Here is a 56857-nt window from a genome sequence, read left to right as displayed (position 1 = left end):
CCGGCAAGGCCCATGGCGGACCCGTCGAACGCGGGGGTCGAAAACAGGCGCGTGCTGGCATCGAAGACGTCGACACCGGCGTCCGTGATCGGGGCCAGCATCGATGCCAGTTCATCGGGGGTCTGGGCGCTGCGGGCGTCATAATCCTGCAATTTCCATTGCGAGAAGCGGAAGATGATCGGGAAGTCGGGCGCGGTCGCGGCGCGGACGGCGCGGACCACTTCCGCTGCGAACAGCGCGCGGGTGGCCGCGTCGCCGCCCCAGCGGTCATCGCGCAGATTGGTGCGGTGCCACAGGAAACTGTCGATCAGATAGCCATGGGCGCCATGCAGCGCGATGCCATCGAAGCCGACCGCGCGGGCGTTGGCCGCGCTGCGGGCGAAGGCGGCGATGATATCGCTGATTTCGCTGTCGGTCAGCGGCGTCGTGGGCGCGCGCACTGCCTCGAGATAATCAGGCGGCACCATCGCCCTGTCCGTCGGCCCCCAGATGCCCGATGGCCGGGCCGACGGTGCCTGCGGATCATAGCCGGTGCCCGGCACGCGAATGACGCCCTGATGCCAGAGCTGCGGGACGATCAGCCCGCCGGCAGCATGGACCCCGGCGACAATGGCGCGCCAACGGGCCAGCGCTGCGTCGCCATGCAGGAGCGGCGACGCGCCGCCGCCCATGGATTCGCGACCGAGGGCGGCGGGATGATCCACGCCGATGCCTTCGGTCACGATCAGGCCTACGTCCGCTTCAACTCGACGGCGATAATATGCGGCGACCCCATCGGACGGCACGCCGCCCGGTGAGAAGTTGCGCGTCATCGGTGCCATCACGAAGCGGTTGCGCAGGCGCAGGCCCGCCACATTGACGGGCGTGAACAGCATGTCCCTTGCGTCGGTCATCCTCTATCCTTCCTGCCGCCCCATGGCCGCGCTGGTGCCGCAGTGACCGGCGGCGAGGAACCTACCTATCGGCAGGTTCCTCGCCGGCCCAACGAGCAGAGCCTTCAGCCATGGGATACGCAGCAGCCAATCAGGCGTCGACGACCGCCAATGCTGCCTGGGGACAGGCCTCCGCTCCCTCGCGTGCCTGGTCTTCAAGACCTGCCGGCACGATCGGGTCTTCCACATAGACGATGCCATTGGCATCCAGTTTATATACTTCGGGGCAGATTTCGGCGCACACGCCATAGCCGCAGCAAGCTGCCTTATCGATTACCACCTTCAACGTCTGGCTCATCATCCTCTCCTTATGGAGCAACATTACAACTTGAACAGATTTAGTTCAATATGTATAACGCGACTCACGATGGATTTTCCAAGGAGAGGAAGATGCTGCACAAGGCCGGTTTGACTCTGAGCGATGGGACCACGCTCGACGACCTCATCAACCGCGACATGAACGAAGTGTCGCTGCGGGTGATGAACGACAAGGAACTATACGAACTGGAAATGGAGCGCGTCTTCGCGCGGACTTGGCTGTTGCTGGGCCATGAGTCGGAAATTCCCAAGGCGGGCGACTATGTCATGCGCGACATGGCCGAGGATAATGTGATCGTCTCGCGGGCACGCGACGGCGAAGTGCACGTCATGCTCAACGTCTGTCCACATCGCGGCATGAAGGTGTGCACCGCCGAAGCGGGCAATGCCGCCGCGCATCGCTGCATCTATCATGGCTGGGCGTTCCGTTCCGACGGCAGCTTCATCGGCGCGCCGATCGAAAAGGAACAGATGCACGGCAACCGCCACAGCAAGGACGAACTGGGCCTGAAAAAGGCGCGGGTACATCTTTATGGCGGGCTGATCTTTGCGACATGGAGCAAAGATCTGTCGTTCGAGGATTATCTGGGCGACGCGAAATTCTATCTCGATCAGCTATTCTGCCGTACCGACAATGGCCTGGAAATGCTTGGCCCCCCGCAGCGCTTCGTGCTGCCGTGCAACTGGAAGATCCCCGGCGAACAGTCGGGTTCGGACGGTTTCCACACGCTGACGCTGCACCGGTCGCTGATGGAAGGCGGCATCATGGGCGGCACGGCCGAGTCGATCTACGACACCGCGCCCGGCATGTATGGCGTCGATATCTCGGTGCCGCAGGGGCACACGCTGCGCTGCCTGGAAGCGGCGCAGACCTTCAAGATGTTTGCCGACATCAGTTTCGAAGGTAAGACGACCGAGGAGCGGCTGAACCTGCTCACCCCGCCGGGCGTCACCAAGGACATGATCCCGCAGCTGTTCAAGAATCTGTCGGAAGCGCAGGTCAACCAGTTGGCGACCATCCCTCCGCAGGTCGGCGGCATGTTCCCCAATATCCTGATCGCCTTCATCTTTGCGCCGCGCATGGATGGCGGCGCGTCGGGCGCGCTTTCGCTACACACTTATGTTCCAAAGGGACCGGACAAGGTGGAGTTCATCAACTTCATCTTCGCCGAGAAGGATGCGCCGGAGGACGTAAAGCGGGACATGCTCCAGAATGCGATCTGGTCCACCGGCACCTCCGGTACGATCGAGCAGGACGACGCCGACACATGGCCGCAGATCATGCGCAATTCGCGCGGGCATATGAGCAAGACCATGACGCTGAAATATCAGGCGCTGCATGGCCATGAACGGCCCGAAGGCTGGGTCGGCGGGGGTGATCTCTATCCTGGCTTTACCAAGGACGACACGCAATGGGCTTGGTGGTCGGCCTATTATGACCTGATGGCCGAAGCCTGAGCGACGCGAAGAGAGAGGATCACAACATGACCGTGAACTACGCGACAGCCGCGATCGACAAGACCAGCGTCATGCGCGGGCTGGTATCCATCCAGCGCGTGCCGTTGGGTTCGGAGGTCTATAACCGCCTGCTCGAAACCCTGTATGACGAGGCGGCGGCGCTTGACGAGCGCCGGTTCGACGACTGGGTCGCCTATCTGGAGCAGGATCTGGTCTATACAGCGCCCCTGCGCCTGACCCGCAACGGTCCCAACAAGGACCGCGACGTCGTGCGCACGATGAAGCATTTCGACGAGAATTATGCGTCGATCCTGATGCGGACCGGGCGCCTGTCGAAAAGCGCCTGGGCGGAAGATCCGCCGTCGCGCACGCGCCGCTTCGTCACCAATGTCCGTATTGCCCAGTGCGACACGGCGGGCGAATATGAAGTTGTGAGCTATCTGTACGTCGAGCGCAGCCGGTTCGATAACCCGGACAATGAGTCGATCACGGCCGAGCGGCGGGATGTGTGGCGGCGGGTCGATGGCGCCTACAAGCTGGCGGTGCGCGAAATCATCGTCGACCAATCGACGCTGGGCATGTCCAACTTCGCGATCTTCCTCTGACGGGGCGATGGCGATGACAGGCTCCCCGCATATTGTAGTGATCGGCAGCGGTCTGGCCGGCTATGGCGTCCTGCGTGAGTTGCGCAAACTCGCGCCGGACGCCCGGCTGACCTTGGTGACGCAGGATGACGGGCATTTCTATTCCAAGCCCGCTTTGTCCACCGCGCTAGCCAAGGGCAAGGTGGCCGATACGCTGGTCACCACGGCGGCGGAGAAAATGGCGACGCAGTTGAAGCTGGACCTGCGCGCCGGGCGGGTGGTCGAGACGATCGACCGGCAGGACAAGGCGGTGCTGACCACCGGCGGGCCGATCTTTTACGACCGGCTGGTGCTGGCCCTGGGGGCGGACCCTATACGGCCGCCAATTGACGGCGATGCGGCCCACCGGGCGATGGCGGTCAATAGCATCGACCATTATCGGGAATTTCGTGAAAAATTGCCCGACGGCGCGCGCGTGCTCATCATGGGCAGCGGGCTTGTGGGCACGGAATTTACCAATGACCTGGCGGCGAGCGGTTATAGGCCGGTCGTGGTCGACATGCTCGGTCATCCACTGGCGCAACTGGTGCCGCTCGCAGTGGGCGCACGCATCCGCGATGCGCTGAGCGCCAAGGGCGTAGAATGGCATCTGGGTCGCAAAGTGATGGCGATCCACAAAGCTGACGGTGGCATCCGCGCGGAACTGGACGATGGGCTGGTGGTGGAGGCCGCCGTAGTGTTGTCCGCCGTTGGCCTGCGCCCGAATGTGCAACTGGCGCAGGATGCTGGGCTGGACGTGGAGCGCGGCATCCTGGTCGACCAGACCGGCCGCACCAGCGACCCGGATATCTATGCGATCGGCGACTGCGCCCAATATCCCGGCGGCCTGGCCGCCTATGTCACGCCGATCATGGCTGCCGCGCGCGCGATCGCGCCCAGCGCGCTGGGCACGCCGACCGACATTCGCTTTCCGCCGCTGTCAGTGCAGGTCAAGACGACCGCCTGCCCCGTCGTGCTGCTGCCCGCGCCGCAGGGCGTGGCGGGTGCGTGGGAGGAAGCGGCGAACGACGCGATGGGCCTGAAATATCTGTTCCGCGACGGCGATGGCGCCATCCGCGGCTATGTCTTCACACAGGATTATTGCCAGGAACGCATGGACATGGACCGTGCCCTGAGCGAGCCACTAACGGGAGTTGCGGCGTGACGGCTTTGGTACAGGACAAGGTTGCGATCGTCACCGGCGGGGCCAAGGGGTTGGGCCATGGCATATCACGCTGCTTGGCGCGGGAGGGCGCGCATCTGCTCATCACCGGGCGCGACGGCGCGGCGGCGGAAGCGGTAGCGGCAGAGATTTCGGCGGAGTTTGGCGTGCGCGCCGTCGGCATGTCCGCCGATGTCGGCGTCAAGGCGGACGTAGAAGCGATGATCGACCGCGCCGTCGCCGAATTTGGCGGTATCGATATTCTCGTCAACAACGCCTCGCTGCTGTCGGACAACGTCCTGCTGGAACAGAAGACCGACGAGATGCTCAAGCGTACGCTGGAAATCGGCACCTGGGGCAGTTGGTGGGCGATGCGCGCCGCCTTTCCACATATGAAGGCGCGGGGCGGCGGGTCGATCGTCAACTTCTATTCGATCGATGCGCAGACCGGTGCCTGGCTGCATGCCGATTATAATATGAACAAGGGCGCGATCATGGGCCTGACCCGCAGTGCGGCGGTGGAATGGGGGCGGTTCAACATCCGCACCAATGCGATCGCGCCGACCGGCATGGGCCAGGTTTTCGCGCAACTGGTGCAGGACGTGCCGGGCTTTCTGGACATGGCGACCGCCAGCAATCCGTTGAAGCGCGCGGGCGACCCGGAACTGGATATCGGCCCGGTGGTGCTGTTCCTGGCGTCGGACATGTCGCGTTTCGTCAATGGCGAGCTGATCAACGTGGATGGCGGGCAGCATCTGCCCGGCTATGTGAGCGTTCCGCACAATCTTGCCGAGATGGAAGCCCAGACATGAAATTGATGCCGCACACCGACTGGAGCGATATCGTCGCCACCGATCAATCCGGCAGCGTCCAGAAAATCCTGGATGGCACGTTGCGCGCGATCGGCAGCATCGGTGCGCGGCGCCTGTCGATGAGCGACATCAGCGAGGCGAGCGGCGTGTCGCGCGGCACGCTTTACCGCTATTTCACGTCCAAGGAGGACGTTCTGGCGGCAGTCAGCGAATATATATGCAGCAGTTTTGAAAAGGGGATTATCGAAGCGGGTCAAGGCATAGCCGACCCGATCGAGCGGTTCCGCGCGGTGATGCGCTTTTACGGCCGCTTCACCATCGAACGGTCGCCCGACGGCATATTCGAGGTCGAACCGGCCTTCCACCTCAATTTCCTGCGCAGTCATTTCAGCCGCCACAAGGCCGCCGTGCAGCAGGCGCTGGACCCGGTACTCGACCATTTCGAGATGCTGACGGGCAGTCGCCTGGACCGCGACATTTTCTGCGACACGATGGTGCGGTTGCAACTGAGCACCCTCATCATTCCGGCCACGCCGCAATGGCTGGCCATTTGGAACGGGGCGCCCGACCGGTTGTGCGAATGGGCGCTGCAAATCGCCGGCCACCATGCCGAACACAAGAGAGGATGAACTGATGGCTACCCTGGCAAAGTTAGAATCTACCACCAAGGTCGGCTTCGCCGACAAGAGCGTGGCTGACGCGCTGGTCGAAAAGGCGCGCAGCCTGCGCGATTTCCTTCAGAGCGAGGCGCCTGCCGGCGAAAAACAGCGCTGTCCGACCCCGGCGGTCGACAAGATGCTGAAGGACGAAGGCTTCCTGCGCCTGCTGGTGCCGCAGCGTCTGGGCGGTTTTGGCCTGTCGCCGACCGATTTCTGCCGCGTACAGATCGAAATCGCGAAAGGCGATCCAGCGATCAGCTGGGTTATGCAGATCATCAACGGCACCAGCTGGATCACCAGCCTGGCCCCTGATGGCGTGCAGGATGCGGTGTTCGCCGACGGTCCGCAGACGGTGTGCGGCGCGTACAACCCGCCCGGCAAGGCGCGCAAGGTCGATGGCGGCTGGATCATCAATGGGAAATGGCCCTATATGTCCGGGTCACGCCAGTCGACCTGGGCGCAGCAGGGCGTGGTGCTGGAAGATTATGACGGTCCCGTCGTTCCGGGCATCAACATGTGCTACCTGCCGATGGACGCGATGACGATCGAGGACAGCTGGTTCGTGTCGGGGATGCAGGGCACCGGGTCCGACACCGCGATCGCCAAGGACGTGTTCATTCCCGACGCGCAGATGGCGCTGATGACCGAGAGAACCGGCCAGATCGACCCGACCAAGCGCCATTTCGGTGCGCCGTCCGACCTGCTGCCCGCCGTTCCGGTCGTACGCACGACCGGCATCGCCCAGTTGATCGGCGCAGTGGAGGCGATGCTGGAAATCGTGCGGGCAGAAGCGCCCAAGAAGCCGGTGCTGACCACCATCATCGGTCCGCGCACAAGTTCCGGCGCCTATATGCGCGACCTGGGCGAGGCCGCCGCGATGATCGACACGGCGAAGCTGATCCTGTTCGACCTGACCGCTAAGCTCGACCGGGTCGGCCTGGGCGAGGAATTCACTATGGCGGAGAAGGCCAAGCACCGGGCAGCAGGCGCGCAAATGATCGAACTGGTCCATGGGGCGAGCGAATCGCTGATGTTCCAGGTGGGGTCTTCGGCCTTCGCGCTGGACAAGCCGATCAATCGCTATTGGCGCGACGTGTCGATGGCGACACGGCATATCCAGAATATCCCGACCATAGGCTACGAAATCTTCGGTCGCGCCTTGACTGGTGCGGACCCGATTTCGCCGCCGGGCGCCTATTGACCCTCGGCGCCGCCCGCTCGACCGAGTGGGCGGCGCTGCTGTCGGTTGAAGGATGATCGCGATGTCCCCCGCCTATGTCGATCCGACCGTTCGCCTCTTCGGCGACGTTCGGCTGGGTGAGGATTGCAGCCTATGGCCCTATGCCGTCATCCGGTGCGAGCGGGCGTTCGTCTCGGTGGGCCGCTGCGCAAGCGTGCAGGATCATGCGATGGTCCATATCGGCTGGGACGATCCGACCGTCATCGGCGATTATTGCACCATCGGCCACCGCGCCGTGGTGCATGGCTGCACGATCGAACCGGCCTGCCTGGTCGGGGTTGGGGCAACGATCATGGAACGATGCGTCATTGGCCATGGGTCAATCGTGGCGGGGCATAGTTTCCTGCCCCCCGATACAATTGTACCGGCCCATTCGCTGGTGATGGGAACGCCTGGCCGGGTCGTGCGCCAAATCGACAAATTGCGCGACCATGTGATCGACGCGCTGCTCTATCGCGACAATGCGCGCGGCTATGCGCGGGGCGATCATCGGGTGTGGAACCGAGCGGACCGGGAGGCGCTTGGCAGGGAGGCGGACGACATACTTGCTGGCGAAGCGCCGAGTTGGGGAGCTCCATGACCGACATATTGGACCGGCTGTTCCGGCAGGCGCGTACCCATAATGGCTGGACCGACCAGCCCCTTACCGGCGCGATGGTGCGCACGCTCTACGATCTGGCCAAATGGGGGCCGACGACTGCGAACAGCAATCCCGCACGGTTCGTCTTCATTCGTTCGGCGGAGGCGAAGGCGCGGCTGATGCCGCACATCAATGCGGGCAATGTCGATAAGGTCGCGCAGGCGCCCTGCACCGTCATCATCGCGGGGGACACGCGATTTTACGAGGAATATGCTACCCTGTTCCCGTCCCGCGACATGCGGAGCGTGTTCGAGGGGAAGGATGCGCTGATCGCCGAGACGGTGGCGCGGTCATCGACCTTGCAGGGCGCTTATCTCATCATGTCGGCGCGAACGCTGGGGCTGGATTGCGGGCCGATGTCGGGCTTCGACGCGGCGGGCGTGGACAGTGAATTTTTCCCCGATGGACGGTGGAAAGCTAATTTCCTGTGCAATATCGGCTATGGCCGAGCCGAAGCGCTGCATCCGCGGAACCCGCGCCTGGATTTTGACGCAGCCTGCCTGGACCTATAGGGCGTCCGTCGCGAGACGAACGCCCGCCATCGATCAGGCGGCAGGGGTCCAGACCAGCGGGAGTGCGACGGGCTGGATCATGCCCAGATGGCATTCGACCGTGTGACCCGGCGCAATACGGAATTGCGGGATGCGGGCGAGAAATTCCTCCATCGCGATCCGTAATTCCCGCCGCGCCAGATGCATGCCCACACAGGTATGGATACCAAAGCCAAAGCCGACATGGCGTGGCTTACGGTCTAGCCGCACCTGTGTCGGCGCATCGAACTCGGCCGGATCGCGGCCCGCGAGCGTGGTCGACATCGCGACCTTTTCCCCCGGCATGAAGCGCACGCCGGCGACTTCCGTTTCCTTGATGCAGGTGCGAAAGGTCGTGACCGCGCCATAGGCCCGCATCAGTTCATCAATCGCATGCGGGATGTCGGACGGATTGGCGCGCAGATGCGCCTGATCCTCCATCGCGCTGCCCAGATGTCGGAAATGCAGACCCATATTGGTCGAGACGGTATCAAGCCCGCCGATGAACAGGTTGAACATAAAGCCCAGCAGTTCATCCTGCGTCAGTGGCCGATCGCCGATCCGACCCTGCACCCCGAAGCTGATAAGGTCGTCGCGCGGATTGGCGCGTCGATCGTCAATCTCCCCGCCCAGATAATCGAGCACGCTGCGTGTGGCCTCGGCAATCTGCGCGAGGTCGTGATTGTGGAGCAGGTTCTTTTCCCACTCCATGAATTCCGCTACCCGGTCATGCGGCAGCCCCATCAGATCCATGAACACCTTGATCGGAAATTCGAACGCGAACTCGCTCATGAATTCGCACGAACCGAGCGCGGCGAACGCGTCGATATATTCGATCGCATATTGACGGATCTTGCCCTCCAGCGCGGCCATCGCCTTGGGCGTGAAGGCCGGGTTTACCATCTGGCGGAACGGGCCATGGGCGGGCGGGTCCAACTCAGCGGGCGAATTAATCCAGTTGCCGCCGACCAGTTTGGAATAGGGGGAAAAATCGGTCGACGAAAAATGTTCGGTGTCCAGGTAAATGGCGCGCAGATGCGCCATGCGCCGTGGCACCCAGGCTGCGGTTCCGCCCGGATAGGCGTGAGGCGCATAGATGATGTCGGGGCCTTCATGCACCGCCATCGCCATATCGTCGAACGGATCGCGGTTCGTCGTCATGCCAAAGATGAAGGGAAAGTCGGGCTTGACCAGATCGGCCGGCACATGGTCGGGAATGGGTTGCGGGGGGAACATCATGATCGTCTGTCTCCTTGATCGGCGGGGAGACTGCGCGCCCGCCCCCGCCATTTCACCTGTCTTTCAGAAGGGCCGGGGTTCAGAAGGAACGCGGCAGCCCTAGGCTTTCGGCGATGCCGTTGCGCACCATTTCATTGGTGATAGGGCCGATCCGCCACAGTCGGCTGTCGCGCCAGTAACGCTGCATGTCGGTTTCGGCGGAATAGCCCATCCCGCCCAATATCTGGATGCCCAGGTCTGCGGCGGCATTGGCGTTTTCCGATGCCATGAGTTTGAGCATATTGGCCTCCACCCCGACATTTTCGCCGCGCGCCTGTTTGTCGGCGCAGAAATGCAGCATTAGTTCGGTGGTCTTCTGCATGGTCGCAATGTCGGCGACATAATGTTGCAAGCTCTGGAATCGGCCGATGACCCCGCCGAACGCCTTGCGCTGCTTCATATAATCGAGCGCATCTTCCAGCACGCCGTCGATGACGCCAAGGCAGAAGGCGCCGACCATGATCCGTTCATTGTTGAGCGTGGGCAGCAGCATGTACCAGGCCTTGTGCGGTTCCCCCAGCACCTGTTCGTCGGCGACCAAGGCGTCCTCGAAATGCACCGAGCAACTGCCCATCGAGCGCATACCGAGTTTGGCGAGCGGGGTGATCTTCACGCCCGCTGTGTTGATCGGCACCCAGAACAGGGTCAGCCCCTGGTGCTTCTTTTCAGCGTCCTTGTCGCTGCGCGCGATCACCAGCAGATAGTCGGCGACATGGGCGGAGGAGGACCAGATCTTTTCGCCATTGAGTTTCCAGCCCCCCTCGACCCGTTCGGCTGTCGTGGTCATCGCGCCCAACAGGTCGGTGCCGCCGCTCGGCTCGGTAAAGGCGATCGCGGCCTTCAATTGCCCGGTGGCGATCAGCGGCAGATATTTCGCCTTTTGTTCGGGCGACCCATAAAGGCCGATCGATTTCGACCCGGCAAAGCTGGTGATGCCCCAGATCCAGGCGAGGCCACCCAGCGACCGGGCCAGTTCGCGCGCCAGCAGCATCTGCATGACAACATCGCCGCCTTGCCCGTCATACTCCTCCGATATGCCGATGCCGTGAAAGCCCGCTTCGGTGAATTTGTCCCACAGCGCGAAGGGGTAGTTGTGTTCGTCCTTTTCCAGCGCGCGCGCCCATTCCTTGGGCACTTCCTTGTCGATCCAGCGCCGCGCCATGTCCTGAAAGGAACGATATTCCTCTGGCAGTTCGAAATCCATGTCCTGTGTCTCTCTTGCTTATCGGGAAGGGTGATCGGATGCGGCCGGGCAGCCTGCATCTGCGATGGCGATCAGGCGCGTGGCCATGCGATCGAGGCAGGCCAGCACGCCGGGATGGTCGCCCGCCTTGAACGCCGCGAGGATCGCCTGATGCTGTTCCAGGCCAATCGTCGTCAGCGTCTGGAGGCCATGCAGCAGGATGAAGCGGGCGATCAGACCGCGCCGGTCAAGGGTCGAGCGCAGCAGTTCGCGGTTCGCCGACGCGGTGATGAAGATGGTGTGGAAATCCAGCCCAGCGGCAATCGCTCCGGCATAGTCGTCCCCGTCCAGCGCCGTGCGATAGTCAGCGATTGCCTGATCGAGCAGGACTGCTTGCCCTGCGCCGATATGGCCCATCCCCCAGGCATAGCCCAGCCGCCACAATTCCCATTGCACGCGCAACAGGTCGCGGGTCGCGGGGAAATCAATCGGGGTGACGCGCTTCAACCTATGCGCCTCGATCTCCACCAATCCTTCGGATGCCAGCGTGCCAAGCGCCTCACGGATCGGCGTGGCGCTGACGTTCAGACTGGCGGCGAGTGCGGTTTCGCGTAGCAAGGTGCCGGGCGCGATAGTGCCGGACACGATGGCGTCGCGCAGGCGATCGACCACCGCCTGCCGCAGGGTGGAGGGCGAACGCAACGGTTCCCCCATCATTCCGCCCGATGGCGGCAAAGACGGCGCTATGGCCGGTGGGAGGTTGGGCAATTCCATAGTCTATAGAATGATTGCGCCGAGCCCCAACTGCGCCTGTCGAGGGATAGGGTCGAGCGAGAGGGATGCAGGCTAGTGCGGAGTCATGAACTGCCCGAAATGTCGCGCGCCGATCGATGGCTTTGGAACCGGCTGCATTGCGTGTGGCCATAGCGGCGGCGACCTGCGCCGGGCATTGTTATGGACGCTGGTCCCGACCGGCGTGATTGCCGCGACGCTGGGCGCATCCATCGCCATCGCCGAAGCGCATCGCACTGGCAGCAGCCGAAACCGCTACAGCAATGCGATCGAGGAAAGGGATGCGCCCGGACGAACGCAATCCTTCGCCAAGCTGATGCATGATGCAGGCGAGGTCTGTACAAGTACGAAGCGTTCGCTGTTTCGGGGCGACATCGGCACCAATGCGGTCTGGGCCATTGGTTGCGGCGACACCGGCGACTGGATGATCCTGATCGCGGACAATGGCGCGACCCGCGTGGCGCAGTGCGGGCCGCTGGAAAAAGCAGGCACCCCATGCTGGACGCCGCTTGATTCTTGATCGTTCGGCGGGACGAGCCCGCTTTAGCCGACCGGAACGCCCTGCCCCACGGACCACCAGTCAAGACTCGGCCCGTCGCGCGCCAGCCGTAGCCACACCGTGTCGAACGCCGCAGCCAGCATGACGGGCGAAGCATCCAGCGCCCTGAAAGTCCGCAAGAGCATTTCGTCCATATAGGAACGCGGAGCCATGCCTCCCCGCATCAGCCGCCGCCGCGCTTCGATCGTGACCCCGACGATAAGGTCGACGGCCATGTCGCTGGAAGCGAAATCCATCTGCCCCTTCTGCCGGGCATCGTCGAGCGCATCGCGGACCATAAGGTCAAAGCTGCTGGCGCGTTCGAAATAATTGACATAATCTACGCGACAGGTAAAGCCGCTCCAGCGCGGATCATGCCAGGCGCGCAACATTGTGATCGCCACGCCGCCCACCGCGCGCAGCAACGGGGCGTCATCGTCATCGAACAGCCGACGATAATCGCCGATCATGCCCGCCGTCAGCCGCTCGCCCAGCGCATCGACGGCGGCTTCCAGCGATTCGAAATATTTGTAGAAACTGCCGCGCGACACGGCGGCCGCCTGGATCACGTCGTCGATCACCAGATGGCCGTTCGCCTGACCCGGCTGATACAGGTCGAATACCGTGTCGAGCAGCCGGTCGCGCATCCGTTCCCGCCGCAACGCCGCCGCCCGGCTGCGCGGGTCGATGGCGGGCGGGACGGATGTGGTCTCGGACATGGCCTGCTACTGCATCGGATGGAAATAGCGCGCAAGCAGGCTGCCATCGTCGCCGAACACATAATGTTCTATGCTGTAGACCTTCATCGGATGCCCGTCATGCACACCTTCGTTGCGGACGTAGATGACCGCTTCGTTGCCGCTGACCTTCACATCCTCCACCACCAACTGCCAGCCGAGAAACTGGTCGCATAGCGCCTCCAGCTTGTCCCACCCCGCCTCCACCGGGGCCGTCGCAGGATCCTGCACCTTGAACCCGCCCGGCGCTATGGCGCGGAAGGCAGCCATGAAATCATCGATCCGGCCTTCGCTGAACATGATGGCTTGGCTGGTCAGAAATGTCGCTATCTCCTGCGTCGTGGGTATCGGCATCCATTCTCTCCTGTTGTTATGCTGTTGCCCAAGCGGGTGCGGGCGCAATGTCCGGCAGCAGGCGGATGTTGGACGGCATGCCCGCAATCGCGCGGCCGTACAGCTCGATCGACAGCGGCGCGTTGAGCGCATTGTGGCGGGTGCCGACATTGAGGTCGCGCCAGAGGCGCTGGAGCGGGCTGGCCAGCGCAAAGGCGCCCGGCCCCGCCACGTCCATCAAGCGGTTGCCCGCCGCGCGCAGCAATTCCATCGCATAGCCGCAATCGGCCTGGATCTGCGCCTTGTCATAGCCGGTCAGCACCCGTTGCTGCGCGCTATCGTCCAGCAGCGCGGCGGCTCGGCGGATGTGGAGCCAAGCCGAATCGATCTCTATCGCCGCCCGGCCCATCAGGCCGACCAGCGCCTCCGACCCGCCCTGGCTGGCATAAGTCCACCCCACCACGGGCCGCCCGGCCATCGCCTGCGTCACGCCCTCCAGCAGAGCGCTCGCCGCGCCTAGCATCGGTGCCAGTACGCCCAGCGGAAACAGCGGCTCCATAGGCCAGCGGTCGCGCGGCTCCAGCCCTGCCATCGTTAGCAGCAGATCGGCCGATGGCGCGCGGCCCGTCCACAGGACCAGCGCTTCGGGCACGAAAAGGTCGTCCGCAACGATCATGTTGCTGCCCGACCCGGCCATGCCTGCGACGTGCCAGTTATTCTCGATCCGGCATGCCGCATCGCGCAGGTCGAGGAAGGCCATGGCCGCTTCGCCCCCTTGCGCCGTGTCGACCATGACCCCATTGAGCGCCCAATCGGCGTGTAGGCAGCCCGATCCATAGCCCCAGCGGCCCGACACGCGATAGCCGCCCGCCACCGCCACCGCCTTGCCGGTCAGGGCCGAAGCGCTGCAAAACAGTTCGTCCCCAGTGCGGAACAGCAGGTCGGTTGCCGACGATGGCAGGGCCAGAGCGGTGCCAGTGATCCCCGACAGCAAGCCATAGGCCCAGGCGGTGCCGACACAGCCTTTGGCCAGTTCCGCCACCGTTTCGATATGGGTGATGAGGCGATGGCCAGGCCCGCCAGCACGGCGTGGCGCCGTGATGTGAAAAAGGCCGGATTCCTGTAGCCCCGCCATCACTGGTGCCACGATCCGCCGTTGCCGCTCACAATCGTCGGCATAGCGTTCCAGCAAGGGCCGCAGCGATGCCGCAACCCTGACAGGGTCCATCACTTGGACGACGCGCCTGTGTGTCTGCATCATTTCGACCGGCATGATCGGCTCCCCTCCATCCGCTTGGATATGTAATGACATTATTGTCGTTATATGCAATGGCCAATTGTCGGTGGGATTTCATCTGCTGCTTTGGGAAGTCCCCCTGCCTCCCGATAGGCAGAGTGAAGACAATTGCCTTATAGGGTCTGGCGCTAGCCATCAGAGAGCCGGCGAACGGCTGGCACCCAGAGAGGATTTTCATCCGATGCGTAAGATCGACTTGCCTGCTTTCGATGCCGCCGCCTTCGCTGCGGCTTATGGTCCCTGGGCCGTCATCGCGGGTGCTTCGGAAGGCACCGGCGCCTGCTATGCGCGGCAACTGGCCGCCATGGGCATCAACCTGGTGCTGGTGTCGCGCCGCCTGCCTGCGCTGGAAGCGCTAGGGCAGGAACTGGCCGCAGAACATGGCATCGCCTTTCGCGCATTGACCGCCGACCTGACGGAAACGGGCGAGGGATCGCGCCTGGTGGAGGCGACGGCCGATCTGGATATCGGCCTCTATATCTCCAACGCGGGCGCGGACGGCGCGGGCAACAGCTTCTTTGGCGTGCCGGTCAAACGGTCGCTGCGCCTGCTGACCATGAACGCGGCCAATGTGCTGGAGGCCGTCCATGGTTTTGGCAACCGGTTCCAGGCGCGCGGCAAGGGCGGTTTCGTCATCATGTCGTCGGGCGCAGGCCTGGGCGGACAGCCATGGTTGGCGATGTATTCGGCGACCAAGGCGTTCGAATTGAACTTCGTGGAATCGCTCTGGGCCGAACTTGACGGCCAGAATATCGACATTGTCGGCGTCGCTGCGCCGATCATGGACACGCCCACCCTGCGCCGCGCGACCGAAGGGCTGGGGATGGATTATAGCATCGCTTATGATCCGGCCGAAGTGTGCGCGCTGGCGCTGGCCATGCTGGGCAAGGAGCCGCTGGTGATCGTGCCCGATGGTCCCGACGAAGACAAAATCCCGCAGATCCAGGCCGACCGCAAAACCCGCCTGCTGGCGCTGGCGGAATGGGGCAAGGCCTATACCGCCGCCGCCACCGCCTGAAGCAACAGAGGACAGAGAGCATGACCGATCAGGTGGACGTCGTCGTCATTGGAGCCGGGCATAATGGCATGGCCGCGGCCGGCTATCTGGCGCGCGAGGGCAAGAAGGTGCTGGTCGTCGAGCGGATGGCCAAGGTCGGGGGCATGACCAGTTCGGGCTATATGATCCCCGAAGCGCCCAATCATCTGGTGACGCCCTGCGCCGTCGAACTGCTGTTCGCGCGCAAATCCGGCATAATCGAGGATTTCGAGCTGGCCAAATATGGCCTCAAAACGGTCGATCCCGACCCGACCTATGCTTATCTGCACCCCGATGGCAGCTCCATCGCGCTGTTTTACGATTACAAACGCACAGCCGAGGACATAGCCCGGATCAACCGTAACGACGGCAAGGCCTATCTGGAATTCATGAAGACGCTGAACGTCATGATGGACATCGGCTTTCCGATGATGATGGCGGAACCAGGTCGGCCGGACATGAAGAACCTGTCCAAGATCATCGGCAGCGCAGTGCGCAACGTGCGGCTGAAGGACGAACTGGTCGCCCTGTCAAAGGCGACGGCGGATCAGGTCGCATGCGAACGGTTCGAACATCCCGCCACCATCGCGCTGCTGCTGGGCATCGCGGCGGGTGCGGGGCCGGTGGATGATGACGGCAATGCGGCGGCCTATATGATCTTTGCCGTCACGCATAAATATGGCACTGGCAAGCCGATCGGGTCGCTCCAGTCCTTTTCCGACGCGCTGGCGCGCAGCATCGAAGCGTCCGGTGCGACGATCCTGCTTAACGCCCCCGTCGCCGAAATCATTGTCGATGATGGCGCGGCAAAGGGCGTGCGGCTGGAGGATGGCCGGGTGATCCCGGCGAAGATGGTCATTGCCACCTGCGACCCGCGCACCGCCATGCGCATGACTACACCGGGCGGGGTCGATCGCGCACTAATGCAGCGGATTGAACATGCGCCCTCAAACCGGTCCAACGCTGCGCCGTTCCTGGCCAATATCGCGATGTCGGGACCATTGCGCCTGAAGAAGCATCAGGATTTGCGCCATGACGACGCGGACCTGAATAAGGCGGTCGGCCTGATCGGCACGTCCGAAGAAGTACGCGAATCCTTCGCCACCGCGCGGCGCGGCGACATTCCCGATCGCCATGCGATGTCGCTCAGCCCGCTGTCGAACAGCGACCCGACGCAGGCACCGCCGGGCGGATCGCTGGCCTATGTCTATCTGCCTGCCATGGCGGTGGATGCGCGCGAGGGCTGGTCGCCCGCGCTCAAGGACAAGACCATGTCATCGGTCATCAGCCATCTGGGCGAATATTATGACGGGCTGGACACCGAAGTCGGGCGTTTCGTGGAAACCGCGCGGGAACGGGAAAAGCGGTTGAACGTCACCAATGGTTGTGTAACCCATATCGATTTCGGCGCGCTGCGTTCGGGCGTGCATCGCCCCGCCACTGGCTTTGGCGGTCCCAAGCCGCCCTTCCCCGGATTTCTGATCGGCGGCGCGGGCGCGCATCCGGGCGGCGGCGTGTCGGGCATTGCCGGCCGGATCGCGGCCAATCGCGCGCTGCGTGAACTCAAGAAAATGAAATAAGGGATGGATGCCATGACAAGTTTCGTAAATCCGGTCGGCATCCCTGCAAAGCTGGAGAATGTCACTGCCGAATGGCTGACACAGATCATGCAGGCGCGCTATCCCGGCATCGTGGTGCAGGAGATGGAAGCAGTGTTCCTGCGCAACAGCCACACGACCAAATATCAGGTCAAGCTGACGCTCAACGATGTTGGAAAGGCGGCGGGTATCCCGGAGAATGTATGCCTGAAGGCTAATTGGGCGCAGTTCGAAAGCCAGGGCATCTGTCGGTTGGAAGCCCGGTTTTACGAAGATTTTCGCCGCCTCGTCGCCTTCCCCGCGCCCCGCTCCTTCTTCGAGGCGTGGGATCCGCGCGATGATAGCGGCCAGGGACTGGTCGTGATGGAGGATCTTTCGATCGAGGGCGGCCATTTCGGCGTCAGCACTGACCATATGGGCGTGGAGGAAGCCGCGCGCGCCGTCGCCAGCCTGGCGAAAATCCATGGTGCCTTCTGGGATAGCCCGGTACTGCACGCGGCCGACTGGCTGCCCGTGTCAATGGTGACGGCAGTCGACGCGCAGCAGCTACACATGATGTATAGTTTTGCGGAAGCAAACCATGCAATGCCTGAATATCAGGCGTTCCTGCCAAGCTGGATCAAGGGCGACCTGTCGCGGCTGCATACGGTGTTCGACGCGCTGGTCAACTTCGCGCAGCATAAGGAACAGGGACCATGGTGCCTGGTCCATGGCGACAGCCATCAGGGCAACAGCTATCTGCGCCCCGACGGCGAGCGGGTGTGGCTGGACTGGCAACTGGTACGCAAGGGGCGGCCGATCCGCGACTTCACCTATTTCCTGCTCGGCGCGCTGACGATCGAGGAGCGGCGCGCCAATGAACGCGACCTGTTGCGCCATTATCGCCGCTGCCTGATCGAAACCGGGGCGCAGGGCGTACCGGACGACGAGACATTGTGGGAATATTATCGCCGCTGGCCACCCTATGCGATGCAGGCATGGATCGCCAATATGGACGAGTGGGGGCAAAAGGGGATGCACATCGTCGAGCGTATCTTCGTCGCGGGCGAGGATTTGGGCACGGTCGAAGCGCTGGGCGTCACTTTCTAAAGATAAGGGAAAAGCGCCATGTCGGATTCCATCACGCCCTTTACAGTGGCCATTCCGCAGGAGGCTCTGGACGATCTGCATCGGCGGATCGTTCACACACGCTGGCCAGCAGCGGAGACGGTTGCGGACTGGAGCCAGGGCGTGCCGATCGCCGCGATGCGCGACTTGTGCACCTATTGGGCCGATGGCTATGACTGGCGGCGGTGTGAGGCGGCGCTCAACGCCCTGCCCCAGTTCATGATGCAGATCGACGACCTAGCGATCCATTTCCTGCATGTGCGCAGCCCCCGGCCCGATGCCGTGCCGCTGATCCTGACCCATGGCTGGCCCGGATCGGTGCTGGAGTTCATGAAGGTCATCGGCCCGCTCAGCGATCCTGCGACCGCCGATGCGCCAGCCTTCCACCTCGTCATCCCGTCCCTGCCCGGCTATGGTTTTTCCGACAAGCCCATCGCGACCGGATGGGGCGTCGAAAAAATCGCAGACGCCTGGATCACGCTGATGCGGCGGCTGGGCTATGATCGTTTCTTCGCGCAGGGCGGCGACTGGGGCGCGGCGGTCACGACCGCCATCGCCATGGCCGCGCCGCCGGAACTGGCGGGCGTCCACCTCAACATGCCGCTGGTCTTTCCCGAAGCCGGCGACTTTGCCGACCTGACGCCCGCCGAGGCCAAGACGGTCGAGCGGATGCAATATTATCAGGACCATGATGCGGGCTATGCCAAGTTGCAGGGCACAAGGCCGCAGACGGTCGGCTATGCGCTGGCGGATTCTCCGGTCGGGCAGGCAGCGTGGATCTACGAGAAATTCCAGGCTTGGACCGACAATGGTGGCCGGGCGGAAGACGCGCTGAGCCGCGACGACATGCTGGACATCATCAGCCTCTACTGGCTGACCAACAGCGGTGCTTCATCGGGGCGGCTTTACTGGGAAAGCGCGGGCGCGTTCAAGGCGCAGCGGCTGGACCTGCCAGTCGGTGTCAGCATCTTCGCGCAGGAAATCTTTCGCCCCTCGCGCCGCTGGGCCGAACGCAGCTATTCCGATCTGGTCCACTGGAACGAACTGCCGGTCGGCGGCCATTTCGCTGCGTTCGAGCAGCCTGCGCTGTTTGCAGTGGAATTGCAGGCCTGCTTTGGCGCGATGCAGCCCCGCGCCTGATTTCAGCTCGGCAGGAAGCTGAGTGGTGCGCCCATGGTTGCGCGGTAGGACACAGGCTGCTTGCCGTCCGTATCGCGCAGGCCATAGCCTTCACCCAGTTCCGCGCCGATCAGCGCCTTGCCTGACAGGGCGGCAAGATCAGGATCGTCCATCAACCGGTCGAGGACCAAGCCGGAAAATTCCGGGGTTTCCCAGGACGGCAACATCGCGCGCAACTCTTCGGGCAGCATTTCGGGTGGCATGGCGCGAACCGCATCGGTCAGGATGAAACCGGGCCACAGGGATACCGCCGACACGCCATGGGGCGCCAGGTCGATCGCCATGTCGGCGGTCATCTTGTCCGTTCCTGCCTTCGCCGCGCCATAGGCTGGACCGTGGAAATAGGACACTGCGCCGTAGAAGGATATGCTGGCGATCAGACCCCTGCCCGCCGCGACCATCATAGGTGCTGCATGATAGGCGGCGACATAGGCCGATCGCAGGCCGACATTTATCATGTCAGCCAGATGGAGTGGCTTTTCCCAGAAACCTCCCGGTGCGATCAGGTCCATTGCATGTACGGCCGCGACATTGTTGACCAGCAGGTCCAGCCTGCCGCCGGTCCACTCCGCCAGCTTGGCGAAGGCTGCGGCCACCGCATCATCGTCGCGATGGTCGCAGAGCAGCGCCAGCCCTTTGCCCCCGGCCCGGTCGATCTCCGCGACAACGGCGTCCAGTTCTAACCTGTCCCGCCCAGTGACGGCGACCCTATGGCCGCGCGATGCCAGGCCCCTTGCGATGCCACGCCCCAATCCGCGCGTTGCGCCTGTCATCAGCACCATCTTGTCGCTCATATGCCTGTCCCTGTTCTGTTCATGCCCTGCGCGTGACCGGCAACACCACATTGCTGGCCGCCACGCCCAGCGCAGTGGGGCCAAAAAGCTGGAGCTGCCGCCCCTCTATCGTGCCAAGTAGGGTGATGAGCGCCGCGTCCTCGTCCGGCCCGGCAGCGTTCACATACGCCTCCAGCGCCGTGGCGGCCGCGTTCCAGTCCTGAAACGGCCGATCCAGCAGCGCCGTCACATCGGCGATGTTGCGTGCGACCATATCCGCGCCATGGGCATCGGCGCGCTCCGCCCATTCGACCAGTTCCGCCACCTGCCTTTTCTGCATCTGCGCCCCTTCGTCGGCCATGGCCAGTCCGGCCAGCGTATCGGCGATCTTGGCCATCAACGGCGCATTGTCACCCTGTCGTTCGACCAGTGGCGGCAAATCGGGCAGCGCCACCCCCGACAGGGCGGACAGGGCCAGCAGGATCGACCGGCGCAGTGCCAGGTCGAACATCAGATAGACCGAATGAGGATCGCCCGCTTTGGGCGCACCCACGGTCCCGGTGAACTGCATCGTGCCCAGCAGGGAAAATTGCAGGACGTGGAACAGCACCGCGTCATGGTCGACCGGCTCGCCCGTCGCCTCTTCATAATAGCCGACCAGTTCCGCCAGCGGCGCGCCCAGCGGTTCGAAACTGTCGCGCATCCCCATCGTCGCGATATCGACCAGCGGATCGCCGATCATCGAAAATTCGAAATCATACAGCTTTGTCATCGCGCCCTGATCGACCAGATATTGGCCCGAATCGAACTGGATGAAGCTGGCTTGAGTGCGGTAATCCGGCACGTTGCGACGCAGCCAGCCGATCACGAACGCCAGCAAAGGTTCGGGGCGGCTCTTGGTGCGCCGATAATGCGGCATATAGGCGTCCAGCCCGGCCAGCGCGATCGCCTCGGCACCGTCCGGCTGGTGTAGCCCGGCCGCGACGAAGGGTTCGATCGGCAGCCGGTGCATCGCCGCGACGGCGTGCATATAGTCGCGCCCGATCGCGATCCTCGTTGCATCGTCCAGGGTAGAGAAATCGCGCGTACCCGCTATCGCTTCCATGACGATGCAGGGCGGATCGGCGAGATAGCCATGGATTTCCGGTACCGGCAGTCCCTGCCTGTGAAGCAGGTCGATCACGTCCGCCTCACGCTTGAGGTCGGGAAAGATCGACACGTCGCCGCCCCGGTTGCCGCGCAGGTGGAGGCGGCGCACCACCCCGTCCACCTCCACATTGGCGAACCAGGAAGGGCGCCAACGGATCAGCCGTTCCAGGCCCACGACTTTGCCGCCGGTCAGGTGTTCGACATAGCCGGTGATGCGCCCGACCGCCGCATCGTCATAGTCGTTGAGGGGGACGGGGCCGCTCACGGCGCGAAGGCCTCCGCTGCGGCGCGCGTGTCCATATATTCTCGCCCCGACAGAATCTGGCCGTCGCGGATCACCAGCAGATTATGATAGTCGTTGCGATAGACCCGGTCGGGGAAGATCATTTCGCCGCGCACTTCCACCGCGACCCTGTCCCCTTCGGCCGTGATGCCGACCACCTGCGCGCTGCGCCGCTGCGCCGACAACAGGCCGCCGGTTACGCTGGCGATGAAATCGGCGCGGCTCATGTCGCCAAAGCCTGATATCCACCATGTGCAGTCGGGATGCTGCAACGCTTCGATCGTTGCGGCGTCCCCCTCTTCCACCGCCTGCATGTAGCGGCGAGCGACCGCCTTGTTCGCTTCGAGGTCGGCCATGCTCATTCTCCCAGACGATAGCGCAGGGTCAGGCCATATTGGCGCGGCGGACCGAAGATAGCTGTGTTGAAGCCCAACCCCGCCCCCGATACGGCACCGATCGCCTGATAGGTCTTGTTAAAGACGTTGGTCATAGTGACGCCGACGTCGATCGGGCGGCCACCGACATTACGCCAGTCCAGCCGTATGTTGGCCAGGCCATAGGCTGGCAACGCCGTGTCGACGAAGGACAATTTGCTGGAATGATAATAGTCCGCCGACGCGTTGAGATCGCCCATCGCGCCCAGTGGGATGCGATATTGCGCGCCCAGCGTGAAGGTCGCCTTCGCCACCAGGTCGAACGGGATTTCCTGGGTTGTGAGATAAGCGGCGATCGGCGCAGGGGCGGTCAGTTCGCGCGTCTTGGTGTCGAGCAGGTTGCCGCCGAAGGTGAAGGTCAGCCGATCGGAAAACAGGATGCGTCCGTCAAAATCCAGCCCCGCGACGTGCGACTTGCCGGCATTGGCCAGCATCGTGCCCGACTGCGGATCGTTGTCCGCGCTGCAATCGCCATCGGGGGAAAAGGGCGCTTCGCCAAAGACCGGATCGCCCGCAACGCAGCCCGGCTGGGTCAGCAGGCCGCTCAGTGCGATCTGCACCCCGTCATAATAGCCCACAAAGCCCGACAGGTTCAGGCGGACGCGGACGTCGCCCAGCGTCCAGTCGGATCGCACCCCCAGTTCCAGGTCGGTGACTCGTTCCGGCCCGAAGGACTGATAGGGCGCCAGCCGCCCGCCGAAGGTGGGCGTATTGATGCCGCCGGTGCGATAGCCGCGCCGGGTGGAAATATAGGTGAAGAGGTCGGGCGTCACCTGCCAGTCGAAACCCACGGTCCAGGTGGGCGCATCGGATTTGGCGGTGTTGGTGGTTGCGCCGATCAGGATCGGGTTGGTCGATACGCATTCATTGGGGCGGACGGTCCCCTGGGTGGTGTTGTCGGTCGCCGTACAGGCGATTTCCTTGTCCCAGGTGTAGCGCAGCCCGGCGTTGAAGCGCAGACCCTGGGCGATTTCATCCAGCTTTATGTTGACGTTGCCGAACAGCGCTTTGCTCTTTTCGGTGTAGAAATTATATTGGAAGGTGCCGTAATTTTCGGCCGGCAGGAAAGGTGGCAGCACGACCTGGGCGATCGAACTGCCGCTGCCCGTCGGGCCGTAGGGCTGGCTTTTCAGATAAAATCCGCCCACCAGCCAGTCCACCCGGTCGTCAAGCGCGCTGCCCTTGATCTGCACTTCATTGGTATATTGTTCGACGTTGTTGACAGCGCCTGCGTTCAGCAGGGTCAGCGGCAAGCCGGCGGGCAGTCCGGCAGCAGGATTGCCAGTCGTGATCAGCAACGGCACGCCGTCGGTGTTGATATTATAGTTCACATAGGTTTTGCGATAGCCGAAGATGTTGGTGAAGCTGACCCCGCTGTCGCTCAGGTCGATATCGGTGCGGTTGGTGATGCCCCAGCGGCGGGTGCGGTTGATTGCGGGGGACACGTCGCTGTCGATGACGCGGGGACCACGCGCCTGCTGCGCCGCCAGCGCCTCCTGCATCGCGCTGCGCAGACCCAACAGGTCGATCAGGCTGGGATTGTCGAACAGGCTGGTCAGCAACACCGCGTCGCCGGTGTAGTTGTTGCGATACCAATCGAAGATAGTGAGGTTCTTGAAACCCTCGACTGGTTCGGCCAGCACGGACACGCGGAACGCGCGGGAATTGACGTCGTCCAGGTCGCCGCCCAGTCCGATATTCTTGGTATAACCGTCGCGCTTTTCGTACCGGCCCGCGACCCGTACCGCCAGCTTGTTGTCCACGATCGGGATGGACAGCGCGCCTTCCAATTGCTTGCGTTCATAGCGGCCGTAGCCCGCCTCAACATAGCCGCCCAGGACATATTCGGGCGCGGCGGGATAATAGAGGACGGCGCCGCCGGTGGTGTTACGGCCAAACAGCGTGCCCTGCGGCCCTTTGAGAACCTGGACCGATGCCATGTCATAGGTTGCGACGCCGCTGCCGAAGGTGGGCGCGGGCACATCGGCAAAATAGCTGACGACGGCAGGCGCGTTGGACCCGCTCAACGCCTTGGACTGGCCACGGATCTGGAACACCGAATTTTCGCGCCCGCCCGATCCGGACAGATAGACGCCGGGCGTCTTGATCATCAGGTCGGCGGTGGTTGCGATATTAGCTTCGCGCAGCATATCCGCGTTGAAGGCGGTGACGGACACAGGCGTCGACTGGATGCTTTCCTCGGAGCGGCGGGCGGTGACGACGATGTCGTCGATGCTAGGCGACGCATGGGGCTGCGCCGTTTGGGCGATCGCCAGGACCGGCAGGGCCAGGGGTGCAACGGACGTTAAAAGTACCGCAAGACGCGCGGTGAAAATCGGGCGCATTTCATCTCTCCCTGAGCAGCAGAACGTCATGTTCTCGCAAGCCTGACCTTTGCCAGTGCCGTCGGGAGAAGTAGAAGACGATCGTCTTAGTCGTGCCTATCGCCGGAGAGGGCCCTCGATTTTCGTCCATGACCCCGCCAATCGTCAGCCGGGCGTGTCGGCGGCTTCGACGAAGGGCGGCAGCATCAGCAAGGCGCAGCCTGCGGTGATCAGGTCTTCAAGATATTGGTCGGAGCGCGGATAGGCGCCGCCGGTCAGATTGGCGACCCGGTCCCCATAGCTGACGCCCATCAGGAAATTCGTCACCGCCACCGACAGGCGCATGGTGAAGACCTGGTCCGACATGGCGGCGCAGCATCCCCGCAACGCCTGATGAACCAGCGCGACCGCCGGTCCTTCTCTGGCTCGGTCAAAGGCTTCGTCAAACGGATCGTTCAGGATCAGGTGCAGGATGAACTGCGAATAAATCCACCTCTGCCGCCCTGCGAAGGCGTCCAGCACCGGCAACAGGAATAATTCGAGCAGGCCGCGAATATCGTCGGGCAGGCGCGGCAACCCCTGCATCCGCAGCATCCGGCAATCGTCCACTTCCGCCTGGCGGATGTCGTAAATCGCCCGGATCAGTAATTCCTTCGATCCGAAATGACGATAGATGGCGGAGTTATTGCCCTGCTTGGCGACGCGCAGGATTTCGCGGATGGATGCACCCTCGATCCCGCGTTCGGCGATGATTTCCTCCACGGCGAGCAGCAGCTTGCGCGCGCCGGGTCCATAATCTTCCCATTTACCCTTCATGCCCGCACGCATCGCAATTCGCTGCCGCCAAGCCAAGCGGAAAGCGAACCACCCGCGACGAGCGCGCCGACCGTCCACCTATCACCCGACAGGTGGGACTAAGGCCACGTCTATGGTCTTTAGCGGCTATGGCGAGGAACTCGAACGGCATGAACCAGAATGGCTACGACTATATCATCATCGGCGCCGGGTCGTCCGGCTGCGTCCTGGCGAACCGGTTGTCGGTCGACCCGGCGGTCAAGGTATTGCTGGTGGAAGCTGGCCCGGACGACAACAGCCCGCTGATCGCCATGCCGCGCGGCATCGGCAAATTGCTGGCGCCGGGCAATCCCCATGTGTGGGACTATGCCGTGTCGCCGGGCGGCAATGCGCCGCAGGAAAGCTGGCTGAAGGGGCGCACGGTCGGCGGATCGAGTTCGGTCAACGGCATGGTCTATGTGCGCGGTGCGCCGGCCGATTACGACGCGTGGGAAGCGGCGGGCTGCACCGGCTGGGGCTGGCAGACGATGGGCCGCCATTTCGTCGCGCTGGAGGATCATGCGCTGGGCACCAAGGCGTGGCGCGGGACCGGCGGCCCGCTCAAGGTGAGCATCCATCCGTCCGGCGATCCGTTGTGCGAAGCGTTCCTAAACGCGGCCGAGCAGGCCGGGACGCATCGGGTGGACGACATGAACGACATCCCTGCGGTCACGCAGGGTGGCATGGGCTATCAGCCGATATCCACCTATCGCGGCAAGCGCTTTTCCGCTTCGCGCGCTTTCCTGAAACCGGTGCGGGGACGCGCGAACCTGACCGTGGTGACCGATACCGACGTGCAGCGCATCCTGTTCGACGGGCAGCGGGCCAGCGGCATCCTGCTGCGTGACAAAAATGGCCTGCACGAAGTCGCGGTACGGCGCGAAATCATCCTGTCGGCGGGGGCCATCCAGAGCCCCAAATTATTGCAACTGTCGGGCATTGGCCCCCGCGCCCTGCTCGAATCGCTGGCCATTCCGGTCGTGGTCGACGCGCCCGGCGTCGGCGCCAATTTGCGTGAACATCGCTATCTGAGCTTTACCTACAAGGTGCGCGGCAACAGCCTGAACCAGAAACTGTCTGGCCTAGGTCTGATCGCGTCGGTGCTCCGATACTTCTTCGGCTCGAAAGGGGCGCTGACCCACGGCGCGCATGAAGTGGGCGGCTTCATCAAGACGCAGGCGTCGCCCGACCGGCCCGATGCCCAGATCGGCCTGGGGCTCTATTCCTTTCATACCGATGCGAAGGGCGCGGTGGTGCTGGACCCCTATCCCGGCATGACCGTCATCGCCTATTATCTGCGGCCCGACAGCCAGGGGCAGGTGCGGATCAGCGCCGCTGATCCCGATGCGCCGCCCGTTATCGACGCCAATCACCTGGCCACCGATGCCGACCGGCGGCACTTCGTCGCCCTGTTCCGCTGGCTACGCGATCTGGCCACGCAACCCGCGCTCAAGGACTGGATCGTCGCGGAAACCGGCAAAACCGTGGGCATCGAGACGGACGAGGACATACTGGCCAATGCCATCAGCCTTGGCGGCACGACATTCCACATCTGCGGCACCTGCCGGATGGGCGCGGACGAAGACGCCGTACTCGACCCGCAGTTGCGCGTGCGCGGCGTCACCGGCCTCCGCGTGGTCGATACCTCCATCATGCCGACTATTGTGTCGGGCAACACCAATGCGCCAGCGATGGCCATCGCCCTCAACGCCGCGGAGATGATCCTGCGGCCCGGACAGGATATCCACCCATGACCATCCCCTTCACAACGATCGACAAACTCTACATCGACGGCGCCTGGGTTGCCGCAGGCGCGGAGCGCGACGCTATCATCAATCCGGCGACCGAAGCGGTGATCGGCCACGCGCCTGTGGGCAATGCGGCGGCGGCGGAAGCAGCGATCGCGGCGGCCCGCGAGGCGTTCGACCATGGCGTGTGGCCGCGCATGGCGATGGCCGAGCGCGCAACCTATCTGCGCCGGATGCACGCGGCGCTGGACGCGCGGCGGCCGCAGATCGTCGCGCTGATCGTGGCGGAGGTCGGTTGCGCGCAGGGCGTGACCCACGGGATGCAGGTCGCCAATCCGCTCGACCATCTTCTCGCTGCGCTGGAACATTCAACGCGCGACGATAGTGTCCGCCTGCCGATCGACATCACCCCTAATCCCTTCGACCCCGATGGCCCCCGCAAAATGGGCGGCACGACGGTCGTTCGCGAGCCGGTCGGCGTGGTCGCAGGCATTACCGGCTATAACTTCCCCTTCCTCATCAACCTGGCCAAGATCGTGCCGGCGCTGCTGGCGGGCAATACGCTGGTGCTCAAGCCGTCTCCCTTCACCCCCTTTTCCGCGTTGCTGTTCGGCGAGATCGCCGACGAGATCGGCCTGCCCAAGGGTGTGCTGAACGTCATCACCGGCGGGCCGGAGGTTGGTACGATGCTGACCAGCGACCCGCGCGTCGACCTGGTCAGCTTCACCGGGTCCGAAGGCGTCGGCGCGGCGATCATGGCGCAGGCGGCCCCGACGCTGAAGCGCGTCCATCTGGAACTGGGTGGCAAGTCAGCGCTGATCCTGCGGCACGATGCCGATGTCGCGCGGGCGGCGGCGATGGCAGTCGCCGTGCTGTCGGTCAATGCGGGCCAAGGCTGCGCGCTCCTTACCCGCCTGGTCGTCCATAACAGTATCCGAAAGGCGTTCGTCGAAACCGCCTGCGCCGTCGCCAGCCAGTTCAAGATCGGAGATCCTGCCGATCCGAGTGTGGCGATGGGGCCGTTGATCCGCGAATCGCAGCGGAGCAAGGTCGAAAATCTGATCGCCATCGGCCGCGATGAAGGCGCGAAGATCGTCCATGGCGGCGGGCGGCCTGCGGGTCTGGACAAGGGTTTCTTCACCGACATCACGATTTTCGACGATGTCGACAACAGCATGACTATTGCCCAGGAAGAGGTGTTCGGCCCGGTCGGCTGCATCATCGGCTTCGACACCGACGAGGAAGCAGTCCGCATCGCCAATGATAGCCGCTATGGGCTGAATGGCGGCGTCGAAACGGCGGATGCGGCCAAGGGATACGAAATGGCCCTGCAAATCCGGTCGGGCAGCGTCATGCTGAACGGCGGCACCGGGCGCATGAGCTATGCGCCGATCGGCGGCTATAAGCGATCGGGTGTCGGGCGCGAATATGGTCCCGATTGGCTGCATGAATATCAGAATCAGAAGTCGATATTCTATCCGTTGGGGATATAAGCCATGGCAACGATCAGCAGCGCCCATGATTTCCCCGACGCCGATACGCTTCTGGACCGCTATCCCCTGCCCGACTATCTGCGCGACAATGTCAGGCCCGGCCTGACGATGTTGCTGGCGTCGATGGCGGAGGACCGCGATCTCAACGCCAATGGCCATGCCCGCGCCCTGCATATCGTCAACGATGATCTGTCGCGCCTGAAAGCGATAGCCGACGATCGCGCGCGCTACCCCGAAATTGCCGAGGTGGAGATCAGACAACCACTGTTCATCCTGGGCCTGCCCCGTTGCGGCACCAGTTTCCTCCATGCGTTGATGGACGGCGACCCGCAGGTCCGCACTCCACTGATGTGGGAAGTGGCCGAACCCTCGCCCCCGCCAGAGGCCGCGACAGCCAATACAGACCCGCGCATCGCCCGCTTCGACGCGCATCTGCGCGCGCAATTGGGCGCGGATGCCGACGAATTGCTCAAGGCCCATCCGCTCGGTGCCAAAATACCGCAGGAATGCGGGTCGTTCATGACCACGTCGTTCCAGAGCAGCAATCCCTGCATGTTCCAGCATCTCCCGCGCTTCTACGACTGGTTCAAGGGGATCGACGCAACCTTCCGCTACGAGGTGCACAAAATGTGGCTCCAGCATCTGGGCTGGCGCCATCCGGGCAAACATTGGGTGCTCAAGATTCAGGAGCATATGTACAAGCTGCCTGCGTTGCGCAGCGTCTATCCCGACGCGATATTCATTCAACCGCATCGCGACCCTACTACCGTTATCGCCTCCATATCCCAGCTTATCAGCGTCATTCGCGGGCCATCCTACGATAATCTCGACCTGCACGCGCTGGGGGCCGAGTTTCTGCAACTCTGGTGGGACGGGGTGAAGTGCAGCATGGACTATCGCAAAGCGCATCCCGAGCTGCCGATCCACGACATGCGCTACAAGGATCTGGTCGCCGATCCGGTCGCCACCATCCGCGCCGCCTACGACCATTTCGGCTGGGACTTCACGCCGGAATCGGAAGCGGGCATCCTTAGCTGGCTGCACGACAATCCGGCGGGCAAACATGGCGCGCGCAGCTATACGCTGGCCGATTACGGCCTGACCACCGATCAGGTCAGCGACCGGTTCGCCGAATATATAGAGACATATCGTGCCTACATCTGAACCGTCTGCCTGGCGCGGCTGGCTGGAGACGATGGCCAGCGCGGACAGCGTATTGGACAGGTTGACGGACCCCGCAGACCCGCAGGCGCGGGCGGAGGCGCATCGCCTGCTCTTTGCGGCGCTCGCCACCGGCTACCAGACCGCGTTCGCCGACGCCGATCAGCCCGATTTCGTGCCGTCGGTCAGCAATGTGCTGAACACCGTCGGGGTCAATCCCGACTTCATCTATGGCGCGGCGCGGATTGATGGTAGCGGTATTTACCGGCTGTCGGGCCAGCGTGGCGACGGGGTGTTCATCTTCATTGATCTGGTCGCAGGCGGGCTGGGACCGATGGAGCAACTGGGTCCATCGGTCGGCATGATCGACCTGGATGCCTGCACATTGGGGCCGGGCGGGGCGTTCGACATATTGGTCAGTGGCGAACGGCCGGACGGTCATACGGGCGACTGGTTCCCGCTCGATCCACGTGCCGTCACCATCGGCCTGCGCCATGCTTATTATAACTGGGGCGTGGGCCGGGAATTGCGGATCGCCATCGAGCGGGTCGACCGGCCCGTGGGCGGCGCGCCCATGCCTGCGGCCGAGATCGTGCATCGGCTCGATCGGTTGTCCGCCTTCGTCGAACGCTATGCCGGTTTCGCGCTGGGCTATGGCCAGCGACAGCGGGCGCAAGGCTTCATTAACAGCCTTGAATATGACGACTGGGCCGGACGCGGCGGCGTGGCCGGGCAGCATTATTATCAGGGCATTTTCCGGCTGGAAGCGGGGCAAGCGATGATTATCGACACCGCGATGCCCGATCAGGTCCGCTATTGGAATGTGCAGCTGAACGATCCGCTGTGGAACACGATCGACTGGATCAACCATCAGAGCAGCCTGAATGGCGGCCAGGCCGTTCTGGATAGTGACGGCCGCTTTCGCGCCGTGATCGCGATCGACGATCCCGGCGTGCCCAACTGGCTGGACCCGGCCGGGTGGCTGGAGGGATCGCTGATGCTGCGCTGGACCGGCGCGAGTTCGGGGCCGGAGCCGGTGCTGAAAATCGTGCCGGCGGCAGAGATACGCGCGCACCTGCCCAGCGATACGCCGGTGGTGACGCCAGAGCAGCGCGACGAAGCCCTCCGTCGGCGCAGGCGCGGGGCGCAATGGCGGCGACGCTGGTGATGGAATTTACCGGCAAGGTGGTCCTCGTCACCGGGGCGGGATCGGGATTGGGTCGGGCCGCCAGCCTGGCGTTCGCGCGCGAGGGGGCAACACTATGCCTGCTGGGGCGCAGCGCGTACAAGCTGGCGGAAACGGCGCGGTTGATCGGGGAAGCGGGCGGCCGTAGCGTGGAGCTACCCTTCGACCTGGGCGATGCCGATGATTGCGCCGCTTCGATCGCAGCGGCCATCGCGGCGTTCGGGCGGCTTGACGTGCTGTGCAATATCGCCGCCGATGTGATGTTCCACCAATTGCCGGACGTCACCGCCGCACAATGGCATCGCACCATCGCGTCCAACCTGTCCGGCCCCTTCTTCCTGATGCAGGCGGCGATGCCGCACCTGATCGAAAGCCATGGCAATATCATCAGCGTCGCGTCCACCGCGGGCTTCATGGGCCAGGCCTATCTGGCGCCCTATACAGCGTCCAAATTTGGCCTTGTCGGCCTGACCCTGTCGCTGGCGATGGAGATGATGGACATCCCGGTCCGGATCAACGTGCTGGCCCCCGGCCCGATGCGAACGGAAATGTTGCAGGGCATGGCATTTCCCGACTTCGCCGATCCCCGATTGCTGGCCCGTTACACCGGGATGCGACCGCCCTGTCCTCCGGAGGATGTAGTGGAACCGCTGCTGTTCCTGGCGTCCGACCGCGCGCGCCGGGTGCATGGCGCCTGCTGGGCGGTCGATGGCGGGATCATGGCCGGTTAGCCCCGCCGAGATAATATAGCAGAAAAGGATAGCTTTGTATGGCCGACCCACTGGCGCACCCGACATCGGCGGCGGACATCACGCCCGCCTATCTGACCAGGCTGATGGCGCAGGCCGTGCCGGGCGTGACCGTCACTCATGTCGATATGGTGGAGGCCAAGACCTATGGCGAGCAGTTCGTGTCCACGGCGGGGCGCGTGATCGTCAATGTCCGTTATGGGCCGGGCAGTCCGGAGGACCTGCCTACCCGCCTGGTCGTGAAGGTTGCGCGCGGCGTCGACAAGATATTGGCGCCCTTCTACGAAAATGAAGTCAATTTCTACAACCGCGTCCGTCCCGAACTGGACCTGGAGACGCCGCGCAGTTTCGGCGCGGGCTTCGATGCGGTATCGAGCGACTTTGCCATCGTGCTGGAAGACCTGACCCTGCGCGGCGCGACCTTCCCCAGCGTCCTGTCGCCGGTAACGCTCGACAATGTGCGATCCATCCTGTCGCAGCAGGCAAAGCTGCACGCCCGCTTCTGGGAAAGCCCCCGCCTGCGGCCCGGCGGCGATCTGGCCTGGGCGGGCAGCCATGTCGAGGGCAAGGTGGCGGAACTGATGATGGTGGGGGCCGAGCCGCTGATCCAGCATGAGATCGACACGGTGTCATTCAAGCGCGAAATGGTGCAGCGACTGCGCACGACCGGCCCTGCCCTACGCAACGGCACCTTGGCGCTGCACCGGCACCAGCAGAGCCTGCCGCAAACGCTGGTCGAGGGCGACATGCATATCGGTAACAGCTATATATTGCCCGATGGGTCGGGTGGGCTGCTCGACTGGCAACTCACCTGTCGCGGCCATCATATGCATGATGTCAGCTATCTTGTGACGACGGCGCTGTCGGTGGAGGATCGCCGCGCCCATGAACAGGATCTGGTCCGCTTCTATCTCGATAGGCTGGCGGTCGAGGGCGTGGCCGATTGCCCCTCGTTCGAGGAGAGTTTTACCGAGTTTGGCCGCTGCCTGATGTGGGGCGTCTATATCGGCTGGCTGACGACGCCAGTGGTCAATTATGGCTGGGAGATCACTGTCATGAACCATTTTCGCCTGACCACGGCGTTCGAGGATCACGAAACAGCGCGGTTGATAGCACAGGTAGTGTGACAGATCGAGCTTAGCGACGCGCCCCCCGCTCGTCAATGCAGAGGGCAGCGTCGAGGGGTTCGTAACCACGCCACAACCGCAGAGATCACCAGCATCTTCGAGAGAGAGCGCCTGTCTCCCATTCTCATCGCTATTTGAGATCTAGCGGCATCGACATGAACAATTACCGAATCGCGATCAGAATGGCGACTTCAACCGGCACCTGACGCCAGAAACAGCAGTGCAAATGTGGAAGCTGGCGTTGAACTACGAATTATAGTCGACTTGTAACGGTTTTGTTTCGTGAGCTTGTCCCTGCCTAACGTTTCCCCTGGCTGGTATGAACAGATCAGGGAAGGGGTATCAAACGAAGGACGGAGTAAAGGCGGAGGCTACCGGTCGCCTTCTTGATGTTCACATTAAAGCCGTGAGCCTTGAACAGATGGAGATCGCACGGCTGGAAGCCGCGCTGGTGCGAGTGCGCATGGAGAGCCACATTCTAAAAAACAGCGGTAGATTCGCAAGGAAGTCGCGGTGAGGTATGCCTTGATCGAGCAACGTCGTGGCACCTGGCCGATCGTGGTGCAGTGCCGTGTTTTGCAGGTCAGCGCTAGCGGTTATCGTCATCACCGATTGCTGCAAGCCACCGATATTGGCCCAAACCAGCCGCACCGTCTGCTCAGCGATGCGGCCTTGGCGGTGCATATCAAGGCGGGCTTCGCCAGGATGAAGAATGATTTGACGTTTTCGGTCGTCAGAACATTCAGCACACTTCGCGGCATAAATTAGCGGAGTGGTGGCCTCGTGTGGGGGTAGGTTTAGGCGGCGAGCTTGCGGTGTTGCAAACGCCGATGCTCGATGGTCTGCCGCTTGAACCTTTCGCGCTGCTTTATGATGGCTGGACCCCCGGCCGAAGTAGGCGTCGGCGGACGTCACGTTGCTCAGGCTCTCTTGATACCTCTGATGGTTGTAGTGCTCAACGAAGGCCTCGATCTGCGCCTCAAGGTCGCCCGGCATCCGTCAATTATTAATGTGTCGGCTCCCACGTAGCCTGCCAACGGCAGATCAATGCTTCGACGATATCACGCAGTATGATACAGCCATCTGGGAAATCATCATGATCGCTTCCCCGCGGTAAAAGTACGGCCCCTGATATAGACGCCATCAGGGCACCTACTGCCGATTGAATGTTCGAATTCTGGTGCGAACTGGGTGCCATTACGGAGCTGACCGCCTGTTCGAAAAAGGCATGGATGCGCGCTGCCGCGGGTGCAGTATCACGAATGGGAGCGCCATTCTGCGTGCCAGCGGTGTCGAACCAGAACAGGAACAAGCTATTCATGCCGAAGGCGGCGATCTGGTCGCGTGAAAAATCGAAGGCCCGATCGGCAACGGCGATCAGGCGCTTTTCCGCGTCGTCATATGTGGCGAATTCCATCTCTAGCCTATCAGCGAAATTGGCCAATTCGCTGTCACGGATCGCGAGAAACAGTGAATCGCGATCCGCAAAATACCGATACACGACACCGGAGGAATAGCCGGCATGACGGGCAATTCCACGGAGCGATATCGGTCCTGAGGGCTTGGCCAGCAGCAGATGACGTCCCGCGTCAATCAATGCTTGCCGCACATGATCCTTAGCCTCTGCGCTGCGCGCCCGACTAGGTGATGCCGTGGTGCCAGCGACTAGAATATCTTGATGGCCCTTAGCATTTCTCTCCATTGCGCGCCTTCCTGTCTGATGTCGGGTGCTGAATAGCGTAATCACGGCGCATTGCCCCCCGATAAATTCGCTTGAATGAACAGCGTTACCCTATTAGGATAACGCTGTTCACATAAAGATTGCATCCACGTTGCGGTGTGACGAACATGCATGAGGATGCCTGGTGACCGACCAGCCGAACTTGATAGCTGAGCAAAATATCCAGCGCTGGATCGAAGCGACGATGGGCGATATTGTCGCCATGGATATCCTGCCGGGATGGCGCCCGGCGTGGAACGTATCGGTCCGCACGCCGGAGGGCGTAATCCATATCCATATTCGCGGCGATCGCGGTGCGGGCCCGGAAACGCAGCCGTTGCGCGTAGAACATGATGTCTTGCGGTTGTTGGCGGACGAGGGCATCGCCGTACCGCATATCCATGGCTGGTGCGACAACCCCGCGGCGATTGCCATGGAGCGCATCGACGCGACGGCTTTCGCGGGCGGCGCCGACCGCGACGCAAACCTGCATCGGCTGGTCAGCGATTATATGGCGATCATGGCGTCCGTTCACCGGATCGATACAGTAAAGGCCGCAGGGATCGGATTGCCACAACCGCAAAGCCCGCAAGCCATTGCGCTCGCCTATTTTGATGATGCGGATCAACAGTATCAAAGCCATCGCGATGGTCCCGATCCATTGATCGCCTTTCTACGTAAATGGGTGCTGGGCAATCTTCCGCTGCATCGCACGGAAACGGCGCTGCTGATCGCCGACGCGCCGCAGTTTTTTCATGATGGGGACAGGATCACCCATATTTATGATCTGGAACTGGCGCATTTAGGCGACCCCATGGCGGACCTAGCATCGATTAGGGTGCGCGACATCAACGAACCGATCGGCGATCTGACGTCGTTGTTGCAGCGCTATGTCGTGGAAAGCGGTAACCCGATCGACTGGGTGGCGCTCGATTTTCACACCATCGCGTCTTTCCTTGCTGTGCCGATGCGGATGGAGTCGGCACTCCGCACGCAGCGCCAATTGCCTGCCTATGTCGAATATCTGTCCTGGGATCTTGGCTGTAGGCGCGCTGCTTTGGAAACATTGGCGCAGGTGCGCAGCGTCGATCTGACACCTGTCGCCGATCTTGTAACCGTCGAAAAAGCGACCGACATCATTTATGATAATTTGGTCGCGAGTTGTACCGATCTGCCAGCGGCGCGCGGACGATTGCGCGAACCTCCAGCCTTGTCGCTCGCCCGCTATGTACAGCGCCGCGACGCCATCGGCCACGAGATTGCGCGCCGCGATCGATCGGAGGCAGAGCAGTTGCTGGGCCAAAGTTTCGCAAGCGCGGCAGCGGCCGAGGCGACGCTGGAACAATATGTGCTGGCCGCCGGGCCAGATAAGGAAGCCGATCTGATCGGCCTGTTCCATCGCCGGACGATGCGCGCGCTGCAATTGCTGCGTGGCTACCCTGGACCCATCGTGGATAGAGCGCCCGGCCCTATCGATCGGCTGGCTTTTTCCGATCCGCCTTCGACGACTGTCATGGCGCACGATTCGGCCACCCATATCTAGAAAGAGGATAGGCGCATGGAGCAGGAGCAGGCTTTCAGGGGTGAAATGCTCTATACCGGAATGCTGGAAGGCGCGCTTGTGGACCCGGATTATTCGGTGCGGGTCGACAATGTCCGATGGTCGCAGCCTGGCGAAGCAACAATCCTGTCGGATCAATTCTTCCTGGAATGGCTAATGTACCGGGAGGATGATATCGAATGCGCACGTCCGGGGCGCAACTTCGTGACGTCTCATGCCGTCATCCTCTTGCCGCCAGGGCAGGCGGTGCGGACGCGCTGGAACAGCGGCCGCCTTCGGACCATATCCTGCAGCTTTCGGACCGAATTACTGGCCGACTATCCCGAATTGCTGTCGTTCCTCTCCAGTCTCGACGGGGACCATCAGTTCAATCTCGACAGCCCTTTCCTTCAGGCCGGCCTGACCCGTATCGCTGACGAGGTCGTCACGCCGGGCCTCGACAGCGGGTTCATGGTCCGGTCGCTGCTGTTCGCCATTTGCGGTGAGATACGCCGTGCGACGCTGGGGCAACCGGTGCCGCAGGAGTGCGACGGCGCCCTTTCGCCAGGCCAGATGACGATGTTGCGGCAGGTTCTGCATGAAAGCGGCAAATTGCCTACGGTGGTCGATCTGGCACAACATTGTGGCGTGACGTCGCGTGCCTTGTCACCGCTGGTGAAGCGCGCCACGGGCGTTACGCTGCGCCATTACATCGCGCGGGAGCGCCTGAACCGCGCGAAGGCGCTGCTCGACGACCAGAAATTGATGGTCAAGCAAGTCGCCTATTCCTGCGGCTTTGCCAGCGCAGCGGCGTTTACGGCCGCCTTTCGCAAGACGACGGGCATGACGCCGGTCGAGTATCGGACGCGGTGCTGATCGGCTCCTTCTCCAGATTGAAAGTCACCCACAATGCTGACTGTGCATCACCTCAACGATTCCCGCGCTCAGAAGACGATATGGCTGCTCGAAGAACTAGGCCTGCCCTATGATCTGGTGCCCTATCAGCGGCATCAGGTAACGATGATGGCGCCACCCGCGCTCAAGGCGCTGCATCCAGTCGGCAAATCGCCGATGATCGAGGATGAGGGACGGATCGTCATCGAATCGGGCGCGATTACGGAGCATATCATCGAGCGGCATGGCGATGGTCGATTGGCGCCAGTGCCCGGTACGGATGCGCATGAACGGTATCGGCAATGGCTCTATTATGCGGTGTCGTCCGGCATGAACCCGATCATGATAAAGGTCTATGCCCGCGCCTTCGGTCTGGATGGCAGCCCGATCGATGAGGCAGCCAATGTCGAACTGGCGAAGGCGCTGGCCTATCTCGACGATGCGTTGGCCGACGGCCCCTTTCTCCTCGGCGAAGATTTTTCTGCTGCCGATATCCAGATGAGCTTCATCCCGGAAATCGCGCAAACGCTGATGCCGATCGACGCCTATACCCATATCGTGACTTGGCTGGACAGGCTGCATGGCCGTCCCGCGTTCAGGCAGAGCATCGACCGAGGCGGCGACTATAGACTAGCGGGCAAGGCGGGACTGCGGGAGCCAGTTGCATGACCAATATACTGTCGGCGACGCCGGAAGGCGGTTTTGATCTGGGACATGGGATGATGATGCCGGACGCCGCGATCCTGCGCGATGGTCGTGTAGCGGCGGACAGCTTCTGGAGCGTGGCCCAGCATGCGGCCGAGCGCGACGCGATATATCGACGATGCTGGCTTTATATGGTGCGCGCGGAGGATCTGCCGGAACCGGGCGATTATGTTGTGCGCGATGTCGAGATTTGCGGCGTGTCTGTGCTGATCGTGCGGGGCAAGGACGATGTGCTGCGCGCCTTCCACAATGTCTGTCGCCATCGCGGGATGTCCGTCGCCGATGGCCCTTGCGGCAAGGCGGAGGCATTTCGCTGCCCCTATCATAGCTGGACCTTCCGCCTGGATGGCAGCTTGAAGGCCATTCCCAACCAGCGGTGTTTTCCTTCGCTGGATGCGGATGATCTGGGGTTGGTGCCGATCGAGATAGACGTGTTTGCCGGGTTCGTTTTCATCAATCTCGATCCGCAGCCCGCCTTTTCTCTCCGGGCGTTTCTGGGTGGCATCGCGCCGCTGCTGGAGACGACCACGCTGGTCCCCTTCACCCACCGGGACAGCCTTTCATATGAAGTCTCAGCCAACTGGAAGGCGGGGCTCGACCCGCAATATGAGGGCTATCATGTCGGCACCGTCCATGCGCTGACGATCCGCGAAATATCGGTGACGCCTGCCAACCCTTTTTCCGAATTTCGCAAGATGGCCTTTGCCGGGCCGCACGCCGCAGGCTGGTCGCAGGGCAATCCGGGCTGGCGACCGCGCGCCGAGCGGCTCGTCCAGTCCTTTGCGGTGCAGACGATGGGGGCGTTAGCCGGACGTGTAGCGGGTGAGGGCTATCCGAGCGCAGAAACGCCTGCGTCGCTGGCGATATTCCCCAATTTCATGATCCATCCCGGTGCAGGCGGCTGGTTCACGCAGCAGCATTGGCCGCTGACGGCGCAGAGCCACCGCTGGACTGCGCATTATTATTATCATGCCCCCGTTACGGCCAGCGAACGCTTGGCGATCGCCCAGGCAACCACATTCGCGCGGGATTCGGGGATGGAGGATTTCATGGTCATGGCACGGCAGCAAAAGGGGCTGGCGTCCGGCGCGACCGAGAGCTTCTATTATGGCGAGGCGGAAATGCTTCCCCGACACCGCGCGGCGGTGATCCGATCCGTTTTGAACGGAGCGCAGGCGAACATGAGGAGCGCGGCATGAGTGCCAACCTGCCCGCGGCCTTCGCCGATCTGGAACAATTCGCCCATTTGTGGATCGGACTGGAGACGATGGAAAGCCGCTATCGCGCGCGGCAGGACATGCCGTTCGATGCACTGAAGCAGTTTTACGATGCTACCGCGCCTCGGCTTGCCGATATGATGGCGCATCTCGATGGGTTCGGATCGGACACTCTGCCATCGGCTGAAGCGCGGCTGTATCGCGTGGCGCTGGGGCTGGTGGAAGCAGCACAGGCGGTGGAGTTTTTCGCGGCCGCCCGACTGCCCGGCGCGCCCTATCCGCACGATGTCGCGGTGGGCGGCCAGGCGGCGCTGTCAGACTGAGGATACGTGCGCGGTCCGGCTCGCGGCGATCAGGATGAGAGCCGCGACGACTTCCGATCCGATTGACGCTGCAAGGATCGGCGCATAGCCATCCATCGCGATCGAAATGATTCGTGCGGCCACGAAGCCTGCAAAGATCACGCCAACGGCGAGTAACAGGGGTTGCCGAAAACGCGGGGTTGCAAGGCCGTAGAGGATAATCCCCCCCATGGCCCAGAAGGAGCCAGCGTAAATCGCGCGGGCTTCGTTGAGGCCTGCCACCCCCCTGGGTTGCAGCGCGGTCATGTCGGTAATGGCGGTCGTTGCGACCAGGGCGTAGACGCCGAATGCGATCAGGGCGAAACCGATCACGCCGGACAAGGAACCCATTATCTTGTTCACGCAGTTGCTCCAATTGTTTCGCGGGGTTGACGATCAGCCTTGCGGACCTGAACCGGGATGCCGTTCAGCACGGCATTGCCCGAAATGACGTCGACCATCGTGCCGGGGCTGAGGATATTGGTGTTGGCCCCGGCGTGCGCCTGGGCGATCGCGATTTGGGTCTGTGGATCGCGATGCCCCCAGCCGTGCGGCATCGACACCACGCCGGGGCGGATGTCGTCGTCAATCTCCAGCGGTACATGGATTTCACCCGATGCAGAGGTCAGCGCGACCAGATCGCCGTTGGCTAGTCCATGGGTGGCGGCATCGACGCTGTGCATTTGCAGGGTGCAGCGATCCTTGCCCTTCACCAGCGTATCGATGTTGTGCATCCAACTGTTGAGCGAGCGGAGATGACGGCGACTGACGAGGACGAGCGAGGGATCATTGGCGACCAAGGCCCGCTCCAGCCGGGGAAGGTCGGACAGGATGAGGGCGGGCGTGAGGTCGATCTTGCCGGATGCGGTTTCGAACCCCTCATGCGCGCGGGGGATAGCGGGCGCGACGATCAGGCCGTTAGGCTGATCGCGGAAACTATCGAGCGTCAGGCCGTTGCCTACCGTGCCGAAGCGATCGCCGAACGGGCCGGTGCGGATCGCCAGATCGAGGATGCGATCCGGTCCACGGTCGGGCAGCGCCGCGATCGCCATGGTAGGATCGATCCCGCGTCCGGTAGCGAGTGCGCGGAAATAGCCATCGTCCATAGCGTCGATATCGGCACCCGGCTGGCCACCGATGATCGCGCCGACGCGGGCGACGACGCGCCAATGGTCCGGGCGATCGGTAACTGGAAAGACTGGTGGCGAATAATGGCCGCCGCTAGTGAGGCAGAAAATCCAGGACCACATGTCATAATGCGCGCTTTCCAAGAAAGATGGGCTGGGCAGGATAACATGGGCGTGGCGGGTCGTTTCGTTGAGATAATTGTCCAAGCTGACCATGCATTCCAGCAGCGGTAGCGCCTGGGCGAGCTTACCTGAATCCGGGGCGCTGAGCGCCGGATTAGCGGCGAAAGTCAGCAGCCCCTTGATCTGGCCTGGTCCCGGCGTAGCAATTTCCTCGGCCATGCAGGAGGCAGGGAATTGGCCCAGCACGGCGGGGACGCCGCGCACCCGGCTCTTGCCCATGACGACCGGCATGTCGGCGGGCAGCGTCGCCAGCATGTCGACCAGCGGAGCGACGGGGCGGCTCCACATGCTGCCGCCCTGCCGGTCCAGATTGCCCGTCAGTATCGCCAGCACGTCGATCATCCAGGACGCCAGCGTGCCGAATGTCTGAGTACAGGTGCCGATGCGGCCATAGATGGCGGATCGTTCGGTGCGGATCAGTTCGTCGGCCAGGTTTTCGATGACGATGGCATCGATGCCGCAATGATGGGCGACCCATTGGGGGCTGAACCCGGTGACGATCTCCCGCAGCGTCTCCAGCCCGTTAACCAGGCCGTCGAGGTGCCGCAACCGCACAGCGTCGCGGGCGAAGAGGACATGGGCGATGCCGAGCATGAAGGCCGCGTCGCTGCCGGGCTTCAGGCCGATCCACTGGTCGGCCGACCTTGCCGTCTGGGTGCGGACGGGATCGATCACGATGACGCGCCCGCCGCGCGCGCGCAGATCCCGCATCGCACCCATCACATCGCGATGGGAAAAGATGCTGCCCTTCGACGCGGCCGGATTGCCGCCGAAGATGACGAACAAGTCGGTATGATCGAGGTCTGGAATGGGTATTTTCCATTCATTGCCGAACATCAGCATGGCCGACAGATTCTTGGGGTGCTGATCGACCGTGCCAGACGAATAGACCTGTTTAATGCCCGACGTTGCCAGCATCAGACCCGAATAGCGCGACAGCGTGGCGTCCTTGCCCGCCATATTGCCACCATAAGCCGCGAACGCATGGGGGCCGTGGCGCTCGCGCAGCCCTGCGACCAATGTCTCCAGACGATCGAACGCGGCCTCCCACGAGGCGCTTTTCCACTCGCTCCCGTAGCGGATCATGGGCGTGCGAAGCCGGTCGGGATCATGATGGAGCGCGCCGAGCGTCGTGCCTTTGGGGCAGATATGGCCCAGGCTCCAACGATCCTGCTTGTTGGGGCGGACGGTCGCCGCCCGTCCGCCCTCCACGGTCACGGTAACCCCGCACATCCCCTCGCACAGGGGGCAGGTGCGGTGCTGTACGCCATCGTGGGTCATCGTCATGCTGTCCTAGCTGCCAAATCGATAGGTGAGTTGGAGGCCGTAGGTCCGCGGATCGCCATAATAGACGGTGCTGGCCGGAAAGGAACTGAGCAGCACGGCCGGGCCGATCGGATATTGCTTGTCGAACAGGTTGCGGACATAGGCCGCGATGCTGATGCCGCGCCCGCCAATGTTGCTCAGTTCCAGGCGGCTGTTGACGACATCATAGCCGGGCAGTTGCTCACCAAACTGCGCGTCATAGGCCGACGTGTGATACAGGTCCGCGTTGAAGGCGAGTTCCCCATCCATCGGACGGATCGGCAGCACGGCGCGTAATGCGGCTGTCCCCGAGAATTTGGGGGTGGGGAGCGTGACTTCATTCTTGGTCAGCGTCAGTGGGCCGAACGGCTTTACGTCATCGACCTTCTGATCGACATAGGCACCGCCAAAGCTGAACGTCAGCCAAGGCGCAGGTTCGATCACGAGTTCGGCCTCTATGCCGCGCACGGTCGCGTCGGATGCGTTGATGGCGAGAGAGGTCCGGGTCGGCTGATCGGGTGCCGTCGGCGGAATACCGAGCGGGCGGACGTTAAAGAATTGCAGCGCGTCCTTATAGTTCGTCTGGAACGCCGATACGTTGAAGCGGCCTTTCATAGCGCCCGCGCGCCAGTTGAGTTTCATGCCCAGTTCGACGTCGGTGACCTGTTCCTGCTTCACCTTCTGATAGGGCCGCAAGTCCGGGCAAGTCGCGCCGCCAAGACACGCGCCAACTCCGCCGGTGGTGAAAGGTGTTTCGAACAGCGGCGTGTTGACGTTGACGCCGCGAATGCCGCGCCGGGACGTGACATAGAGGAACAGGTCGTCGGTCGCCTGATAATCCAGCCCCACGGTCCAGGTGGCATAGTCGCCCTTATTCTTCACGATGCCGGTGCCGTCGGGCAAGCCAAGCGCTGCCTGATCGGCGCATTGCTGCTGGCTGAGCGCCCCTGCGAGGCTGTTGCCTGCGCACGCCTTGACCTTGTCCCAGGTGTAGCGCGCGCCTGCGTTGGCGGTCAGCTTGTCGGTGATCTTGAACCCCAGCTGCGCGAACAGGGCGAAGCTGCTGTTGGTATAATGCGACGTGCTGTAATTCACCGCCGGGCCGTAAAGGTCGATGAAGCTGAACTGCTGCGGGAAATTGACGTTGGTGCCGGTGGGCTTGTCCTTGCTGTAGAAGGCACCCGCAATCCAATTGAGGCGGCCCATGTCGCCCAGCACCTGAAACTCGTCGGTCAGGAAGGATTTATTCGCTTCGGCACCAGTGTGATAGATGACGAGCCGTCCCTGTGGGCCAATCAACTGGCGGGTGCCCTGGGTATTGACGAACTGATAATTATAGACGTCGCGATAGCCGAAAATGTTGCGGATAGTGACGTCGCCCAATTCCAGGCTGGTGGTATTTGTGATGCCCCAGATGCGGCGATCGGCTGCGACTTTCAGGCTGCTACCGTCGTTCACCAATTCGTTCGTGACCTTGTACGGACCGTTGGCCTGTTGCTGCGCGAACAGGCTGGCAAGATCTGCTTCATAGACGGCCGCATCGGCGGGCGCGAAGCCGAAGCCGCCGACCAATATACCCGACAGCACACCGGCATTATAGCGATAGGGAACCTCAGCAGCGGGCTTTTCTCGCGCCCGGAAATAGTCGAAGACCAGCGTGTTAGTCAGATTCTCGGTAGGCTGGAGCAGCAATGACGCGCGAAAGCTCAACTGGTTGGTGTCGTCCAGGTCGGGATTGCCGGGTGTGAGGTTCTTCGTCCGGCCGTCACGGTTGCGATACTGCGCAGCAATGCGAAGCGCCGCCACATCTTTGGCCAACGGCACGTTGAGCGCGCCCTCCAATTCCTTATAATCGAAATTCCCATAGCCGGCCTGGATATAGCCTTCGGTATCGAAGGTCGGCTTTTTCGAATTGACCAGCACCGCGCCGCCGATGGTGTTGCGCCCGAACAATGTGCCCTGCGGCCCTTTCAGCACCTGAATATTGGCCAGGTCGAAAGTCGGGATATTGCCACCCTCTTTGGAGAGCGGCACATCGTTGAAATAGGCGACGATTGCGGGCACGCCTTCGCCGATCGGCAATTGGCCAAGGCCTCGCAACGACAGCGTCGGCTGGTTCTTGCCGCCCTCCTGCGAGAAACGGAAGCCGGGGGTGAGGGTGGCGACGTCGCTCAGATCCTGGACCGATTTCTGCTCCAGCATCTCGGCAGAGATAGCGGTGATCGATACCGGCACCGATTGAAGCGATTCCTCGCGGCGGCGGGCGGTCACGACGATATCCTGTAGTCCGCTATTTACCGAAGGCTGGTCGGCAGGCTGCTGTGCCAAGGCCGGTACGGCGGTCGCGATCAGGGTCAGTGCGCTGGTGGCAAGCACCTGGAATTTGACGGATTTCATAGCTATCTCTCCCCTTGGGCACCTTCTGTGTCGATCCACGGATCGCCTGTGGTGCTCCGGCGCAAACTAGCGCAGCCGCCGCCGGGGCACGACCGCCTTTGCTATCGCTGGTTGCAAAGACGCTATCGCTGAGCGCGCCATACCTCTATCTGGCCCAGACCAGTGGAAGCGATTCCACATGGATGATGTTACTGAGATAGAAGGGCACATCGAACCCCGGTTGCACTGTAAAAGCGGGCAGGGTGTTAAGCATTTCCTGCATAGCGATCTGTAGCTCGCGCCGGGCGAGATGTGCGCCGAGGCAGCGATGTGGGCCATAGCCGAAGGTCAGATGCGAAGGGCGGCGATCGAAGCGAATTTGCGTCGGGGCCTCGAACGCTTCGGGATCGTTCGATCCCAATGGGGTCGACATCGCAACCCGGTCACCCGCGCGGATCGTGACATCGTGCAGCATCACGTCTTTGGTGCAGATGCGGAATGTCGTGACAGCGGCATAAGCGCGCAGCAACTCCTCAATGGCTACGGTGGCACTCGCCGGATTTTGCCGCAGAGCGTCCTGATCGGCCGGATGGGTCGCCAGATGCTGGAAATGCAGGCCGATATTCGCCGACACTGTATCTAGTCCGCCAAGATACAGGTTGAAGCAATGGCCGAACACTTCTTCAGGCGTCCATTTGCGCCCCTCATATTCCAGTTGGAGCGCGATGCTGATCAGGTCGTCGCCGGGCTTTTTGCGACGATCTTCGATGGCGTTGAGCAGATAGGCCTTCACCGCGCGCGTGCCCTTGACGCGGTCTTCCATGTCGTCGGTATGCAACAAGGAAAATTCCCAATCGAGAAACTGCTGCATCTCCTCCTGCGGCAGGTCGAGCAGATCGAGGAAGATCGACACCGGGAAAGGGATGGCGAAATCCCGGATGAAATCGCATTCCCCCCGGTCTTTGAACTTGTCGATATATTCTCGCGCGCGCAGGCGGACCTTGCCGTCCAGTTCGCCCATCCGCTTGGGCGAAAAGACGGGATTGAGCGCATTGCGAAAGCCGGTGTGTCGCGGCGGGTCAAGTTCGGTCGGGATGATGTCCCAGCTTTCGCCGATCCCGGCAGCAAAGCCGGTATTGCCGCGTTTGCCGAAACTGTCGGTATCGGCGTAGATTTTCCGCAGGTCTTCCGCGCGCCGCACCACCCAGCCCGGCTGACGCCCAGGAAACACGTCGGTGCCGTAGAAGATCGGCGGGCCTTCATGCAGTCTGGGAATGATGTCGGTATAGGGATTGACCGTCGTCGCCCGACGAGGCGTTAGGGCAAAGGGCATGACGAGTTGGCGTGGCACATTGTCGGGAAGGTCGATCACTAGCAGCCTTTCTTGCCCAAGTTTCGATCGGGCACGCTTACTGTCCGCCGAAGCGATAGCGCATACCAATCCCGACCACGCGGGGGTCACCCGCATAGTCGACCGCAACCCCCAGCCCACCGGTCTGGTAGAGATCGGAAAAGCGACGGCTGAGATATTTCTTCGCCGTCAGGTTGCGACCATAGACATAGAGTTCGATATTCGGATCTTTGAGCTGATAGGCGATGCGGCCGTTGAGCAGGCCATATCCTGCCGTTTCACCCAACGCATTTTCCTGGGCATAGGCAGCCTTGACTGCGGCGGTCTGCTCGTCCGAAGCTATCACCGGATTGAAATGCTGCTTGCCGACATAGGCGTAATTGACGTGCAGGATCAGGTCGCCAGTCGACAGGGCGATGGTCTGCGTCGCGCCGATGCTAAACTGGATCTTGGGAAGTTGCGTCAGCGCGCGACCGCTGAGGTCAACCGTGCAGTCGTAACGCGGAACGCCAGCGGCGGTCGGCGGCGCGGCGGCGCATCCGGTCAGCGGCGTGGCGCTGGTGATCCGCTGCACTTCGGAAATGCTCCCGGCCTTATATTTGCCATTGAGCAGCGAGAGATTGCCCGAAATCTCCATGCCCGACCATGGTGCCGCCACGACCTCAAACTCAGCCCCCCAGACGCGGGTATCGCCGTTATTCTGGGTATATTGGGTGACGCCCACGCCAGGTGCAACGGCATTGACGATCACCTGCGCATTGCTTTTCCAGGTGTGGAACAGCGCGACGTTGGTGCGCAGCCGATTATCGAACCAGCTCGCCTTGATGCCGCCTTCGACGTCCTTGACCTTTTCCGGCGAGAAGGCGGGAAGCGACCCGGCACGTATATTGAAGCCGCCCGCCTTAGCCGCGCCGCGCGTGGCCACGTAGAGGAAGATGTCCTCGCTCGCCTGCCAGTCCAGACCCAGGTTCCAGGCGGGATAGGAGAAATTTTTCGACTGGGTCTGGTTGCATTGCGTGGCCGTGGGCGTCTGGTCTGGATTGACCAGATTGCAGTTCACGCCGAACGGCGTGCCCGCGACGGGCGCGTTAGGGGCGAGGCCGAGCACCTGCTGGTTGTGCAGGACAACCTCCCGCCCGTCCCACGTGTAGCGAAAGCCGCCCACTGCACGCACGCTGTCGGTCAGATTATAATAGAGCTGCGCATAGGCACCCTTGGTCGTATTCTTCGCGTCGCCGAAGCTGTTGCGGATCAACCCGCCGAAAATCTGCGATTGGGAATATTCAAAGCCTGTTTCGCGCGAGGCGTAGCCGCCCAGAATATAGCTCAGTTTGTCCGTGATCTTGCCGGATAGCTGAAGTTCCTGCGAATAGGATTCCGAATGCGCGCCGCCGAACACGGCAAGGACGGGGGATGGCGATCCATCAAGGTCGATCAGACCGTCGGAATCCGAATAGCGATAGGCGGTGATCGACTTGAGCTTATGCGCGCCGATGTCGATGTTGACGACACCGGAAAAGCCATAGGCAACCAGCCTGTCGAACGGCAACTGGCTGTATCTCGCCTGGATGTCGGCAGGTAGCGTCGCGAAGGTCGGGTTGGTCGTGGGCCGCACAAGCCCACCTGCATAGGTCGTGTACCAATTGTCCTTCGTATGGATCGCGCTGGCCAGTCCGGGTGCAAAGGCTGCCAACGGCCCCTGAAACGACAGCGGATTGAACCCGGCGGTCTGGGCAAGCTGGCCCATGTCCGTGATCTTGTTGTAATCGCCGCTCAGGGTAACGTCGAACCCGTCTCTTTCATATTTCAGCTTGCCGCGCAGGAAGTAGCTTTTCTGATCGCCCACGTCGCGGTTCAGCCGGGCATTGTTGCCATAGCCGTTGCGATCATGGAAATCATAGACGACACGCGCGGCCAGGCCCTCTGCCAGCGGCACGTTCAAAACGGCTTCGACATCCCGATAGGCATAGTTGCCGACTTCGCCCTTCAGGCTGCCTTCCAGCCGATCGACAGGATCCTTGGACAGAATGTTGATCGCGCCGCCCGTCGTGTTGCGCCCAAACAGCGTGCCCTGCGGACCACGCAGCACTTCGAGACGCTGGAGATCGTGCAGATCGGTCAGGCCCTGCGAAGGCCGTGCGATATAAACGCCGTCGATATAGGTCGCGACCGCCGGATCGTTGGCGATCAGCGGCTGGAGATTGCCCTGGCCGCGGATCGACACGAATGCGAAGCCGGACGTCGAGGCAGAGCCGGTCGATATGACGACGCTGGGCGCGACACGCTGCACGTCCTGCACGCTGACGATCTGCGCGCGCTGAATCGCGACATCGCCCAATGCCGTGACGGCCAGCGGGGTGGTTTGCAGGCTTTCCTCGGTCCGCCGCGCGGTGACGACGATATCCTGAATGCGGCTGAACTGTTCCTGCGCCGCTTCCTGTGGTGCGACTTGCCCCCGCGCGGGCTGAGCCATCGCGACAGGCAGGCCCGACAGCATCGTCGCCACCATCAGTTTGGACGTTATCATCATTCTCTCCCACATATCTTTATTGATTGCGGACAGGCGACATTTCGATGGGATGACAACCTACCTTAGGAAAGGGTGGCACGGTTCATCGATAGTGAAACGCGGGTCGGCGATAGCCGCGCCGCTTCCGCGTCACATGATTGTTGCGAAACGATAGCCTATTGCATTCCGGCGATAGCCTGTCGCCTTGCCCGCCCTTTCTCCCATGGTCAGAGATCGTTCCAGCAATCAGAACAGCGGCTGCGGGCCGCTAAAAAGGACATGCACATGGCAACGCTCGACGCAGACCGGATCGAAGCATTTCTCCGGCATCAACTTGATATGTTCAATCAGGGTCGGCGTGACGACTTCATCGCCGCCTACCGTGACATCGCGCCAGGCGGGCTGCTGATCGATGACCCGGTGGGTAGCGATCGTCAGGAGGGGCTGCACCTGATCGGGGAATTGTTCGACCGCTATGTTGGCTGGAAGCTGACATTTGTCGAACTGATCGTGAACGGGCATGAGGCCGCGGCCTGCGTAAGGAACGAAGGCATGATGAATGGCCATCCCGTCACAGTGCACAGCCTTGAGACATATCATTTCGGCGAGGACGGCACCTTCCTAGCCCGCTATTTCCATCCGGCGATGTCGGCATGACCGCCGCGGACCAACTCGCGATACACAGCGACAAGATAGAACTGACCGCGACCAGCGCCCTGTCGGTCGAGACTGTCCTGAAAGTCCGCCATTGGAACGACCGGTTGTTCAGCTTTTCGGTGACACGCCCGGCGAGCTTTCGGTTTCGGTCCGGCGAGTTTGCCATGATTGGACTGACGGGCGACGGCGGCAAGCCGCTGTTGCGCGCCTATTCAGTTGCCAGCCCTGCCTATGCCGAGGAACTGGAATTCCTGTCGATCAAGGTGGAGGACGGCCCCCTGACGTCGCGATTGCAGAATATCCGGCCCGGTGACCAGATATATCTTGGGCGCAAACCCACCGGTACTTTGGTGACCGACGCGCTGTTGCCCGGCAATCGGCTGTTGCTGCTGTCGAGCGGCACCGGGCTGGCACCGTTCCTCAGCCTGATCCGCGACCCCGACGTCTATGAACGCTATGAGCGCGTGATCGTCGTCCACAGCGTCAGGCAGGCAAGCGACCTGGCGTTTCGTGCGGAGCTAGAATCCGGCCTGCGGGATGATCCGCTGGTATCGGAACCGGCAATGGCGCAACTATCCTATCTGCCCACGGTGACGCGCGAAGCCTTTACCTGCAACGCGCGTATCACAACGATGATCGAAGATGGCAGCCTGTTCGCGCAGGCTGGACTGAGTGGTGCGCCGCTCTCGGTCCAGACCGATCGCATCATGCTATGTGGCGGCATGGCCATGATCAAGGATATCGCTCACCTGTTGGATGCGCGTGGCTTTATCGAAGGCTCCAACGCGAAGCCGGGCGATTATGTGATCGAACGAGCCTTTGTCGGTTAATAATGGCGGGATGCTGGTCACTTGCCATTTTCATAGATGGGCTTCAGATCGGCCTCGGCTCGGCGGGCATCAGCGGAAAGCGCATTCGCCAATCTATAACCAGGGATCACACCCTGCGCGACGTCAACCACAACGACCTGGACGTTAAGTTTCGGCCTATCAACGGCAGGCTTCAAAGCAGACAGTCGGAAAAGTCGTTGTTCTTGCCGCAAAACGGCCCGCCGTATGAGGCCACTGCCCGCCCAAAGATACAACCGCCGATCCGGCCGCATTACATCATTTCGTTAGAGAAAAAGCGGCGTGTCAACAGCGGTCAGATTCCAGGCCATCGGGGCGGAGTAAAAGCAGGCCACTGTTGATGTGGGCCTGACGACATGGAGAGGCCCCGATCGGGGGCCTCTCCATGTCCTTGTCGTTATTAATAAGAGGGCGAAGTTTCCGAACTGCATGTCGGCCTCAAAGGCACGATGAACGCCCTGTTCCTCAAGGATCTCGCGAATAAGATCCTTCGCGGTCTGCGCGGCCGAGTCGAGAAGGGCAAATCGGGCGGCGGGTTTGCTCCGGCCACGACGTCGTGCGGCGCTTCTCCAGCGAAGGCGAACCAGTCCACAGTGAGCGGAGCATCTATGCTGCCGCAGCTGAAGTCATTCGCCGGGTTTTCCGACAGTTCGCCAACGGACTCAGCCCGCACGTAATTGCCTGCCGCCTGAATGAGACAGGAATTGCAGCGCCGACCGGCAAGCTGTGGACCTCAACCACGATCTGTGGCCATGCCAGGCGCGGCACCGGCCTGCTCAACAATGAACTTTACATCGGCAAGCTCGTGTGGAAACGCCTGCGCTATCTGAAGAACCCGCAAGCCGGCAAGCGGGTCTTCCGCATCAATCCCCGATCCGAATGGATAGTGATCGAGGTTCCTGCGGATCGTCGATGAAGAACTCTGGCAGGCCGTGAAGGCAAGGCAGGAGAATATCGCGATCCAATATGCCGACGTCATCAAGGCAACACGCTCCGCCCATACAGCTCTTAATCGCACGCATCGCCCGAAAAGCCTTCTCTCCGGCTTGGTTTACTGCGGCTGCTGCGGCGGTCCTTATTCTCTTCGCGGGTAGGGGCGGTTTGCCTATTCGAACCTTGTTGATACGAAAAGCTGCGCGAACGGGCACAGCATCACGCGCGACAAACTCGAAGCGCACGTCCTTGATGGTCTGCGCGATCGGATGATGACCCCCGAGGTCGCGGCGGAGGCCATTCGGACCTATGCCAGGAGAGCAACCGCATCAACCACCAGCGACGTGCGTCGGAAGTCGCCGATCGAACGGACCTGCAGAAAGTCCTCAAGGCGATCAAGGGCCTTGTGACACTCGCGAAAGAAGGCAGGGGCACACGCGCGCTTGTCGATGAGCTTTTAGAGTTGGAAGCCCAGGAGGATGCGATCCGCGCAGGGCTCGCTGCGGTACCGGCAGATGTGCCGGATAAGCGTCGAAGCGGGACCCATACATCCGCGGTCGGCGATCAGCGTATCAAAGTCACCCTCTGCCGCCTCGATCAGTGCTAGCACCATAGTCATGTCGCTTGAGTGGCTTGGTGAGATGAACAAGAAGCGCGGGGCATCCGGCGGCATCGGTCAGGCCGTGGATCTTGCTTGTGTGGTCGCTACACGAAGTCCCGATGCCCTAATTAACGGTCACTCTTTTGCTTCCGCCGCCGAACGGTGGCCCTTGATGCGGGTGGAGCCGATCACGACCGAATCCCACCGGCATATTTCCTTACAGCGTATCGATTACTCCACCATCCACGCGGACCGAGGCACCGGTCGTGGCGGACGCTTGCGGGGATGCGAGATAGACCACCATGTTTGCAACCTCTTCAACGCTCGCGGCGCGACGGATGATCGAACTCGGCCGGTGGGTCGTCACGAAATCGGAAGCGATTTCGCCCATTGAGCGGTCGCCAACAGCAAGTTCCTTTTCGAGCATCGCGGTCATCCCATCGGAGAGGGTCGGACCCGGCAAAACGGAGTTCACCGTCACTCCGGTTCCGGCCATGCGTTTGGCAAGGCCTCGAGCGAGCGCGACATCGGCAGTCTTGGTCACGCCATAGTGGATCATCTCGACCGGAATGTTGAAAGACGATTCGGACCCGAGCAGTAGGAACCGCCCCCAGCCTTGCGCCTCCATGCCGGGTAAATAGCTACGCGCCAACCGAACCCCGGCCATCACGTTGACCTGCCAGTGCCGGTCCCACGCCGCATCGTCAGTGTCGAAGAAATCGGTGGGCTGGAAGATGCCGAGATTGCTTACGACGATGTCGGCCTTAGGCTCGGCAGCGATGAGGACAGCATGACCGTCGCTGGTCCCGAGATCTGCCGCGACACCGCGTGCGTGTCCGCCAAGACGGGCGACTGCGGTGTCGACCTTAGCGTCGGTGCGGCCGTTGATCACCACAATCGCTCCCGCGTCCGTCAGTCCTTTGGCGATCGCGAAACCGATGCCCTCTGTCGAGCCGGTGACGATAGCAATTTTACCAGTGAGATCGATATTCATGGATGAGTCTCCAACTTTATGTCGTGCACGTCGTTTGTTTTTGTACCGTCAGTTTCGTTATGGCCTTTTTATTCCTTTTTTCCGATACCACCCGTTATGAGCCAACCGATCTTTGCCTCAAGCTGCTCAGCAACCCTTGCGTAGTTGCCAAATTCTAGTTTTCTGCGAGCCTCAAACGCGTTGCCTTTTTCATTTAAAGCTTGGTCAACCTAGATTGATCAATGGGCGGTCTGGGCGCCATCGACCGTGAATGTCTGCCCCGTGATGAACGATGCCGAGGGCGAATTGAGGAACAGGACCATGCCGGCCAGTTCTTCTGGCTCTGCCGGACGGCCGATCGGGCTGTTGGCGAGCAACGCCGTCTTGAACGCAGGATTGGCGAGCCATCTTTTGGTCATGGTCGTCGCCACCAGTCCCGGCGCAAGGGCGTTGACGCGAATGCCCCGGGTTGCGTAATCGAGCGCCGCCGCCTTGGTCAGGCCGATGACGCCATGTTTGGCGGCGACATAGGGCGCCATCTGCGGATCGGCGACCAGGCCAGCAACCGATGCGGTATTGACGATCGATCCGCCGCCAACCGTCAACATATGCTGGATCTGATATTTCAGGCAAAGAAACACGCCCCTAAGGTCGATAGCGATGACCTTGTCGAATTCCTCGACGGACATATCCGCCAGATCTTTGCTGGGCGGCAGCATACCGGCATTGTTGAAGGCGCAGTCCAGGCGACCGAAATGGGCGACGGTCGTTTGGACAAGCGCCTGCACCGATGCCGGGTCGCTAACGTCTGTGCGCACGAACAGTGCATCGCCGCCCAGTGCCTGCAATTGGGCCACGGTTTCGGCGGCGCCATCGCTGACGTCGCCGATGACGATGCGGGCGCCTTGTTCCACGAATGCTATCGCGGTCGCCCGGCCGATTCCGGACGCCGCGCCTGTGATGAGGACGACCTTACCGGTGGGCGATTTGATCGCGGGTCAAACGGTTCGTCACGCGCGTCTCCTTTCAGGCTGCTGCCGCCAGCGTGGCGGATGTGATCTGGACAAGGCGCTGCACGAAGATGCCGGGCGTCACCACGACCTCCGCATCGATCGCGCCCAGTGGCACGATGTCGGTCACCTGGGCGATCGTCGTTTTGGCGGCCATCGCCATGATGGGACCAAAGTTGCGCGCGGTTTTACGATAAACCAGATTGCCCCAGCGATCGCCGCGTGCCGCCTTTATCAGAGCGAAATCGGCGCAGATCGGATATTCGAGGACATGGTGGACGCCATCTATCTCACGGTTTTCCTTCCCCTCCCCCAACAGCGTGCCAAAGCCGGTCGGCGTGAAGATGGCGCCCAGGCCAGCACCCGCCGCCTGGATGCGCGCGGCCAGATTGCCTTGCGGCACGAGTTCCAGTTCGATCTGACCGGCGCGATAGGCCGCGTCGAAATGATGGGAATCCGACTGGCGCGGGAAGGAGCAGATGATCTTGCGCACCCGCCCCGCCTTAATCAGCGCGGCCACGCCCGTCTCGCCATTGCCCGCATTATTGTTGATGATCGTCAGGTCGCCGACCTGGCGCGCGATCAGCGCGTCGATCAACTGATCGGGCATACCGGCCGTGCCGAAGCCGCCGATCATCACCGACGCACCGTCGCCGATGCCATCCACCGCCAAGGCCGCTGTTCCCACGCTTTTGTCGATCACGCTCATCTCCTGATGCTGGCTCCCGTCTTTTCGCAATGGGGGCTTGAGTCAATCGATTATCGCACTATTGTGCGATAATCGGCCACAAAACGGATGCGCAAGTGCCTGAATCAAACATCTATGACAGACCCGGCGATCCCGATTTCATGACGTCGTTGGCGCGCGGGTTGGCGGTCATGAAATGCGTGGCAGAGGCCGAACAGCCGGTCACCATCGCGCAAGTCGGCCGCCTGACCGGCCTCAGCCGCGCGTCGGTGCGGCGATGCCTTCATACCCTCTTGCTGCTGGGATATGTCGGACAGGACGAGCGAGGCTATGCGGTCAGGCGGCAGGCGCTTTCGCTGGGCCACCCCTATCTATCGCTCAATGCGCTTGCGGCGCGCGCCCAGCCGCTGCTGGATACGCTGCGCGATTCGTTGCACGAATCCTGCTCGCTGGGCGTGATGGAGGATGATCAGCTTCTCTACATGTCACGGGCCGAGGCCATACGGATCATGTCGATCAATCTACGGGTCGGCAGCCGGTTGCCATTGCACGCCACATCGATGGGCCGGGTCTTGCTGGCCGGGCAGCCCCATGCGGTGCAGGAAGCCTATCTTGCCCGGACGACACGCGAGAAATTCACGGCCAAGACGATCGTGGACCGCGCCGAACTGCTGATCGAACTCAGCGGGGTCGCCAGCCGTGGCTACGCGGTGGTGGATGAGGAACTGGAAGTCGGTTTGCGCTCGATCGCCGTACCAGTCGCTCGCCATGGCAAGGTCGTTGCCGCCTTGAATGTCGGCACTGCAGCAGCGCGCAAAAGTGTGGTCGACCTGCGCGACATGGTACTGCCCGCTTTGCAGGAAGCCGCAACGATTTTGTCCACTTGAACAGGACCCTTTGCGCAAAAAAACTTCTCCTGCTAATTGACGTCGGGCACGGTTCCGCACCGAAGGGGAAGACCCCTCTTTGTACAGTTACTATCTGATAAAGTTTAGGAAAGTTAACATTGCAAAGATTTCAACCGGATCCGGTTGAGACTGCGGATCAGCATTCAAAGCAGAGCCTGTGGATCGGCGTGCAAAAAGGGCTCTGACTCAATTTTGATCCAATTGTGGTCTTCAATGGCGGCAGTTTCCACGCTGGGAGCAATGCCATGCACAAAGCGCTTCATCCATCATCGATGGTCCCGCCTGGCTTTGCGGTTGTTAGTGCTTCGACAGGCGCCGACGGTACGACCATCCTCGTTCGCAGTACGCTTCGGGAAAGCCACTGCCCGAGCTGCGGAACCCTAAGTTCTTTGGGTTCATAGCCGTTATTGTCGTCGCATCGGGGACTTACCCCTCGCCGGACGGGCTGTAAAATTGGTGGCCACTGTTCGCCGCTTTCGCTGCAAAGCCGTTGGATGGTGGGCAGAGCATTTTCACCGAACGCTTTGCCGACGGTGTTCTTGCCCCTTGGGCACGGCGTACCGGTCGCCTTGATGGTCTCGTTCATCATCTTGGTCTCCCCCTAGGCGGAAGGCCTGGCGCAAGTCTTGCGCGGCGCGTCAGGTTGCCTGTCAGCAACGACATCCTGCTTCGCGTCGTCCGGCGATGCTGTTGTCCAGCGGTACGGCGCCATCATCTGCGATCTGGAGCGCCGCTTTCCCGTCAGCCTATTGCCAGACCGTGAGCCTGTCACTGCTCAGGCCTGGCTTGCACGGCAACTACAGATCGCCATCGTCGCCCTTGATCGTGAAGGGGCCTACGCGCGAGCGACAGCCAAAGCCCTCCCTAACGCGGTTCAGGTCGCCGACCGTTGGCATCTGATGGAGAATGCAACCGGCGCTTTCCTCGATGCAGTCCGCAGGTCGATGCGGGAGATCCGCCGCGCAGTTGGTGCGATGACCAAAAATCCCGAACTGCTGACCACCGCTGAACGCCTGCAGTATGAAGGATATCTGCACCGCGCGGACATCAACGCTGCGATTTTTGGCCTCGGCAACGAGGGCTTCGCCATAAAGGACATCGTGCGGCGTACCGGCCACAGCCGGGGTGTGGTTCGGCGCGTTCTGCGTGGCGAACGAAGCGACGTATTCAGAACGCGCGAAACATCTCTCGAACCTTGGCCTGCCGTGGTTCGATCGACAATGGGCGAAAGGTCGGCACAACGGTGCGGCACTCTGGCGTTCGTTGCAGACGCAGGGCTTTCGCGGCTCACTGCGTGTTGTGACCGAATGGGCGACACGCCGACGCCGGGCGGAAAAGGTCGATGCCGACACATTGCACCGCCTACCCTCCGCCAGAACCATCGCGCGCATGCTCACGATCGGCCGCGACGATTTGTCAAAATCAGAAACAGTGACGGTCGCCGCCGTGGAAACCGGTGTGCCCTCGCCTGGGCCGAAAGACCCGGCGTAGACCGCAATTAGCATCGGCGTAGCGGTGAGCGACGTTGGACGTCCAGCGGACCACCACACACCCAGCCAGACGATCCAGCTAAACCCGAAGGCAAGTGCGAGAAAGGCTGCGACATTGGAGGAACGCGCGGCCGGATTTGCGCGCAACGAAGCAGCCCCGGAATCGAGGTTCATCTTATTCGTCCTTTCTTGTATTACAAGGTATTGAAGTAAATTTTTACACCGTGCGAACCGTACGGCGCAGCATCCGCGTGAGGATTGCATAAAGCAGCGCGCAGAGCGCGAGCGTCAGCGGCACCGACCATAAGCCGAGCAATTCCTGCCCCCCATCTTGCGACACCATGCCGAAAGTGAGCGAGCCGTCTGCCCCACGGATCAGCCCTATGTGGTTGCCAAAAAACGGCTTAAGTACACTCATGACGGCGAAGATGCCTAGCAGCAGATATCCGAACGCAAAAACTGCGGCGCGCAGCGCACGGCCCGAGCCGGAGCGGATCGCGTGATAAAGTCCGCGCGAAATCAATGGCATGGAACCGCTAGCCGTGCCGCGGTCGATTAGCTCGTCGGCGAGCATCGGGCGGAGGAAGTCCGCCGGCCGGCCGAGCCGGTCTATTGCGCGCTGCAAACGCTCGGCCTCGCAGCCCAGGCCTTCCTCGCTGGCGAAGCTGTCCGCCAAATGCGCGCGAAGATTGTCTGGACTTGTAACGGTTTTGTGCCGGTCACCTATCTCATTATGCCACCTTGGCTTCGAACGCGAGCGGGCTGATG

54 protein-coding genes and 2 pseudogenes (2 of these 56 only partly in view) are annotated in these 56857 nt (G+C 62.1%); 31 read left to right on the top strand and 25 right to left on the bottom strand.

The features are described from left to right. Together ACZ2HM_RS21645 and ACZ2HM_RS21640 are read right to left on the bottom strand one after the other, a co-directional pair. On the bottom strand, positions 1–854 hold the 5' portion of the coding sequence (locus ACZ2HM_RS21645; RefSeq protein WP_470427332.1) for an oxidoreductase. It extends 259 nt beyond the left edge of the window; 854 of the gene's 1113 nt are visible here — the first part of the coding sequence; the start codon lies at positions 852–854; the stop codon falls past the left edge of the window. A gap of 169 nt (positions 855–1023) precedes the next feature. After that, positions 1024–1230: a ferredoxin gene (locus ACZ2HM_RS21640; RefSeq protein WP_043150323.1), complete on the bottom strand. Its 207-nt coding sequence runs from the start codon at positions 1228–1230 to the stop codon at positions 1024–1026. Positions 1231–1322: 92 nt separating this feature from the next. Between ACZ2HM_RS21640 and ACZ2HM_RS21635 the strand changes: the two genes are divergently transcribed. From ACZ2HM_RS21635 to ACZ2HM_RS21600, 8 genes are all read left to right on the top strand, one after another. Next, positions 1323–2708: an aromatic ring-hydroxylating dioxygenase subunit alpha gene (locus ACZ2HM_RS21635; protein ID WP_043150326.1), complete on the top strand. Its 1386-nt coding sequence runs from the start codon at positions 1323–1325 to the stop codon at positions 2706–2708. Between the two features lie 26 nt (positions 2709–2734). Then, positions 2735–3313, top strand: a complete 579-nt coding sequence (locus ACZ2HM_RS21630) for a 3-phenylpropionate/cinnamic acid dioxygenase subunit beta (protein ID WP_043150268.1) — start codon at positions 2735–2737, stop codon at positions 3311–3313. A gap of 13 nt (positions 3314–3326) precedes the next feature. Further along, the gene (locus tag ACZ2HM_RS21625) at positions 3327–4496 is read left to right on the top strand and encodes an FAD-dependent oxidoreductase (protein ID WP_470426991.1); all 1170 of its coding nucleotides are present in this window, start codon (positions 3327–3329) and stop codon (positions 4494–4496) included. Beyond that, positions 4493–5305 carry an SDR family NAD(P)-dependent oxidoreductase gene (locus ACZ2HM_RS21620; protein WP_463266119.1) on the top strand — a complete coding sequence of 271 codons (813 nt, stop codon included), beginning with the start codon at positions 4493–4495 and terminating at the stop codon, positions 5303–5305. Before ACZ2HM_RS21625 ends, ACZ2HM_RS21620 begins: the two co-directional genes overlap by 4 nt. Then, the gene (locus ACZ2HM_RS21615; RefSeq protein WP_169571182.1) at positions 5302–5934 is read left to right on the top strand and encodes a TetR/AcrR family transcriptional regulator; all 633 of its coding nucleotides are present in this window, start codon (positions 5302–5304) and stop codon (positions 5932–5934) included. Before ACZ2HM_RS21620 ends, ACZ2HM_RS21615 begins: the two co-directional genes overlap by 4 nt. A gap of 4 nt (positions 5935–5938) precedes the next feature. Next, a complete protein-coding gene (locus tag ACZ2HM_RS21610) occupies positions 5939–7165 on the top strand; it encodes an acyl-CoA dehydrogenase family protein (RefSeq protein ID WP_200866891.1) in 1227 nt (408 codons plus the stop codon). Between the two features lie 61 nt (positions 7166–7226). Beyond that, a complete protein-coding gene (locus ACZ2HM_RS21605; protein WP_043150329.1) occupies positions 7227–7784 on the top strand; it encodes a gamma carbonic anhydrase family protein in 558 nt (185 codons plus the stop codon). Further along, a complete protein-coding gene (locus ACZ2HM_RS21600) occupies positions 7781–8356 on the top strand; it encodes a malonic semialdehyde reductase (protein ID WP_043150272.1) in 576 nt (191 codons plus the stop codon). The genes ACZ2HM_RS21605 and ACZ2HM_RS21600 overlap by 4 nt, the downstream gene beginning before the upstream one ends. A gap of 33 nt (positions 8357–8389) precedes the next feature. Here ACZ2HM_RS21600 and ACZ2HM_RS21595 read toward each other — a convergent pair whose 3' ends face one another. The 3 genes from ACZ2HM_RS21595 to ACZ2HM_RS21585 form a co-directional block, all read right to left on the bottom strand. After that, positions 8390–9613: a cytochrome P450 gene (locus ACZ2HM_RS21595; RefSeq protein WP_043150274.1), complete on the bottom strand. Its 1224-nt coding sequence runs from the start codon at positions 9611–9613 to the stop codon at positions 8390–8392. A gap of 79 nt (positions 9614–9692) precedes the next feature. Continuing rightward, a complete protein-coding gene (locus ACZ2HM_RS21590) occupies positions 9693–10856 on the bottom strand; it encodes an acyl-CoA dehydrogenase family protein (protein ID WP_470426990.1) in 1164 nt (387 codons plus the stop codon). A gap of 18 nt (positions 10857–10874) precedes the next feature. Next, a complete protein-coding gene (locus tag ACZ2HM_RS21585) occupies positions 10875–11537 on the bottom strand; it encodes a GntR family transcriptional regulator (protein ID WP_235209603.1) in 663 nt (220 codons plus the stop codon). A gap of 157 nt (positions 11538–11694) precedes the next feature. Between ACZ2HM_RS21585 and ACZ2HM_RS21580 the strand changes: the two genes are divergently transcribed. After that, positions 11695–12147, top strand: a complete 453-nt coding sequence (locus tag ACZ2HM_RS21580; RefSeq protein ID WP_235209604.1) for a hypothetical protein — start codon at positions 11695–11697, stop codon at positions 12145–12147. Positions 12148–12170: 23 nt separating this feature from the next. Here the strand turns inward: ACZ2HM_RS21580 and ACZ2HM_RS21575 are convergent, their stop codons facing one another. From ACZ2HM_RS21575 to ACZ2HM_RS21565, 3 genes are read right to left on the bottom strand one after another with little or no spacing between them, the layout of a single operon-like run. Continuing rightward, a complete protein-coding gene (locus tag ACZ2HM_RS21575; protein WP_043150276.1) occupies positions 12171–12884 on the bottom strand; it encodes a TetR/AcrR family transcriptional regulator in 714 nt (237 codons plus the stop codon). 6 nt (positions 12885–12890) lie between these two features. Next, positions 12891–13256 (bottom strand): hypothetical protein, encoded by a 366-nt coding sequence (locus ACZ2HM_RS21570; RefSeq protein WP_043150278.1) that lies wholly within the window; start codon positions 13254–13256, stop codon positions 12891–12893. 16 nt (positions 13257–13272) lie between these two features. Further along, positions 13273–14508 carry an acyl-CoA dehydrogenase family protein gene (locus ACZ2HM_RS21565; protein WP_043150280.1) on the bottom strand — a complete coding sequence of 412 codons (1236 nt, stop codon included), beginning with the start codon at positions 14506–14508 and terminating at the stop codon, positions 13273–13275. A 205-nt stretch (positions 14509–14713) separates the two neighbouring features. Between ACZ2HM_RS21565 and ACZ2HM_RS21560 the strand changes: the two genes are divergently transcribed. The 4 genes from ACZ2HM_RS21560 to ACZ2HM_RS21545 are packed head-to-tail and all read left to right on the top strand — an operon-like array spanning position 14714 to position 19413. Further along, positions 14714–15550: an SDR family NAD(P)-dependent oxidoreductase gene (locus tag ACZ2HM_RS21560; RefSeq protein WP_043150282.1), complete on the top strand. Its 837-nt coding sequence runs from the start codon at positions 14714–14716 to the stop codon at positions 15548–15550. 20 nt (positions 15551–15570) lie between these two features. Beyond that, positions 15571–17148 carry a phytoene desaturase family protein gene (locus tag ACZ2HM_RS21555; protein WP_463266120.1) on the top strand — a complete coding sequence of 526 codons (1578 nt, stop codon included), beginning with the start codon at positions 15571–15573 and terminating at the stop codon, positions 17146–17148. Between the two features lie 12 nt (positions 17149–17160). After that, on the top strand, positions 17161–18255 hold the full coding sequence (locus ACZ2HM_RS21550) for a phosphotransferase (RefSeq protein WP_043150335.1): 1095 nt from the start codon (positions 17161–17163) through the stop codon (positions 18253–18255). A gap of 18 nt (positions 18256–18273) precedes the next feature. Further along, positions 18274–19413 carry an epoxide hydrolase family protein gene (locus ACZ2HM_RS21545; RefSeq protein WP_043150283.1) on the top strand — a complete coding sequence of 380 codons (1140 nt, stop codon included), beginning with the start codon at positions 18274–18276 and terminating at the stop codon, positions 19411–19413. 2 nt (positions 19414–19415) lie between these two features. Here ACZ2HM_RS21545 and ACZ2HM_RS21540 read toward each other — a convergent pair whose 3' ends face one another. From ACZ2HM_RS21540 to ACZ2HM_RS21520, 5 genes are all read right to left on the bottom strand, one after another. Next, on the bottom strand, positions 19416–20246 hold the full coding sequence (locus ACZ2HM_RS21540; RefSeq protein ID WP_043150285.1) for an SDR family NAD(P)-dependent oxidoreductase: 831 nt from the start codon (positions 20244–20246) through the stop codon (positions 19416–19418). A gap of 19 nt (positions 20247–20265) precedes the next feature. Then, on the bottom strand, positions 20266–21639 hold the full coding sequence (locus tag ACZ2HM_RS21535; RefSeq protein ID WP_043150287.1) for a phosphotransferase: 1374 nt from the start codon (positions 21637–21639) through the stop codon (positions 20266–20268). Further along, positions 21636–22013 carry a nuclear transport factor 2 family protein gene (locus ACZ2HM_RS21530; protein WP_037473643.1) on the bottom strand — a complete coding sequence of 126 codons (378 nt, stop codon included), beginning with the start codon at positions 22011–22013 and terminating at the stop codon, positions 21636–21638. Before ACZ2HM_RS21530 ends, ACZ2HM_RS21535 begins: the two co-directional genes overlap by 4 nt. Positions 22014–22015: 2 nt before the next feature. Then, positions 22016–24436: a TonB-dependent receptor gene (locus ACZ2HM_RS21525; RefSeq protein WP_470426989.1), complete on the bottom strand. Its 2421-nt coding sequence runs from the start codon at positions 24434–24436 to the stop codon at positions 22016–22018. Positions 24437–24580: 144 nt separating this feature from the next. Beyond that, the gene (locus ACZ2HM_RS21520) at positions 24581–25231 is read right to left on the bottom strand and encodes a TetR/AcrR family transcriptional regulator (RefSeq protein WP_161774232.1); all 651 of its coding nucleotides are present in this window, start codon (positions 25229–25231) and stop codon (positions 24581–24583) included. A gap of 149 nt (positions 25232–25380) precedes the next feature. Between ACZ2HM_RS21520 and ACZ2HM_RS21515 the strand changes: the two genes are divergently transcribed. The 7 genes from ACZ2HM_RS21515 to ACZ2HM_RS21485 all read left to right on the top strand — a co-directional run bounded on the left by ACZ2HM_RS21515 (position 25381) and on the right by ACZ2HM_RS21485 (position 33481). After that, complete coding sequence (locus ACZ2HM_RS21515; protein ID WP_043150289.1) at positions 25381–27003, top strand: GMC family oxidoreductase; 1623 nt, start codon at positions 25381–25383, stop codon at positions 27001–27003. Further along, positions 27000–28490 (top strand): aldehyde dehydrogenase family protein, encoded by a 1491-nt coding sequence (locus tag ACZ2HM_RS21510; RefSeq protein WP_043150290.1) that lies wholly within the window; start codon positions 27000–27002, stop codon positions 28488–28490. Before ACZ2HM_RS21515 ends, ACZ2HM_RS21510 begins: the two co-directional genes overlap by 4 nt. A gap of 3 nt (positions 28491–28493) precedes the next feature. Then, positions 28494–29654, top strand: a complete 1161-nt coding sequence (locus ACZ2HM_RS21505; RefSeq protein ID WP_043150291.1) for a sulfotransferase family protein — start codon at positions 28494–28496, stop codon at positions 29652–29654. Then, positions 29641–30819, top strand: coding sequence for a hypothetical protein (locus ACZ2HM_RS21500; protein ID WP_235209609.1), 1179 nt, complete (start codon positions 29641–29643; stop codon positions 30817–30819). Before ACZ2HM_RS21505 ends, ACZ2HM_RS21500 begins: the two co-directional genes overlap by 14 nt. Continuing rightward, complete coding sequence (locus ACZ2HM_RS21495; RefSeq protein WP_235209610.1) at positions 30801–31568, top strand: SDR family NAD(P)-dependent oxidoreductase; 768 nt, start codon at positions 30801–30803, stop codon at positions 31566–31568. The genes ACZ2HM_RS21500 and ACZ2HM_RS21495 overlap by 19 nt, the downstream gene beginning before the upstream one ends. A gap of 38 nt (positions 31569–31606) precedes the next feature. After that, a complete protein-coding gene (locus ACZ2HM_RS21490) occupies positions 31607–32713 on the top strand; it encodes a phosphotransferase (RefSeq protein WP_043150293.1) in 1107 nt (368 codons plus the stop codon). Between the two features lie 525 nt (positions 32714–33238). Further along, on the top strand, positions 33239–33481 hold the full coding sequence (locus ACZ2HM_RS21485) for a hypothetical protein (RefSeq protein WP_129927604.1): 243 nt from the start codon (positions 33239–33241) through the stop codon (positions 33479–33481). Between the two features lie 29 nt (positions 33482–33510). Here the strand turns inward: ACZ2HM_RS21485 and ACZ2HM_RS21480 are convergent. Then, positions 33511–33709: pseudogene (locus tag ACZ2HM_RS21480) on the bottom strand (integrase core domain-containing protein); the annotation flags it as partial. A gap of 10 nt (positions 33710–33719) precedes the next feature. Next, entirely contained in the window at positions 33720–34415 is a 696-nt protein-coding gene (locus ACZ2HM_RS21475; protein WP_129927603.1) for a TetR/AcrR family transcriptional regulator, read from the bottom strand. Positions 34416–34578: 163 nt separating this feature from the next. On the opposite strand from ACZ2HM_RS21475, the gene ACZ2HM_RS21470 reads away from it, so the two are divergent. Genes ACZ2HM_RS21470 through ACZ2HM_RS21450 form a run of 5 tightly spaced genes read left to right on the top strand, consistent with a single transcriptional unit; the run spans position 34579 to position 39112 of the window. Further along, positions 34579–35976: a phosphotransferase gene (locus ACZ2HM_RS21470; protein WP_463266123.1), complete on the top strand. Its 1398-nt coding sequence runs from the start codon at positions 34579–34581 to the stop codon at positions 35974–35976. A gap of 15 nt (positions 35977–35991) precedes the next feature. Next, positions 35992–36849 carry a helix-turn-helix transcriptional regulator gene (locus ACZ2HM_RS21465; RefSeq protein ID WP_463266124.1) on the top strand — a complete coding sequence of 286 codons (858 nt, stop codon included), beginning with the start codon at positions 35992–35994 and terminating at the stop codon, positions 36847–36849. 33 nt (positions 36850–36882) lie between these two features. After that, a complete protein-coding gene (locus ACZ2HM_RS21460) occupies positions 36883–37536 on the top strand; it encodes a glutathione S-transferase family protein (protein ID WP_463266125.1) in 654 nt (217 codons plus the stop codon). Further along, the gene (locus tag ACZ2HM_RS21455) at positions 37533–38771 is read left to right on the top strand and encodes an aromatic ring-hydroxylating oxygenase subunit alpha (protein WP_463266127.1); all 1239 of its coding nucleotides are present in this window, start codon (positions 37533–37535) and stop codon (positions 38769–38771) included. The genes ACZ2HM_RS21460 and ACZ2HM_RS21455 overlap by 4 nt, the downstream gene beginning before the upstream one ends. Continuing rightward, a complete protein-coding gene (locus ACZ2HM_RS21450; RefSeq protein ID WP_463266128.1) occupies positions 38768–39112 on the top strand; it encodes a hypothetical protein in 345 nt (114 codons plus the stop codon). The genes ACZ2HM_RS21455 and ACZ2HM_RS21450 overlap by 4 nt, the downstream gene beginning before the upstream one ends. Here the strand turns inward: ACZ2HM_RS21450 and ACZ2HM_RS21445 are convergent. The 5 genes from ACZ2HM_RS21445 to ACZ2HM_RS21425 all read right to left on the bottom strand — a co-directional run bounded on the left by ACZ2HM_RS21445 (position 39104) and on the right by ACZ2HM_RS21425 (position 47999). Next, positions 39104–39493: a DUF4345 family protein gene (locus ACZ2HM_RS21445; protein ID WP_129927597.1), complete on the bottom strand. Its 390-nt coding sequence runs from the start codon at positions 39491–39493 to the stop codon at positions 39104–39106. The two genes, ACZ2HM_RS21450 and ACZ2HM_RS21445, sit on opposite strands and share 9 nt — an antisense overlap. After that, positions 39490–41727, bottom strand: coding sequence for a molybdopterin-dependent oxidoreductase (locus ACZ2HM_RS21440; RefSeq protein WP_470426988.1), 2238 nt, complete (start codon positions 41725–41727; stop codon positions 39490–39492). Before ACZ2HM_RS21440 ends, ACZ2HM_RS21445 begins: the two co-directional genes overlap by 4 nt. A gap of 6 nt (positions 41728–41733) precedes the next feature. Further along, positions 41734–44142, bottom strand: coding sequence for a TonB-dependent receptor (locus tag ACZ2HM_RS21435; protein WP_470426987.1), 2409 nt, complete (start codon positions 44140–44142; stop codon positions 41734–41736). Between the two features lie 145 nt (positions 44143–44287). Then, the gene (locus tag ACZ2HM_RS21430; RefSeq protein ID WP_470426986.1) at positions 44288–45493 is read right to left on the bottom strand and encodes a cytochrome P450; all 1206 of its coding nucleotides are present in this window, start codon (positions 45491–45493) and stop codon (positions 44288–44290) included. A 37-nt stretch (positions 45494–45530) separates the two neighbouring features. After that, positions 45531–47999, bottom strand: coding sequence for a TonB-dependent receptor (locus tag ACZ2HM_RS21425; RefSeq protein ID WP_470426985.1), 2469 nt, complete (start codon positions 47997–47999; stop codon positions 45531–45533). 75 nt (positions 48000–48074) lie between these two features. Here ACZ2HM_RS21425 and ACZ2HM_RS21420 point away from each other — a divergent pair, with 75 nt between their 5' ends. The 3 genes from ACZ2HM_RS21420 to ACZ2HM_RS21410 all read left to right on the top strand — a co-directional run bounded on the left by ACZ2HM_RS21420 (position 48075) and on the right by ACZ2HM_RS21410 (position 50402). Further along, the gene (locus ACZ2HM_RS21420) at positions 48075–48638 is read left to right on the top strand and encodes a nuclear transport factor 2 family protein (RefSeq protein WP_470426984.1); all 564 of its coding nucleotides are present in this window, start codon (positions 48075–48077) and stop codon (positions 48636–48638) included. Further along, complete coding sequence (locus tag ACZ2HM_RS21415; protein ID WP_129927593.1) at positions 48635–49468, top strand: ferredoxin--NADP reductase; 834 nt, start codon at positions 48635–48637, stop codon at positions 49466–49468. Before ACZ2HM_RS21420 ends, ACZ2HM_RS21415 begins: the two co-directional genes overlap by 4 nt. A 574-nt stretch (positions 49469–50042) precedes the next feature. Beyond that, positions 50043–50402 carry a recombinase family protein gene (locus ACZ2HM_RS21410; RefSeq protein WP_470426983.1) on the top strand — a complete coding sequence of 120 codons (360 nt, stop codon included), beginning with the start codon at positions 50043–50045 and terminating at the stop codon, positions 50400–50402. 835 nt (positions 50403–51237) lie between these two features. Here the strand turns inward: ACZ2HM_RS21410 and ACZ2HM_RS21405 are convergent. The 3 genes from ACZ2HM_RS21405 to ACZ2HM_RS21395 form a co-directional block, all read right to left on the bottom strand. Beyond that, positions 51238–52014 (bottom strand): SDR family NAD(P)-dependent oxidoreductase, encoded by a 777-nt coding sequence (locus ACZ2HM_RS21405; RefSeq protein ID WP_470426982.1) that lies wholly within the window; start codon positions 52012–52014, stop codon positions 51238–51240. Between the two features lie 218 nt (positions 52015–52232). Then, positions 52233–52934: an SDR family NAD(P)-dependent oxidoreductase gene (locus ACZ2HM_RS21400; RefSeq protein ID WP_470427331.1), complete on the bottom strand. Its 702-nt coding sequence runs from the start codon at positions 52932–52934 to the stop codon at positions 52233–52235. A gap of 85 nt (positions 52935–53019) precedes the next feature. Continuing rightward, positions 53020–53706 carry a 3-oxoacid CoA-transferase subunit A gene (locus tag ACZ2HM_RS21395; protein ID WP_470426981.1) on the bottom strand — a complete coding sequence of 229 codons (687 nt, stop codon included), beginning with the start codon at positions 53704–53706 and terminating at the stop codon, positions 53020–53022. 101 nt (positions 53707–53807) lie between these two features. Between ACZ2HM_RS21395 and ACZ2HM_RS21390 the strand changes: the two genes are divergently transcribed. The 3 genes from ACZ2HM_RS21390 (at position 53808) to ACZ2HM_RS21380 (ending at position 56101) form a co-directional block, all read left to right on the top strand. Next, positions 53808–54578 (top strand): IclR family transcriptional regulator domain-containing protein, encoded by a 771-nt coding sequence (locus ACZ2HM_RS21390; RefSeq protein ID WP_470426980.1) that lies wholly within the window; start codon positions 53808–53810, stop codon positions 54576–54578. 438 nt (positions 54579–55016) lie between these two features. After that, a complete protein-coding gene (locus tag ACZ2HM_RS21385) occupies positions 55017–55172 on the top strand; it encodes a hypothetical protein (protein ID WP_470427330.1) in 156 nt (51 codons plus the stop codon). A gap of 53 nt (positions 55173–55225) precedes the next feature. Beyond that, positions 55226–56101 (top strand): transposase, encoded by an 876-nt coding sequence (locus ACZ2HM_RS21380; RefSeq protein ID WP_470426979.1) that lies wholly within the window; start codon positions 55226–55228, stop codon positions 56099–56101. A gap of 205 nt (positions 56102–56306) precedes the next feature. Here ACZ2HM_RS21380 and ACZ2HM_RS21375 read toward each other — a convergent pair whose 3' ends face one another. Both ACZ2HM_RS21375 and ACZ2HM_RS21370 read right to left on the bottom strand, forming a co-directional pair. Continuing rightward, positions 56307–56765, bottom strand: a complete 459-nt coding sequence (locus tag ACZ2HM_RS21375; RefSeq protein ID WP_470426978.1) for a hypothetical protein — start codon at positions 56763–56765, stop codon at positions 56307–56309. Positions 56766–56820: 55 nt separating this feature from the next. Continuing rightward, a pseudogene (locus tag ACZ2HM_RS21370) lies at positions 56821–56857 on the bottom strand (IS3 family transposase) (its annotated part continues 149 nt past the right edge of the window); the annotation flags it as partial.

Source organism: Sphingobium sp. KKT206 (genome assembly GCF_055640555.1).
Note: the sequence above shows the minus strand (reverse complement) of the source record. Positions and strands in the feature narration are given on the sequence as shown.

Excerpts from the sequence above, each read along its gene's own strand:
- ACZ2HM_RS21510 (WP_043150290.1), top strand. The coding sequence starts at position 27,000 with ATGACCATCCCCTTCACAACGATCGACAAACTCTACATCGACGGCGCC.
- ACZ2HM_RS21625 (WP_470426991.1), top strand. The coding sequence starts at position 3,327 with ATGACAGGCTCCCCGCATATTGTAGTGATCGGCAGCGGTCTGGCCGGC.
- ACZ2HM_RS21560 (WP_043150282.1), top strand. The coding sequence starts at position 14,714 with ATGCGTAAGATCGACTTGCCTGCTTTCGATGCCGCCGCCTTCGCTGCG.
- ACZ2HM_RS21590 (WP_470426990.1), bottom strand. The coding sequence starts at position 10,856 with ATGGATTTCGAACTGCCAGAGGAATATCGTTCCTTTCAGGACATGGCG.
- ACZ2HM_RS21515 (WP_043150289.1), top strand. The coding sequence starts at position 25,381 with ATGAACCAGAATGGCTACGACTATATCATCATCGGCGCCGGGTCGTCC.
- ACZ2HM_RS21405 (WP_470426982.1), bottom strand. The coding sequence starts at position 52,014 with ATGAATATCGATCTCACTGGTAAAATTGCTATCGTCACCGGCTCGACA.
- ACZ2HM_RS21630 (WP_043150268.1), top strand. The coding sequence starts at position 2,735 with ATGACCGTGAACTACGCGACAGCCGCGATCGACAAGACCAGCGTCATG.
- ACZ2HM_RS21550 (WP_043150335.1), top strand. The coding sequence starts at position 17,161 with ATGACAAGTTTCGTAAATCCGGTCGGCATCCCTGCAAAGCTGGAGAAT.
- ACZ2HM_RS21495 (WP_235209610.1), top strand. The coding sequence starts at position 30,801 with ATGGCGGCGACGCTGGTGATGGAATTTACCGGCAAGGTGGTCCTCGTC.
- ACZ2HM_RS21520 (WP_161774232.1), bottom strand. The coding sequence starts at position 25,231 with ATGAAGGGTAAATGGGAAGATTATGGACCCGGCGCGCGCAAGCTGCTG.
- ACZ2HM_RS21575 (WP_043150276.1), bottom strand. The coding sequence starts at position 12,884 with ATGTCCGAGACCACATCCGTCCCGCCCGCCATCGACCCGCGCAGCCGG.
- ACZ2HM_RS21565 (WP_043150280.1), bottom strand. The coding sequence starts at position 14,508 with ATGCCGGTCGAAATGATGCAGACACACAGGCGCGTCGTCCAAGTGATG.
- ACZ2HM_RS21605 (WP_043150329.1), top strand. The coding sequence starts at position 7,227 with ATGTCCCCCGCCTATGTCGATCCGACCGTTCGCCTCTTCGGCGACGTT.
- ACZ2HM_RS21530 (WP_037473643.1), bottom strand. The coding sequence starts at position 22,013 with ATGGCCGACCTCGAAGCGAACAAGGCGGTCGCTCGCCGCTACATGCAG.
- ACZ2HM_RS21595 (WP_043150274.1), bottom strand. The coding sequence starts at position 9,613 with ATGATGTTCCCCCCGCAACCCATTCCCGACCATGTGCCGGCCGATCTG.
- ACZ2HM_RS21555 (WP_463266120.1), top strand. The coding sequence starts at position 15,571 with ATGACCGATCAGGTGGACGTCGTCGTCATTGGAGCCGGGCATAATGGC.
- ACZ2HM_RS21435 (WP_470426987.1), bottom strand. The coding sequence starts at position 44,142 with ATGAAATCCGTCAAATTCCAGGTGCTTGCCACCAGCGCACTGACCCTG.
- ACZ2HM_RS21545 (WP_043150283.1), top strand. The coding sequence starts at position 18,274 with ATGTCGGATTCCATCACGCCCTTTACAGTGGCCATTCCGCAGGAGGCT.
- ACZ2HM_RS21475 (WP_129927603.1), bottom strand. The coding sequence starts at position 34,415 with ATGGAGAGAAATGCTAAGGGCCATCAAGATATTCTAGTCGCTGGCACC.
- ACZ2HM_RS21580 (WP_235209604.1), top strand. The coding sequence starts at position 11,695 with ATGAACTGCCCGAAATGTCGCGCGCCGATCGATGGCTTTGGAACCGGC.
- ACZ2HM_RS21635 (WP_043150326.1), top strand. The coding sequence starts at position 1,323 with ATGCTGCACAAGGCCGGTTTGACTCTGAGCGATGGGACCACGCTCGAC.
- ACZ2HM_RS21600 (WP_043150272.1), top strand. The coding sequence starts at position 7,781 with ATGACCGACATATTGGACCGGCTGTTCCGGCAGGCGCGTACCCATAAT.
- ACZ2HM_RS21460 (WP_463266125.1), top strand. The coding sequence starts at position 36,883 with ATGCTGACTGTGCATCACCTCAACGATTCCCGCGCTCAGAAGACGATA.
- ACZ2HM_RS21570 (WP_043150278.1), bottom strand. The coding sequence starts at position 13,256 with ATGCCGATACCCACGACGCAGGAGATAGCGACATTTCTGACCAGCCAA.
- ACZ2HM_RS21415 (WP_129927593.1), top strand. The coding sequence starts at position 48,635 with ATGACCGCCGCGGACCAACTCGCGATACACAGCGACAAGATAGAACTG.
- ACZ2HM_RS21615 (WP_169571182.1), top strand. The coding sequence starts at position 5,302 with ATGAAATTGATGCCGCACACCGACTGGAGCGATATCGTCGCCACCGAT.
- ACZ2HM_RS21455 (WP_463266127.1), top strand. The coding sequence starts at position 37,533 with ATGACCAATATACTGTCGGCGACGCCGGAAGGCGGTTTTGATCTGGGA.
- ACZ2HM_RS21450 (WP_463266128.1), top strand. The coding sequence starts at position 38,768 with ATGAGTGCCAACCTGCCCGCGGCCTTCGCCGATCTGGAACAATTCGCC.
- ACZ2HM_RS21440 (WP_470426988.1), bottom strand. The coding sequence starts at position 41,727 with ATGACGATGACCCACGATGGCGTACAGCACCGCACCTGCCCCCTGTGC.
- ACZ2HM_RS21465 (WP_463266124.1), top strand. The coding sequence starts at position 35,992 with ATGGAGCAGGAGCAGGCTTTCAGGGGTGAAATGCTCTATACCGGAATG.
- ACZ2HM_RS21610 (WP_200866891.1), top strand. The coding sequence starts at position 5,939 with ATGGCTACCCTGGCAAAGTTAGAATCTACCACCAAGGTCGGCTTCGCC.
- ACZ2HM_RS21525 (WP_470426989.1), bottom strand. The coding sequence starts at position 24,436 with ATGCGCCCGATTTTCACCGCGCGTCTTGCGGTACTTTTAACGTCCGTT.
- ACZ2HM_RS21540 (WP_043150285.1), bottom strand. The coding sequence starts at position 20,246 with ATGAGCGACAAGATGGTGCTGATGACAGGCGCAACGCGCGGATTGGGG.
- ACZ2HM_RS21490 (WP_043150293.1), top strand. The coding sequence starts at position 31,607 with ATGGCCGACCCACTGGCGCACCCGACATCGGCGGCGGACATCACGCCC.
- ACZ2HM_RS21505 (WP_043150291.1), top strand. The coding sequence starts at position 28,494 with ATGGCAACGATCAGCAGCGCCCATGATTTCCCCGACGCCGATACGCTT.
- ACZ2HM_RS21425 (WP_470426985.1), bottom strand. The coding sequence starts at position 47,999 with ATGATAACGTCCAAACTGATGGTGGCGACGATGCTGTCGGGCCTGCCT.
- ACZ2HM_RS21640 (WP_043150323.1), bottom strand. The coding sequence starts at position 1,230 with ATGAGCCAGACGTTGAAGGTGGTAATCGATAAGGCAGCTTGCTGCGGC.